We start from the raw sequence: 56378 nt of genomic DNA, 5'->3' as shown, positions 1-56378 counted from the left end.
CTGCGACTCCCGGCGGAATGCTGTCGAGCCGCTTCACCACGAGATCCATCCGGCCCAGACGCGAGAGCGCTGCCGCGGCCCAGGAGCGGTCCGGCTCGTCCAGGCGTGTGTTTGTCATGGTTCGTTCCAGTGCGGCGGACACCTCGGCCGATGCGATGCCGATATCGGCCAGGAGCTTCGCCCAGAACCACTTGTCGGTCGAACCATCCAGACGCGCCAGCGCGGCGGGGACAGCGAGCACACCGAGCGCCCGGAGCAACTGCACTGCCTGTTCGGAGGGCAACGGCGATGAGCCCGACTCGACGATCGCGACGAGCTCGATCACCTGCTGCTCCGGAGGCAGCGCGGCCAGTCTGTCCGCCTCGCGCTGTTCGGCGTCCAGCTCGGGGAAGTGCCTACGTACCTGCGCCCGGGTGAGGCTCAACGGGATGAGCTCCCACGCCTCGTCCATGGCGACGACGATGAAGTCCTCGCCGACGATCCCGTCGGCCACCAACTGTTTCCTCGCCGCCTTGCAGGCATTGGCAGCAGTACGGAGGTAGCGCTGGTGGACCGCATCCCAGTGCCGCCCGTTCCCGGCCGTCGCGGCCGCCTCCAGCCGGGAGGCCCACTCCTCCTCGGCCGGTCCCGGGTCGAGTTGCCACGGCCAGTCCGCCGGGCTCCACCGCAAGGCCTGAGCATCGAGCGGGTCGGACGCGAGCGCTGCGACTCTCTCCTCACTCGCCACGCCGACGAGCGTGCAGGCGATGGTGCCGCCGGACTCGGCGTAGAACTCATGGACAGCCGCGCCGTAGACGTGCTCGTCGGGATGCTCGGCACACATACGGCGGACGAAGCCGACGACCTGGTCCTGTATCGAAGCTTGAAGCCCGGCCCAGTCGAATCGCATTCGCGGACCCTACCAAGGGCGTCGAAGACGCCGGCTGACGCGCGCGCCGCCCCCGGACCTGGCGCCACGCTTTGGCCGGCCGTATCGGGGGAGCGACCACCGTTCGGCGAGTGCGAACGACGTCACGGAGACGAAGCGGGTACGCGACAAGGCCGGCAACCGGCCACCTGGAGGGCCTGCGGGCCGTGGGCACGGAACCCTCGGCGTAGCACGGGCGCGCCCACGGCCCGCCGGCCTTCCCGATGATCACCTCCCGTGCCGCCGTGGCCCTGTTGGCTCAGCACCACGCGGCAGGCGGCTCAGCGCAAGCCCGAGCAGCACCACCACGTACCCACACAGCACCGCGATCCCGGCCCACCACGGAAGCGGGACGTACCCGGTGGAGGGCGCGTAGTGGGCAACGACCTGCGGGTATTCGATGAGGGTCTGCTGGGCGGCGAAGGCGGCGGCCGGGGTGAGCCGCAGCAGCCACTGCGACAGGCCGTCGGCCGGCAGGGGCAGGGAGGTCACGGTGTACGGGACCACGAACGCCAGTACGGCCACGGGGATCACGAGCCAGGCCCGCCGAAGCAGGGCGCCGAGCGCCACCGCGAGCACGGAGGAGAGGGCGGGCACAGCAGCCGTCCCGACGACGACACGCACGCCGGTGGGCGCGGACACCCCGACGACGGCGGTCCCGTTCCCCTTCAGGACCGCCACGCCGACCGTGATCACGACACCCACGGCGAGGAGAACGGTCACGAATGTGACGGCTCCGACGACGACCGCCTTCGCCGCGGGCACTCGGCGGGTGACCGGCGTGCCGCGTTGGGGTTCGGATCCGCGGCGGTACTCGGACGCGACGAACCGTACGGCGACCACGAGCACGACGAGCAGCCCGAGCACCAGGCCGCCGAGAGTACGCCCCACCGGGCGGCCGGCGCCCTCGGTACCTCCCGGCCCGATGTCCCCTGTGCCGGTGACGGTGATCGTGCCGTTCCGCTCCATCGCCCCGAATTCCCTGTGGCACTTCTCCCAGTCGGTCTGGCTCATTGCCCCGACGACATCGGAGCGCCAACCCCCGGCGGACGGAGCGTTCTTGATGGCGACATGGTCGAAGGCGCCGCCGGCCTGCGTGAAACGCACCTCCTCCGTGGCGCCCCCGAGGCCGACCGATCGCAGTGTCAGGTCGCCGGGAGACGTGGCGGACAAGCCGGCCTGCACGGGCTCGGGCAGGCCGGACAACTGCGCCGCGCCGACCTTCGTCCATCGCTCGCCGTCGGCGGACTCGTGACCGGTGACGGTGTCGCCCGACCGCGTCAGCCTCAGCCGGCGCGGCGACCCGGCCGATACCCGCCCCCGCTGCCTGCGATGTCATGACGGTGCCGACAGCCTTCTGGAGCGGCTCGAAGCGTTGTTCGTCGCGCAACGCCGGTTCGTCGGCAACGGTCACCGAGCGGGACCATCGCGCGATGGTGCTGATGCTGACCGTGGCCGGGGGCACCCGGCGACCGGGTCAGCGGCCTCACCCTCGGTGCCGACGACTACCTCCGGCGTACGAGGCCTGCGGTCCCTGCCAGGGGCGGTCACGCCTTCTTGCACCTGCTGATACCGCGCGTACTCCACCGTTCCGCGGTCGATACCGGATGGGGGAGGGGTAAGGATGGAAAAGCAATCCGATTTCACGCATTTCGATGCGAAATATGCGGCGGCTCGGAGGGAGCGGCAGCCCGATCGAATCCTGTAGTAGCCCGGATTCCTCTCGGTAGCAACGCAATATTCCGTGGCTGGTGAGTCTCAGGTGGTTATCCACTGCGACCCCGTCGGCATCGGAGCAGAGATGGAGACTTCAATGAAGTTCATCGACGAGAAACTGCGTGCCCCACCCGAGTCGGAGGTCCGCGTTCCGGAGAGGACTGTGGTCTCCGCCGGTGACTGCGGCCTGCTCCTTGTCAGGATCACCTTCGGCCTCTTCATGGCCGGGCACGGATCCCAAAAACTCTTCGGAATATTTGGTGGTGAAGGTCTCGACGCAACAGGCAAGGGTTTCGCCGCTCTCGGTTACCGCCCAGGAACGCTCTATGCCGCAATCGGCGGTGGTTCCGAGTTCCTCGGTGGCCTGGGGCTGGCCTTGGGGCTGTTCACCCCACTGGCATCGGCTGCCCTGATCGGCGTGATGATCAATGCCATGGCGACCGTAACCGCGGCACATGGCCTGTGGGAAACGCAGGGCGGCGTCGAGTTCAACGTGTGTATTGCAGTGGTGGCCCTGGCCATCGCTGCCATCGGGCCCGGCCGGTACGCCCTCGACAGACCATTCCGCTGGGGGCGGGGTGGCTGGTCAGAAGCGGCCTTCGCACTATTTGTAGGTGGCATCGGCGCTGCCATCGTGCTGAGCCTTTGAGCTCAGGTGGCCGCAGACCCCGCCCAGGTCTGACCCGGGTCCACCGACACGAGAGGATGACCGCATGGACGACTTGGTGCTGTTACTTCGTGACAGGCTCGACCAGCACGAGACCGTGACGCGTGCTGTCGGGGTCGGCGAGCCCGATGGTCTCCGCTGGTTGGCCCACGGCTCGGGGAGTGGCCTGGTGAGCGACGGCGTCGGCATGGTGGTCACGCATGAGTCGGGCGCGGGTGGCCGGCACGCCACCCACATCGCCCGCCATGATCCGGCCCGTGCCCTGCGCGAGGCCGAGGCCGAGCGCGGCCTGCTCAAGCGCTACGAGGCACCGGAGACGAGTGCGGTGCCGCCGGACCCCATCAGCGAGTTCACGGGCGGCGTGGAACGCATGGTCCTCGTCGAGGTCTTCCGCCGCTCGGCTCTGCCTCATGCCGAGCACCCGGACTACCAGGAGGGCCGGCGGCCATGGGCATCCGGTCCAGCGCCTCTCCACGACGACGGCGAGATGGAGGCGCTCCTGTCGCCCGAAGCCGCACGCGCACTGCGCGACAGACTCGACGAGGCCTTGCGCAGCCGCTGACCGGGCCCTCGCGGGAACGGCCCGTACCCGTAGAGAATCCGTGTTCGATCTTCAGGGCCGAGAGCAGGGCCGAGGACGGTCCGTGCGTGAAGCAGGACAGGCAGGACTGGCAGGACTGTCCGGTCAGCGCACGTCGTGGCCGGGGTGCTTCTGGTCGTAGGCGTGTCGGGCTTCGGCGATGCCTGCCCGGTGTGCCAAGGACCATTCGGCGAGCGCCTTCACGAGGTGGGTCAGGCTTGCGCCGGTCGCGGTGAGGCGGTAGTCGACCTGGGACGGAACGGTGGGGTACACCGTGCGGAGCACGAGTCCGTCGCGCTCCAGCCTGCGTACGGTGAGCGTCAGCATGCGCTGAGAGATGCCCTCGATCGCACGCTGCAGTTCCCGGAAGCGGCGCGGCCCACCGGCGAGTTCCACGATCACGAGGACCGACCACTTGTCACCGACCCGGTCCAGCACATCCCGGATGCCGCAGTCGGGATGGTCCTTCTGCCCGCAGGGATCCAGTTCCGCAGGCTCGGGGGTTACTCCGGTGTGCGTGAGTGACATCAAACTGCCTTCTTGTGGCCGGTGGGCGGACGGATCAGGATCCCATCGTAGTTACTGAAGAGAACCACGAAGGAGACTACGGCCCCATGATCTTGGTGACCGGCGCGACCGGAAATCTCGGCGCATTGACTCTCGCCGCCCTGCATGCCCGCAAGGCGGACGCGATCGGCGGCAGCCGAACGCCCGGCGATGCGATGAGGCTCCTGGACTTCGACGACCCGTCCAGTGTCGACCTGACCGGTGTCACCACCGTCGTGCTGGTCTCGGCGGGCTATGCGGAGGACGACCAGGTGATCCGCCGGCACGCGGCGGTTGTCGACGCTGCTGTCCGCGACGGCGTCCAGCACATCATCTACACGAGCCTGACCGGCGCCGGTGACCACCTCGGCTTCGCGCTCGCCCACCGGGCAACCGAACAGCTCGTCACCGACAGCGGCCTGAGCTGGACGATCTTGCGCAACGGCCTGTACGCCGAGCTGTTCGGCGCCTTGATGATGTGGGACGGCGATACGTTGGAATCCGCGTTCGGCGCGGGCGCGCCGGCAGTCGTTGCCCGGGAGGACCTGGCCGACGTGGCGGCGATCGTCGCAGGAAATCCCGGGCGTCACGCCGGACACGTCTACGACCTGGTCGGCACACCGATCACAGCGGATTCCGTTGCCGCTCATCTGGGAACGGACCACCGCACCATCGGGCTCGCCGAGTACCGTCGCAGGCTCCTGGGCACCCCCGGGCTCCTGCCGTTCCAGCCGCCCATGCTTGCCTCGATCGCCACGAGTGTCCGCCATGGTTTCCTCGGCACCACCAACACTCACCTTCGGGACCTTCTCGACCACCCTGCACGCGACGCGTCGGCCATCGCCGCCGCGGCAGCCGCCGCGGCACGGCCGGAGCAGAGCCGCCACCCGTGACGAGGCATGGCAGCAGAGGTTCGCCGAGGGCAACGGTTCGCAGGACGGTTAATCAGTCGCGGTCGGTCTTCCGGGTGTTGGTAGAACCACTTACCCGGTCAGCCAACGCCCTTTATGATGCGCTCACTTGGGACTGGCGGGGGAGGATGAATGGGCGCCGAACAGCCACTCGTGCAAGTTGTGGTGATGGCCTTGCTCTGCTGGTTGATCTACGAGATCTTCGTAGGGATCCGCGGATTCGTACACCGATGGAGGCTGCCGGAGCCGTCACTTGCGCAGCACCAGTTGGAGATGTTTCAGGGGCAGGCATTCCGCGAGATCTGCCGGCGGTCCGCGAGCCCGGGTCCGCAGGTAATGATGACGGACTACTTTGCCGAGCGAGGGTGGAACCGGGCAGACGCCATGCGCATCCTGTCCGAGCCGCTCAAGCACAAACTGATCAAGATCAAGGGCTGGAGGTTCGGCGGATACAGCGTCACGCGCAAGGGCTGGTCCGAGTACGAGCGCAAGTTCATCTGGACAGGAGGCGAAGGGGTGCACATCTCTTCCACAACGGGCGGCTTCGTCGTGGCGAACGTCAACAGCCCGCAGGCCGTGGCCCACGGCGGTTACGGCAACCGGGCGAATGCCTCTGACATCCCCCACCAGCAACTGATCGACGCCCTGCGTGCGGACGCAGGTACCGCAGCCTCCGCCGATGAGGGGGTACGGGCCCGGGAGTACGCCGACGACCTGGCCGCGGCCGTCGACGCGCAGGACGCCGACCGAACAACCCGGATCCTCGGGAGGATCAACGCCCTCCTGTCCACCGCCACGGCAGCCTTCACTCTCACCCGAGAACTCCTGCCGCCCAACTCGTAGCGGAGCGGTGTGGATCCGGAGCGCGGCCCTTCGGAACGAGCGGCATTCCTCAGCGGACTCGGACACACCGCCCGTACACATCACTTGTCGCGGCACGGTCGGGTGACCGGACGGTCCAGTACGGCCGTCGGGCAACTGGCTTTCGACAGGCGCGAAGAACGGATGGGCGTCGTGCAAGCCCTGGAGGACGTCATGGTCGGGTCGTCGCGGGAACACGTCACTGCCGTGTCCATTCGACGGAATTGACGTTGCGGCCTGCCGCCACCGGCTGATCTCCAGCCTTCACGTCCCGGCCGTGGAGTGCTGCCCGGGCCAGCCGGTGGCCGCCACGACTTCGCGCGCGATGTCCACGACAGCTCTCCCATCCGTCACCACCCGCACGGTCCCCGCGGAGACGCGCTGGTCCAAGAGACGCGCCTTACGGACACTGGCTGCCAGCTCATGCTCCAGCTCCGAGCCGAGCTCCCGTCGCACCAGCCGCTCGTGGGCGGTGGCGTCGGAGGCGGTGAGAAGGACCCGCACCATCCGCACCTCGGCCCCCAAGGCCCGCTGAAACATGCCCATCGCCTCGGGCAGCACACTCAGTGTGTTCGTGTAGATCAATCGACGGTAGCCGCGTCGGGCAAAGTTGGCCCACACAGCAGTGAGATTGCTCTCGGTGATTTCCGAACGGCGAGGATCCCCTTCCGGCGCGGGATGTACCTGCCCCATGAAGTCGCCATCGATGACCGCGTGAGGGACCGCCGCAGCCCGCAGCAGCGCCGAGACCTCCCACCCCACTGTCGTCTTGCCAACTCCGGCCCGTCCACCGATGAGCAGCACCTCTGCGTGATCCATGGGAGCAGCGTGCCAGCCGGCATCCGTCCCACGCGACCGGATATGGACCGGCCCCCGCCGCTACAGGCACACCGGCAAGATCACGATCTGCGGATGGAGCAAACGACGGGGTACGACCGATCGCAGAAGCAGTGGACCTGTTGTCGAGGCACTACTGCTCGTAGCGTCTACGGGCGAGATGGACGGTGATGTCGGCGGTGATCTCGACGGTCCGAGGCAGAACCTGGACGATCTGGCTGAATACCTGCTCCCGCTCGAAGGCCGGCAGGACGAGATAGGCCGAGACGGTCGAGAGGTGACCGACGAACTCGCGAGCGCTCATCGTCAATCGTCGTTCGATCAGGGACTGTTGAACATCGGTGAACCACTCGGACCGCTGGAGCTCCGTCCCCGGCCACTGCATTTCACGCTCCTGAGGTGTCCCGTCCGGGGACGGGATCTCGTCACTCTCCAAGAACGGCGCTCGTGCTGTGCGCGCCGCCTCCTCCACTGCCGGGTCGGCCAGCCGGATCGGCCCTCCGAACGAGGCGAACACACCACCCGGCTCCAGCAATGAGGCCATGCGCGTCCATCGGCCCTCCGGGTTCGTCCAGTGCAGCGCTGCTGCCGCATAGACCAGCCCGTACCTCTCACCCGGCCGCAAGTCCTCGAAAGCGGCTTGCACGGTCCTGACGTTCGATGGAACGTGCTTGCGCAGCTCGTCGAGCATCGCCCCGTCAGGCTCGGTCGCTGTGACCACGACCCCCTGTTGTGCGAACAGGCGGGTTGCTTTGCCTGTCCCTGCGCCGATCTCAAGGGCGGACCGAACCGGATGACCCGCGTACGTCATCACCACATCGAACAGCTCCACGGAATACCCCGGCCGGAACCGCTCGTAGGCGTCCGCCACCACTCCGAAGCTCTGCGCTCGACCAGACATGCCGCACATCCTGACACGGGCCGCGAGGTCGGTGGCCAACCCCTCGCCCGCAACTTCGGCGGCTCGTGACCCTGCCGCGTCGAACAAGGTTGCGGTACGGGTCGGTCAGAACAGTAGACTCCGGACATGACTGAAGTGCCGCATCCTCCTCCACTGTCGAGCCGGTGGCAGGCGAGGCAGTCGGGCTTCGCCTATGCACCACAGGATTCCGCGGATCTGCGGCAGAGCCGCCGCCGGGCCGCCTTGCTGATCGTGCTTCCGGTGTTGCCGGCGGTTGTCGGCATCATCGCCTGCCTCGGCGCGGTGGCCCAGTGGGGTCAGGAGTACATCGAACTCCCCGGTCGCTTCGGTGCGACATCGGCCTACCGACCGGTCGTCGTGCTCGCCGGTGGCCTGGTCCTGCTGATTGCTGCCGGATTCGGAGTGGTCGGCGCGCGGGCCGTGGCCCGGCCGAGGAAGCCGGCAGTCGAGCTGACGCCGGACGTGGTGCGTTCGAACTGGCTCGGAACAGTGGAGGTGCCCTGGTCCGATGTGCTCGGGGTTCAGGTGGCCAACGGGCCTCACCTGCGGCTCGCGCATCCGGCGAGTACCTATCGCGTGGCGGGCAGGCCGCGCCGGGAGGACAACGAGACACTGCTCCGTCTCTACGCGCCGGCGAACGATGTCCTTCCGCTCGTGGAATGGCTGCGGGCTCATCCCGAAGTACGTGCGACTGCCCTCGTCCCGGGCACATGGCTCCTGCCCTCCGAGCGCGGCGGCGCCGGTTCGTGACCGAGCAGGACCGACGGGTATCGGGTCGGACAACAGCCCGGCAGTCCGTGACCTCGTCCACGGAGCCTCCTGACGGACGCGACGCCGACCGATTCGGCGCCGGTTCAATCGGAGCCGATCGCTGCCCTCCGGGCCCGCGCACGCTCCCATGACCACGACCCCGCACCCACCAACAACGCGGTTCCCGACGCGTACACCGGCAGCCAGCGTGTCGTCGTCGACGCGAGGCAGTCGGCGACGGCCTGGCGGCTCTGCACCAGCTGCGCGTGGGCCAGCGCGCCACCGCCGCGACCGGCCAGGTCCCCAAGAGCGGCCTGTGTTCTGAGACTCTCGTACCGGCCCGACTCCACGCACTCGTGCCGGGTGCCCGGCATCGGAAACAGCCAGTCCCAGCGCTGTAGTGCCGGTGCCACCGTCAGCGCCACGCACAGACCTACCACCAGCGAGAACGCCACCAGACTCCACCCGTAGGCAGCCCGTCGGTCCGGCGTCCACACCGGCACATGGCCGAAGGACAGGACTACCGCGAGAAGCGTCACACCGAGATAGGTGGAAAACCACTCCCACGAGCCCTGCGCAAGCGAAAACGCCAGCACCACGGCAAGCGCGGTCCCCAGAACACCGGCATCGCCGGACATCCGCTTCTCGCCCACATCCACAGGACCCCGGACACCTCGACGGCTGCGCCCACTCACACGCTCTCTCCTGCCTGTTCCCGGAGCGTCAGCCTCCCGTACTCGTCCGTTGCCCCCCTTCGACACCACACTCATGCACCCCTGACCCACCCGAACAGCACAGCCACGAAGCGTCCGTGCCCCTCCCCGCGGCCTTCCGTCGGCAGGTCACGGCCCCGGTGGTGAGTATCGGGACCGGCCCGCCCGACCATGAGGCCGGGCAGGCGGGGCGGCGGGATACGGAGCCCCCGCAACCCGACCGACGGGGGTGCTCACGCCGCTCCCACGCTGAACAGGGCGTCGCGAGCGGCGGCAGCGTCGGGGGCGGGCCAGCCTCTGACGGTGATCCGGGTCTCCTCGCCGGGGAGCAGTGTGATCAAGCCCCGGTCCGCCACGGCGTCGGGCGCCAAACGGTCGGGCTGGAGGAGGAGGTCGCGGACCAGAGTGCGGGCCGTGACGACGACGATGGCGTCGGTTCCGGATTCGGCATCGAGGCGCACGTCGTACTGCGGATCCGGGTAGGCGAACTCCTTGTCGAGTACGGGGAAATGCACCGCCCGGAGTCCGTCGGCATCGGCCACGAGGAATTGCCCGGAGGAGTCCTCTTCGGGTAGGAGGGGGCTCGGCACGGTCAGTCTGGTGACCGTCCTTGGGCCTGCTTCCAGGTCCAAGGACGCCTCGTGCAGCACGGTTCCCTCCGTGTCGATCCGGCGCAGGACGACTGTTGTGCGCCAGGCGGAGCCGGACTGGTTGTCGAGGGCCAGTACGGGGCCGTCCTCGGTGGGGACGAGGGACAGCAGGCGGTCCGCGTAGAGCCGCCGCAGTTCGTGGTAGAGCGGCTTGAGCCGGCCGTCGCCGTCGACGGCCGCCCACGAGCTGACCGGCCAGCAGTCGTTGAGCTGCCAGACCACGGTGCCGGCGCACACCGGCCAGCCCGCCCGCCAGTGCTCGATTCCTGCGGCGACGGCGCGCGCCTGGACGACCTGGGCCAGATAGTGCCACCGGTCGAAGTCGCCCTCGGGCAGGCCGAAGTGATGCTCGATGCCCCGATCAAGTTTGCCGTTGCCGCCCTCGGCCTTCTGGTGGTGCATCATGCCGGGGGAGTCGGGGGTCAGCCGTTCGCCGGGCAGAGCGCGGTGAAGCGTCGAGAGGGCGGGGGGAGCCTGCCAGCCGAACTCCGCGCAGAATCGGGGTACGTCCGCCCGGTACTCGGCGTAGTCCTGACGGTTCCACACCTCCCACGAGTGGTGGGTGCCGTGCCGGGGATCGTTGGGGTGGTGTTCCCACGAGCCGGACCACGGACTGCCCGCAGTGTACGGGCGGGTCGGGTCCAGCTCGGCGACGATCCTGGGCAGCATGCCGAGGTAGTAGCCCTCGCCCCAGGAATTGCCGGCCAACGGCTGCTCCCAGTCCCAGTCCCGGAACCCCCAGAGGTTCTCGTTGTTGCCGTTCCAGAGCACCAGACTCGCGTGCGGCATCAGGCGGATAACGTTGTCGCGCGCCTCTGCGTCGACCTCTCCGCGTAGCGGCTGCTCCTCCGGATAGGCGGCGCAGGCGAAGAGGAAGTCCTGCCAGACCATGAGACCCAGCTCGTCGCACACGTCGTAGAACGCGTGGTCCTCATAGATGCCTCCGCCCCAGACCCGGACCAGGTCGACGTTGGCCTCGGCGGCCTGGGTCAGCCGTTTCCGGTAGCGCTCGGGCGTGACCCGGGAGGGCAGGACGTCGTCGGGGATCCAGTTGACCCCACGCGCGAAGATCCGTACGCCGTTGACGACGAAGGTGAAGCCGGTGCCGTGGGCATCCGGGGAGCGGTCGATCTCGACCGTGCGGAAGCCGATGCGGCGCGTCCAGGCGTCGAGCAGGTCACCTCGCTCGTCGAGCAGCGTCACATCGAGGTCGTACAGAGGCTGCTCGCCGTATCCCCGAGGCCACCACAACGCAGGGTCCGCCACATCCAGGCACAGCACCGCGTCGTCGCCTTCGAAGGCGATCTCCGCCTCGGCGCCGGCGACGGAGGCGTGGAGAGTCAGCTGCCGGCCGGTGCCGCTCGCGGTGCGTTCCGCGCGCACCCGAAGTTCCACGCGACCGGTGGACTCGTCGACCGAGACGAGGGGGCGGACCTCGGCGAGGCGGGCGGTGGACCAGTGCTCAAGGCGTACCGGCCGCCACATACCGGCGGTCACAACGGTGGGGCCCCAGTCCCATCCGAAACTGCAGGCCATCTTGCGGATGTACTGGAAGGGCTCCGGGTAGGCGTTCGGGCGCTCCGCCGTCAGGGCGCGGACGCGGTCCGCCTCGTCGTAGGCCGAGTCGAACCGCACTTCGAGCTGTCCGGCACACCCCGTGACGTCGAAGCGGTGGACCCGGTGCATGTTGCGTGTGGTGCCGAGGCTCTCGTCGGCGAGGATGACCTCGGCGGCGGTATCGAGGCCGTCGAAGACCAGATCGGTCCGCTCGTGCTCGCTGCTGTGGCGCAGCTCGGTCACGTACGACCATGCCTGCCGTCCCACCCAGGCGATCTCGGTTTCGTTGTGGCCGAGGAAGGGGTCGGGTATGACGCGGGCGGCGAGCAGATCGGTGTGGACGCAGCCGGGGACGCGGGCGGGCAGCAGCGCGTCCTCGTGGCGCAGGCTCCAGCCCTCGTCCAGCTGGGTGACGTCCTTCATGGTGTACGGCTCCAATCGCCTGGCAGCTGACGGATGCGTTTACGGGGTTTACGGCGTGCCCGGCCGCTGCGGCCCATGCGGCCCATATGTCGTTCAGGGGCGGCGCATTGGTCCTGTGGCCGCCGCACTGTTCATGATCCGTTGAAGCTTCGGTCATCTCACGCACAGTCGTCAATAGCGGCCTCATGAGCCTGACTTGTGCAGATACGGGTGGGTGGACGTCGACGCTGCGGAGTGGCCGCTGAACCTGAACTTTACCGGTTCAGGTCTGGCCGGCACAGGGCCTCGCCCGGGTGCGATGGATCTGTGCTCAATGGCAGTGCTGGACGCCGCCGGGCGGCGGCGGGCCGGTACTGCCTCTGGGGGCGAAGCCGGCGCTTTGCATGCGGATGTCTTCCGCCGCGCCGCCCGCGATGAGGGACAGGAGCGTGCTTGCCGCGCGTGCGCCGTAGGCCGGAATGTCGCGGGTGACCACCGAGAGCACGGGGCGGACGACCTGGGTGAGCGGGGACTCGTCCCACGCCACGAGCGAGACGTCGTCGGGGACGGAGAGGTTCAGCTCCTGGGCCACGGAGATCGCCGCGACGGCCATGATGTCGTTGTCGAAGACGATTGCGGTGGGGCGGCGGGGTGAGATCATCAGGCTCCGCGCCGCACGGGCGCCCTCGTCGCCCGTGTAGTCGGTGTGGACCACGGTCGCCCCGGGGATCCCGGCCTCCTGGCAGGCAGCGCTCAGGGCCGTGTCCCGCACGGCGGTGTGCGCCAGCCCGGCGGGCCCGGCCACGCGGGCGATCCGACGATGGCCGAGTGCCGCCAGGTAGCGGACGATCTCGTGGACGCTCTCACCGTCGTCCGACCAGACCGCGGGAAGCTTGCCCGTCACATGAGGCGGCCCGATGGCGACCGCGGGCAGGCCCAACGCCTCGACGGCGGGAGGGCGGGGGTCGTCGATCTGAAGATCCATCAGAAGAACGCCGTCGACACGTCTTTCGCCCCACCAGCGGCGACACAGCTCGATCTCGCTCTCCTGCGAGTCGGCCATCTGCAGCATCAGCGCGTACGACTGCTCGACGAGTACGCTCTCCACCCCGCTGATGAACTCCATGAAGAACGGTTCGACGCCCAGGGTCCGGGCGGGGCGCCGCACAGCGAGGCCCACCGCCTGTGCCCGTCCGCCGGTGAGGGCGCGGGCGGCGCTGTTGGGGCGCCAACCCAACTCCTCGGCGATGTCCTTGATCGATGTGCGAGTGGCCTCGGAGACGCCCGGCAGGTCATTGAGCGCGTACGAGACCGCCACCTTGGAGACGCCGGCGCGGCGTGCGATGTCTGCCATGGTCGGCCGCTTCACACGCCGCTCCTGTTCTGCACCGGGCTGTTCTCGATGGGGAAGCCAGGGGAGACCTTATCGCCCGGCCCGGCGGCGTTCCGGCGGTTCTTGCTGGTGGCCGCCCGGCCGAGACTGCTATGCGACGTTGTCGGAGTCGGCCGTGGCCCTCGGCCGGAGCGGTCCGGTGGTACCGCGGCCCTGGTCGGCGCCCATGTTCGGAGGATTGCCGACCGGGTTTCCGTACAGGTCTCGGCGCGGGGAGCCCGGGAGGGGAGTGCCCGCGTGCAGGGCGGGGGAACCGGAGCGCAGGCGCAGACCCAGGGGCAGGGGGCCGGTGGGGTCGGAGAGCAGGGGGTCGGCGGTGGTGCCGCCGGGGTTCGCGGGCGCGGCGACCGTGTTCACGAGGGTGTTGTGGGAGAGGGTGACGGCGCTGCTCTTGAGGTTGAAGGAGGCGGTGCCGGAGCCTTCCTTGACGACGATGTTGTTCTTGAAGGCGATTTCGTGTGTGTTGGTGGTGTTCTCGTTGATGACGGTCTGGCTGATGCCTTCGCCGATGTAGATGGTGTTGTTGTGGGCGCGTACTCCGTCGAAGGAGCCGGAGCAGGTTTCGATGCCGCGGTAGTGGTCGTTGCGGCTGATGTTGTAGCGGATGGTCGCGTTGCCGAGTCGGCCGGTGGCGGTGCAGACGAGGAAGAAGCCGCCGGCGTTGTCGTGGCTGATGTTGTACTGGAAGACGGTGCCGAAGGTGCCTTCGTCGACGTCGTAGGCCATGCCGTCGCGGGTGGTCTCGCCGCCGGAGACCTCGTTGTACTGGAAGACGGAGTTGTCGGCGTTCCACGGCCACATGCCGGCGTTGTAGCCGGCCGAGCGGCGCTGGAAGCCGTCGAGGCGGTTGTGCTCGACCAGGGTTCCGTCGGTGGCGGTGATCACGATGCCGTCACCGCCCAGGTCCTTCAGGGTGTTCCCGCGCACCACGACGCGCGTGGAGGGCAGGTACGCGGGCCCGTTCGGGTCGTGATCCCCGTGCACCGGGCGGTTGTTCCAGGTGGAGGCGAAGTAGATGCCCTCACGGTCGACGGTGGTGACGGTGTTCCCGGAGACGACCACATCGTCGAACCTGGTCGGCACGGTGGAGCCGGTCACCGAGAACAGGATGCCGGCGGATCCCTCGGTGCCCTTGGTGTCGTCACCGCGGATGTCATGGACGTCCAGGCCGGTGAGGCGGTAGTGGGTGCCGGTGCCGTAGTCCTGGAGCTGGACCCGTACGCCACGCTTGTTGCGGCCGGGGTTACCGGAGTTGGTGATCTCCAGGTCCTTCGCCTCGACCCACTGGGTGTTCTTCAGCAGCAGCGTCTCGGCGTTGCCGCCGCCGTCGATGACCGGCTTCGCGCCCTGTCCGTACGCGCCGATCACCATGGGTTTGCCCGGCCGCCCGGTGCCTTGTGGGGCGAGGGTGCCGGTGCAGCTGCTGCCGCGCTTGAGCAGGATCGAACTGCCGGTCTTCAGGCTCAGGCGGTTGACCTGGTCAAGGGTCCTCCAGGGTTGGTTGCGGGAGCCGTTCTCCTTTCCGGATGTGGCCCCGCAGTCGACGTACTGCACCTGCCTGGGGTTGTCCCGGGGGGTGGTTGCCGCAGACGCGGCCGGTGCCGTGGATGCTGCCAGTGCGACGGCGACGATCGCTGCACCTGCTGCCCGTACGGACTCGGAGCGGCGTGGCAAGGGTATGGTCATCTGTATCCGCTTTCCTTGGGGTGCTTGCCCGACGCGCTCGGAAGCGGCCGGCCGGACGTGGGGTTCGGTTCGCAGGGGTATGACGCCGCGTGGTGCCGGCGCCGAACTTCGGCATCGGTCTTCGAACTCGGCACCCGAAGAACTCGGCGTTCGAAGTCAGCCTTCGAGGGCAGTCCTCGGGCTGCGACGACAGGCGGCCTCCCGGCAGCTCTGGTGCGCCGCGGTGGCACGTCGGCCCGAGTCACCGGATGCTGAGTTCGACCCGCAGCGGACGGTGGTCGGAGACCGTCACGTCCAGCACCTGGGCCCGCCGCGCCTCCACGCCCGGCGATGCGAACACGTAGTCGATCCGCTCCCGCGGGTTCACCGAGTCGTACGTGAATCCGTCCCCCTTCCCGGCGACCGGCCAGGTGTCGGCCAGCCGCTTCGTCACCGAGGCGATCTCCTCGCTGTCCGGCGTCGCGTTGAGGTCGCCCACCAGCACCGTGGGCAGACGGGAACCGTTCACGATCGCGTTGATCGCTGCCACTTGCGTCAGTCGCTCGGTCTGCGAGGTGTCCTCCAGATGAGTGTTCAGGAACCGCAGTTTTTTGCCCCGCACCATGAGGTCGGCCTCCAGCAGACCTCGCTGCTCGCCCGTCTCCGAACGGGGAAGGAGCGTATTGCGGGTGTTCATGATCGGGAAGCGTGAGAGGATCGCCGTTCCGTACCGACGCCGCGGATCACCCGGCGCCTCCGGATCCAGGTCGAGGTTCGCACCGTAGGCCAGGTGCAGGCCCAGCCGATTCGCAAGCCACTCCGCCTGATCGACGAAGTCGCTGCGCGAGGCGAAGTGCCGGTCCACCTCCTGCAGCCCGATCACATCCGCGCCCGACTTCCGTACCACCCGGGCGACATGATCCAGATTCAGCACATCACCCGGATCCGCGCCATGGTGGATGTTGAACGTCATCACCGTCACGTCACGTCCGGCCGCCGACGCCCAGGACGGCGGGGTCGAAGCCGACGCCGATGCCATCCCGGTCGCGGCCAGAGCCGCCGCAGCGGTCAACGCCGCCGCCGTGATCAACGCGCATCTTTTCCAGACACGAGACACACCACACCTCCGAATCACACAGAAAACGAACGCCAACTCACGGCGCCCCGAGGGTGGTTGAACATAACCACACTCAGTCAAACACTCAACTGCCGAATGGTGCACAGATGACCGTTTACTGAATGAATGGCGCGATGGTCGATTATGGGTGATACGGATTTTGGTCGCGCCGATCCCTTGACGCCGCGGCCTCTCGCCCCGAACATATCCAAAGTCCTTTAATTAAAGGGCCTTTACTTACCCGGAGGCGAAGTCCGTGGCCGAGTCGTTCCTGCCGTCGACCGGCCCACGCCGCCGCGCCGAGCGCGGGCTGGCGCGGGTGTCCGCGCGTCGGCAGCCGCCCGAGCGGACCAAGGCGAGCACGCTGGACAGCAGGATCCACAACCGCGCGCTGGTCCTGGCGACGCTGTACCACCAGGGCGCGATGAGCAGATCGGAGCTGGCGCGGACCCTGGGCCTCACCGCCCCCACGGTGTCCGCGCTCATCGCCGACCTCGAAGGCGACGGGCTCGTCGTCGACACCGGTCCCCGCAAGGACAGCCGGCTGGGCAAGCCGGCGAGCGTGATGCGGATCGACGACGACGCCGCTCACATCCTCGCCCTGGACCTGTCCGGCAGCGAATACTTCAGCGGCGCGGTCCTCAACCTCCGCGGGGAGGTGGTCGAGCGTGCCCGAATACGGTACGGGGACATCGTCGGTGAACGTGCCATCGGCCTGGTGTTCGAGCTTGTCGGCGAGCTGATGGACCTCTCGCCACGGCGCATACTCGGCATCGGTGTCGGCTCGCCCGGCATCGTCGGTGACGCCGGAGTCATCCATCACGCCGCCCATCTCGGCTGGAGCGAACTGCCGCTCGCCACGCAGCTCTCCGAACGCTTCGGTGTGCCGGCCTATGTCGGCAACGACGTGAACATCGCCGCACTCGCCGTACTGCGTTTCCGGAACGCCAAGACGCAGAACCTCATGGTCATCACGATCGAGCACGGTGTGGGTGCGGGCCTGATCGTGGGCGGCGAACTCGTCGAGGGCGAGCAGTTCGCCGCCGGAGAGATCGGGCACGTGACCGTCGACGAGGACGGCGATCCGTGTATCTGCGGACATCGCGGATGCCTGGAGCCACTGATCGACGCGGCCGAACTGCGCAGGCGGCTGGCCGGCCGCGACCCGTCCGAACACGACGACGTACTCGCCGACGCGGGCCGCGCGCTGGGCACCGTACTCGCCCCGATCAGCAGCGTGCTCAATCTCAACGAGATCGCCCTGCTCGGCCCGCCGGATCTTGTCGAGGGCCCCTTTCTCGACTCCGCGGCCGCAGTGATCCGGGCACGTACCTACGCGCCCATCAGCGCCTCACTGGCCATGCGGTCGCTCGCGGGCGCCCCGGACCTCATCCTGCTCGGCGGAGCCAGCATCGTCCTCTCGGGCGAGCTCGGCGTGTGGTGAGACACGAGCCCCGGACCGGCTGCCGGCCTCGCTCCCACTTGTCCCTCCCGGAACGCCTTCTTCCCGGAACGCCTTCCTCTCAGAGCCGTACTTTTCAGGGCTCTTTTCCAGAGCGATTTTCCCAGGAGTTTCCATGACACATAAAGGCATGCGGTACAGCGCACTTGTGGCCGTCACCCTGACCGCGGCCCTCGGCGCGAGCGCCTGTTCGGGGTCGGCGGGCCGAGGCCCGGGCGGCGACACGAAGCCGCGGGCGGTCCCCGTCGTCAAGGGCGACGGCAAGACCCTGACCGTATGGGTGATGGACGGCGACTACTCCGACGCCACTCTCAAGGCGATGAACGACCGGTTCACCCAGCAGACCGGCGCCAAGGTGAAGGTGGAGGTCCAGAACTGGGACGGCATCACCACCAAGATCACCACGGCGCTCGCGACCTCGACCCCGCCGGACGTCATCGACATAGGCAACACGCAGGTGGCGAGCTTCGCCGCCAGCGGAGGGTTGATGGACCTCACCCCGTACAGCAAGGATCTCAAGCAGGGGCAGTCCTGGCTGGCCGGTCTCGAAGAGCCCGCGACGGTGGACGGACGGCTGTACGCCGTGCCCTCGTTCGCGGGTGCCCGCGCCGTGATCTACAACAAGAAGATCTGGGCCGAAGCGGGAGTGAAGTCCGCCCCCATCACCTTCGACGAACTGACCGGTGCCCTGCGCAAGATACGCAAGGCCAACGCCGCCCCCGACTTCTCACCCTTCTACCTGCCGGGCCGCTATTGGCACACCGGCGTGCAGTTCGTGTGGGATGCCGGCGGCGACATCGCGGCGAAGCAGGGCTCCAGCTGGAAGGGAACGCTCGGCTCCGAAGCGGCGCAGCGCGGCCTGAACGAGTACAAGCAGTTCCAGAACGAGTTCTCCGCACCGTCCACCCGTACCATCGACACGCTCAACCCCGACCAGACCCGGGTCTTCGCGGACGGCAAGGCAGCGGCGATGAGCGCCACCAACGCCACGATCGCTCTCATCAAGAAGGCCAACCCCGCCTTCAAGGAATCCGACCTCGGGACCTTCCCGTTCCCGGGCAGGTCCGGCAAGTCCCAGCCCGTGATGCTCGGCGGCTCCGACTGGGGCATCGCCGCCAAGAGCGCCAACTCGGACCTCGCCCTGCAGTGGGTGAAGGCCGCGACCGAACCGTCCGTGCAGAAGCAGTGGGTCGCCGGCCACGACGGCTGGATCCCGAACAGCACGGGCGCGGTGAAGGCGGCCCGCGGCGAGGCCGATGCGCTGTTCCGGGGGTTCTTCGACGCGGCCCTGCGCTCCAGGGCCACCCCGGCCGCCGCCGACTGGGCGGCAGTGGAGGGCAACAAGGACATCGACAAGGTGTTCTCCTCCATCGCCTCAGGGACCAGTGGCCCGAAGCAGGCGGCCGACACCTTCGACAAGACAGCGGGCAAGGTACTCAATGCCCAGCACTGAGCAGACAGTCCGCGGCAACCCGAAGGCGGCCCTCCCGGACTCCACACCCGGGCCCGCGGCCGATGCGCTGTCGCGGCACCGCGCCGGTGCCGGATCCCGCGCCGCATCCGGACGGCAACGCGGACCGTGGGTGGCGTGGTGGCTGCTGACTCCCGCCGGGCTGGTGATGCTGGCCGTCACCGTCGCGCCGATCGCGTTCCTCGTCTACGCGTCCTTCACCGACTACGACCAACGCTCCCTGTTCACCGGCGCGTTCGATGTCGTCGGCACGCGTCAGTACACCGGCCTCCTGTCGCAGCCGGAGTTCTGGGACGCCCTGACCCGGACCGTTGTGTTCACCGCCGCGATGGTGGCGGGCAGCATCGCCGTGGGTGCGGGCGTCGCTCAACTCCTCACCCGGTTGGGGGCGGCCATGCGCATGACCGTCACCATCGTGCTCATCCTTGCCTGGGCGATGCCGACAGTCGCCTCGTCCCTCGTGTGGAAGTGGCTCTTCCAGCCCGGATACGGAGTGGTCAACTGGCTGCTCACACGGACCGGCCTGTTCGGCGACATGACCAACACCGACTGGTCCAACAGCGCCCCCCTGGCCTATCTGTCCATCTGGCTTCTCATCGTCTGGCAGGCCGTCCCCTTCATCGCGCTCACCCTCTACGCGGCCCTGAGCCAGATGCCGGGCGAGCTGCAGGAGGCCGCCCGGCTCGACGGGGCCGGTGAGTGGCGCCTGTGGTGGTCGGTCACCCTCCCGTTCCTCCGCCCGACACTCACACTGGTCACCCTGATGTCGGTGATCTGGGACTTCAACGTCTTCAACCAGATCTGGCTCGTCTCGGCCGGAGGACCCGACTCCGCGACAACCACACTGGGAGTCTTCGCCTACCGGACCGCCTTCGTGGCCTTCCGGGTCGGCCAGGGCGCGGCGCTGTCCGTCATCACGACCCTCATGTTGCTCGCCGTGACCGCCCTGTACATCCGACGACTGCTGCGCTCCGGGGAGGACCTGTGACCATGCTCCGCACACGCGGCGCCCGATCCACCGCGGCCCGGGGCCGGCTGCTCAGCAACAGCCTTGCGATCGTGTTCTGTCTCGTATGGCTGTTCCCGGTCTACTGGATGGTCAACACCGCGCTCAAGCCCCGCTCCGAGGCGATGACGGCGACGCCGCACTTCTGGCCCAGCTCACCCACCCTGCACAACTTCGATGTCGCGCTCAACCGGACGGGGTTCTGGACGAACCTGTGGAACAGCCTGCTCGTGGTCGGCGGAACAGTGCTCGTCGCCGTCGTGCTCGGACTGTTCGCGGCAGCCGCGGTCTCGCGGTTCAGGTTCCGGGGCCGCCGCACCGTCATGGTCGCGATCCTCGTGGCGCAGATGCTTCCGGGAACCGCCCTGCTCATCCCCACGTTCCTGGTCTTCAACGAGGCCGGGCTGCTGGGCACCTACATCGGGCTGATACTCGCCTACCTCGCACTGGCACTGCCGTTCTCGATCTGGGTGATGCGGGGATTCTTCGCGGCCATTCCGGTGGAGATCGAGGAAGCCGCCCGCCTCGACGGCGCCTCGACCTGGCAGGTCCTCTGGAAGATCCTTTTCCCGCTGGTGCTGCCGGGCGTGATCGCGTCGAGCATCTTCGCGTTCATCGCGGCCTGGAACGACTACCTGATCGCCTACACGTTCATGAAGGACCGGAGCCAGTACACCCTGCCGGTGTGGCTGGCATCCTTCACCAACCCCGCCAGCGGAACCGACTACAGCGCGCAGATGGCCGGCTCGGTCATCTTCTCCCTCCCGGTGGTCGTGTTCTTCCTCCTCATTCAGCGCAAGTTGGTCTCCGGCATGTCGGCCGGAGCAGTGAAAGGATGATCCGCCCGATGTTCCTCCCTCGCCCCACATCAGTCCACACCGACAACGGCGAGTTCGTCCTCGACGCTTCGACCGCGATCACCGCCGCGCCGGAGCTGTGTTCCACGGCCCGCTGGCTGCAGTCGGTGCTGCGGCCCTCCACCGGCCTGGACCTGCCGCTCCTGACCCAGCCGTCAGAGGCGCGACCCACGATCGACCTGCGGCTGGGCGAGGACCTCGGCCCGGAGGCGTACCGGCTCCGGGCGGGCTCCGACGGCATCGTCATCGAGGGCGGCGACCGCGCCGGCGCCTTCTACGGATGCCAGAGCCTGCTGCAGTCGCTGCCCGCCGAGGTCCATCGCCGCTCCGAGGCTGCCGGGGTGCGATGGGCGGTGCCCGCCGTACGTGTCGAGGACGCGCCGCGGTTCGCCTGGCGCGGCACGATGCTGGACGTGGCACGGCACTTCATGCCCAAGCACGACGTACTGCGCTTCCTCGACCTGATGGCCATGCACCGCCTCAACACACTGCATCTGCACCTCACCGACGACCAGGGCTGGCGGGTCGAGATCCTGCGCCACCCGAGACTCACCGAGGTCGGCGCGTGGCGGCGTGAGTCCCCGCTCGGCGCATCGCCCGAGGCGCCGGGGGACGGACGGCCGCACGGCGGCTTCTACACCCAGGACGACATCCGCGAAATCGTCGGATACGCGGCACAGCGGCACATCACCGTCGTCCCCGAGGTCGACATACCCGGGCACTCCCAGGCCGCGATCGCCGCGTATCCCGAACTGGGAGTCGGCGGTGAACCGGCGGAAGTGTGGACGCGTTGGGGCGTCAACCCCCGCGTCCTCAACACCGAGGAGTCGACCGTCGCCTTCTTCCGTGACGTGCTCGACGAGATCATGGACCTCTTCCCCGGCCCGGTCATCGGAGTGGGCGGTGACGAGTGCCCCACCACCGAGTGGAGCGAGGACGCACGCACACAGGAGTTGATGCGCGAACGCGGGCTGCGCCACGAGAACGAGCTGCGGTCCTGGTTCGTACGGCAACTCGGCTCGCACGTCACATCGCGCGGACGCCGTCTGCTCGGCTGGGACGACCTGCTGGAGGACGAGGTGCCGGTCGGAACCGTCGTCGCCTCGTGGCGCGGCATGACCGGCGCCGTCACCGCGGCGCGCAGGGGCCTGTACGTGATCGCGTGCCCGGACGACCAGGTGTATCTCGACTACCGGCAGTCCGACCGGTCCGACGAGCCGATCCCCGTGGCCATACCCGTGACGGTGGAAACGGCGTACGGATTCGACCCGGTCCCGCCCGAGCTGACGGACGCGGAACGCGAACACGTCCTGGGCGGCCAGGCCAACATCTGGACCGAGCACATGGACTCGCCGCGGACCGTCGACTACTTCGGGTTCCCCCGCCTCTGCGCCGTCGCCGAGGCGCTGTGGACCACCGGCGAGCGCCGGTACGAGGAGTTCCGCGGCCGCCTGGACCACCATCTGGCCCGCCTGGACGCCGTCGGCGTCGAGTACCGCCGCGAGACCGGCCCTCTGCCGTGGCAGACCCGTCCGGGCATCGTGGGACGGCCGTCGACACTCGCCGAGCGGGAGGCATTCATCGACCAACTCGTGGCCGAGATCAAGTCCTAGGGTCTTTCGTCAGGCGGGGCAGGCGAGGAGGGAGGAGGAAGCAGGGAGCAGGTCCTTGATGGGGAGCGTGGCGGTGGCGGTGGTGGGCGCACAGGAGCAGGAGATGCCGATGCCCACGTCTCTCGTACGACCGGAGCTGCCCTCACACGGCAGTGCGGCTCGCCGAGCGGCCGACGGTGGCGGCCAGCGCGGTCACCTCCGCCCGTGCCGAAGCCAACGAGTCCGCCGCCGACGATTGCTGGTGGGCCAGGTGAGGCACCACTCCGGCCATCGTCATCTCGACGCTGACGAAGTGGATGTTCTCCTCGGTCACGCCCTGCTTGCCGAAGTAGGTCCGTAGGTACGGCGTCTGGAAGTCCCAGGCTTCCCGCGGAGTACCCGGGCCGTAGGCCCCGCCCCGCGTTGCGATCACCACAACGTTCGTCGCGCGCAACAGACTGGCCCCGGTGTCCGGGTCCGTGAATACGCCGGGGAATCCCACCCGGTCGATCCATGCCTTGAGCAGGGCGGATACCGAGAAGTTGTACATCGGGGCGCCGATCACAACAGTGTCGGCGGCCAGAAGCCCGGCGATCAGCGAGCGGGTCAGCGCCCATTCCCGTTCCTCCGCCGGGCTCCGAATCCACGTGCCGACGTCGGCCAGAGGAGGAAGGCCATTCCGTTCCAGACGCCGCCCCAGCGTGCAGTAGGCCGTATCCAACGGCCGGACCGGATCGGCGGCCAGATCCCGGTATACGTAGCGGTAGCGACCGCATTCCCCGGTCGGGCCGTGCGCGGCCCGCCAGGTATCCGCGAACAGCGAGGTCAGCTCCCTGCTGACCGAATCATCGGAGCGATTGGCACTGGAATCCAGATGGAGCAAGGACGCCATGGGTTTCTCCTGTCACCTCAGTCGGCTTGTACTCGTCATAGAGGTGACGGGTCGGGACGAGGAAAGGTGACCGGTGAACGAATGCGATGGGCTGGCAGAACGCTTCGAAGCGCAGCGCGGCCGGCTCCAGGCAGTGGCGTACCGGTTGCTCGGCTCACCGAGCGAGGCCGAGGACGCCGTGCAGGAAGCGTGGCTGCGTCTGGGCCGGACCGATGTCGGCACCGTGGACAACCTGGCGGGCTGGCTGCGGACGGTGGTGACCCGCATCTGCCTCGACATGCTGCGCGCCCGCGCATCACGGAGGGAGGACCTCGCCGAACAGCAGGTGCTCGACCAGATCTCGGAGCCCGCTGAGGGCGGCCAACCGGAGGACAGCGCTCTGCTGGCCGACTCGGTGAGCCGCGCGTTGCTCGTCGTACTGGACACCCTTGAGCCCGCCGAACGCGTCGCCTTCGTGCTGCACGACATGTTCGCCGTACCGTTCGGACAGATCGCGCCCATCGTGGAGCGCACTCCCGTGGCCACCAAGAAGCTCGCCAGCCGCGCGCGCCACAAGGTACGGGGCACTCCTGCGGTCTCGGCGGATGAACTCGCCCGCCGGCGGAAGGTCGTCTCCGCATTCCTGAAGGCTGCCAGGGCCGGCGACCTCAACGCGATCCTTGCGGTGCTCGCACCCGACGTGGTGCGCCGCAGCGACCCCGTGGTGCTGCCACCCGGCGCGCCCGCCGAGCTGCGCGGCGCGCGGGCCGTGGCGGAGGGGACCGCACTGCTTGCGCACAGGTCGCAGCTCGCAGAACTGGCCCTGGTCGACGGTACGGCGGGGCTCGTGGTAGCTCCGTGCGGTCGGCTGCTGATCGCGCTCACGTTCACCATCGAGAAGGACAGGATCGCCGCGTACCAAGTGATCGCGGATCCCGCACGCCTCCGGCGACTCGACCTCGCCGTCCTTTCCGAGTGAGCAGAGTTGGGGGAGCGGCTCTTGTCGGGGGTTTGTCATCCACCCTCCGGAATGCGCCCCGGGCCATCGCTACTGTGACTTTGCGACGGCGACGGCGACGGCGACGGCGAGAGCGAGAGCGAGAGCGATGGCGAACGGCGGGCTACGCGATCCTCTCTGTGGCCGCGTAGCCCTTCGTAGCAGGTCACGCTCCCTGGGGCCCATCCGGCTGGTCACGCGGTCCCGCCCGACGATCGCCGGAACACGGAGAACTGCTGTCCTGATGCCGTAGAGCGGCACCCCGGCGTAGTACGCGGCGGTGACGGCGGCCGACGCGAGGTCCGTGGCGGCGGCCTCGGGCGTCGTTCGCACGTGGCGTTCACCGAAGCGGCGGAACGCCACGGCGCACTGTGGGTTGAACGTTCACACACGTACCCTCTTCGGTGCGACGCCTCACGCCTCACGCCTCTGCCCTCGACGAGCACTGTCGAGGGCAGAGGCGGCTGCAGGGATTGCCGACCGTTGGCCGACACGGGTCCGGACCGGTCGCCGGTCCGGACGGTCACGGACCAATCAGTGTGCGTTCTCGGTGGGCCGGATGCCTCGGGGGATCCAGGCCCAGGCCGCCGCCGCGGCGACCAGTGCCAGGGCGGATCCGACGGCGAAGGCCGGGGTCATGCCGTGAGTGAAGGCGCGGGCGACCTGTTCCAGGAGCGAGGCGCCGTGCGCGCCGCCGAGTTCCTGGGCGGCGTGGGCTCCCTCACCCACCGAGTCGTGTGCAGCGGCCGGCACGGAAGCGGGCAGGCTGCTTCGGTACAGGGCTCCGGCCAGCGATCCGAGGGAGGCCACACCGAGAGCGGCGCCGAGTTCGTAGCAGGTCTCCTCGATCGCGGCCGCGCCGCTGACGTGCTCGTTGGGTGTGGCGGCCATCAGGGTGACCGAAGCCACCGTCGTGGCGAGCCCGGCGCCGAAGCCGATCAGGGCGAGGGCGGCCGCCATGACGGGGTAGCCGAGGTGGTCGTCACCGTCCTGGGCCAGCCAGGGCAGAACCAGTCCCGCGGCCATCAGGACCAGGCCGGATGCCATGACATGGCGGATCGGGAAGGTACGCATGAGGGCCGGAGCGAGCAGGGAGGTGACCACCAGGGCCAGGGGCGCGGGCAGCACCCGCAGTCCCGCCTGGAGAGGCGAGTAGCCCTGCGCGTACTGGAACCACTGCGTGAGCAGGAACAGCACCGCACCGAGCGCGACCATTCCCAGGAAGAGAACCGTGGCCGAGACGCTGAAGGCGCGGCTGGTGAACAGACGCACGTGCAGCAGGGGGTGGGCCAGGCGCAACTGGCGGCGCACGAACAGGGTCAGGACGACGGCGGCGAGTGCCAGCAGCAGCCAAGGCAGGGGCGCGGTGAGCCCGCTCTTGCCGAGCTGCTTGATACCGGCGGCCAGGGCGATCATGCCGACGATGGACTGGGCGACGCCGGTCCAGTCCCAGCGCCCGGCGCGCGGCGCGAACGATTCGGGCAGCAGCCAAGCACCGAGGGCGATGACGGCCAGTGCGATGGGGATGTTGAGCAGGAAGGCCGACTGCCAGCCGTAGTCCTCGACCAGGAGTCCTCCCACGACCGGGCCCAGCGCCATGCCACCTCCCATGACCGCTGCCCATACCGCGTACGCGAACGCCCGCTCGCGGGCATCTGTGAACACGTGCCGCAGGATCGACAGTGTGGTGGGCATGATCGCGGCGCCTCCGACACCGAGCAGTGCGCGGGCGGCGATCACGTGCCACGCCTCGGTGGCGGCCACCGCGCCCAGCGAAGCCACGGCGAACAGAGCGAAACCGACGAGCAGGAGTCGCTTGCGACCCCACCGGTCACCCAGTGCGCCGGCGGTCACCAGCAGTCCGGACAGGGCGAGCGCATAGACGTCGATGATCCACAACTGCTCCACGGCGCCCGGCTGAAGATCGGCGACCAGTGATGGGAAAGCGACGTTGAGGATCGTGGTGTCCATGGCGATCAGCAGCAGGCTGCCGGAGAGGATCGCCAGGACGACCCAGCGGCGCGCGTGCACACGGTCTGCGACCGGGATCACGGCGGGGCGGGACATTGAGACTCCAGAGGGTTGAGTAAGACGTATGAGTCTTAATTGAGACATCAATGTATCATTCTTTGCTCGGCTCGGGCAATCAAGGGCGATGACGGAGGCGGCCCCGGCGGGCCGGAAGCACAGGGGCATGGCTGTGTGCGAGGCCGAGGCCGAGGCCGAGGTCGTGAGGATGGGCGGGGGCGAAAGGCATACCTGTCCTGCCTGAAGGCTGCCGCACTGACCACCGGGCTCGTCGCTCGAACGAGCCGTCGCCGAACCAGGCCGGGCGCTGAAGGCCCCGTCCCTGAGACTGACCCGGCCGGTGCCGCACCGGGGCCCCGCGGTCACCGGGCTGCGCCTCTGCATGGGCCCGGACTCTCACTCGCCGGCCGGCCGGCGCCACGCAGGCCGCGTACCTACTGGAGCGACATCGCACGGGGCGCAGGAACAGGGGGACGGCGGACAGGCGAGAGCCGGCAATGAGTGCCTGCCCAGCTACGCCCCGAAGGGTACGAGGCCCGGACCGGCGCCGAACGCGTTGGGCGAACTCGGCGCCGACGGCGATCGAGGCAGTCCAGCTGCGGTCGACGACGCGACGGGGCCGACTACCCGCTCAGCGCTCAGGTTCTACTGCGTACCCACTTCGGGGACTGCTCGTGCTTTGCCGAGAGCCGGTGTTCTCACCCGCGGCTACGGCGCGAACTCCGGATAGCCGGCAACTTCATCTGGTCTGCCCGCTGACCATCCGAGTCAGTGGGCAACTCCGGTGTTCAGCCCAGGCCACTCTGGCCCGAGTGCCCTGGTGAAATAGCGCATGTGCTCAGGTGCGCAGGCGACCACGAAGCCGACGCTCCCGTCGTGGCACTCGGCGATGTTCCAGAAGGGACGGATGATCCGAGAGTCGGATCGAGTCCGCTTGCGGATCCGGCATATCTCAATGTGTTCGGTCGGCAGAGCGCGACGCGCGAGCGTCTTCACCTCGGTGGGCGATACGTGCAGCGCATTCCTGGAGGCCGCGAGGAAGACTACGACCGGACTGCAATACGGGCGGTCGCCGAGGATGCATGCCTCGAAGAGGACCTCACTACCTTCGGCGAAGGAGCGGGCCTGAGCCCTCGCCCGCCGTCTCCCACCGAAACCAGAGATCAAGAGGCTCCCCACCACGTCAATCAGGAACGCGATCACCCGGGCACCCACTCCTGGTTCGCGGTGTACGTCTCCGCACGCCGCTTGCCAAAGGCAAGGACACATAGTCCTGCGCGGTGCAGTCGCCTCCGCCCAAATTTGATCGCAAGGCTCGCGTCTGAGTATGCGTTCGGTCAAGTGCCTGAATCTGTCCCCAGCAGCCCTTGATGATTCGAACGAAACAGCCACCAGGCCGTACCGAAAGTGGATTTTGAGCGCTGAATGATCCGAACCCGGTGATCGCGGGCCGGGACGTCCGCGCGGTGGCTTCACCACCAAGCGGCACCTGGCCGTCGAGCAGGGCCAGAGGCCCATGGCGATCGTGGTGACGGCAGGGCAGTCGTGGAGACTCGCCGCAGGATCCGCTGCACCACCCCGGACAAGGCCGACCAGGAACCAGGCCCGCAATCGCAAGAGCCGTGGCTCTCTCCGCGGCCGTCCGCCGAAGTTCGCCCCGGAAGACTACAGGGCCAGGCGTGCGGTCGAGTGCGGCACCAACCGTCTGAAAAGGCACCGGGCCGTGGCCACGAGGTACGACGAACCAGCCGTCCGCTACGAGGCAACTGTTCTGGTTGCAGCCGTCAACGAGTGGTTGTGAGGGGGTGGTGACGGGCGCATGACTCTGTGGGTGACCATGGGGCCCAGGAAAGAGCCTCACGCCAACCGGGCCGCCCGCATGCCCAGCCCTGAAGCACCTCGGCCACAGGTTTCACCGCGAAGACCTCGTGCTTACGGGGTACCCATGCCTGGAAGTGCTTGTCCGGCCCTCCCTCGCGGTATTCCACCTGATAGCTCAGGTCATCATTGAGATACACCTGCATGTAGTGCTGGTCGGCGGGTTCCGAATCGAACCGCCTCACAACGACAAATCGCCGTGCAAGGCTCATGCCGGCCAGCAGATCGTGCAGCTGTTCCTCGGACGGGTCGTCCCAGGTCGTGCCGTCCGCCTCAACTGCTTGAAGCACTGGTGTTGCCATGCAGCCGAGTCTAGTCACCCAGCGTGCTTTCGACTCCTGCGGGTTCCACTTCTGGAACACGCTTCAGATCGGCGCCGATTCCACTCGGCCGGTGGTCCTGCCGCCGATGCGTCCCGCCAGCCATTCAACGCGGCGATCACTGCCGTCCGCGCCATCGGTGTGTACGTGAATGGTGTGGTCCTGCGACGGCTCATACTGATACAGGTCCCGGGAGTTGACCGTGAGTGTGAGGTAGGCGTACTTCTGGGAGACGACTTCCAAGTTCGCCTCGGGCACCTCGGGCCAAGCGTTCAGATCCCAGCGGATTGCCGCTGCGGTGTCGGCCACAGCGGAGATGAACGGTTCGGCTCGGTCCAATGGCCGACACCAGTCGAACACTCTGATCGGCAGACATTCCGCCGGCTCGTCGCCAGCTTCCGACGAGCCGTGCTCCTTGCCCTCCACCGCCCACCACTCAAGGCCGGGCAGCACCGCCTGTACGCGGCTCAGGACATCCGGCGTATGGATTGTCGCCTCGAAGTCCACCTCGGCGCCGGTGACGTCGGCGACCGCCAGTAGAACCCGCACGGCACGTATCGCCTTGTCCAGCTCGGCTGTCACGAAGATGGCGGCCGCTGCAGAGTTACTCACACACGAAGCCTTGCACGCCCCGGACGAACATCACTCAGTGGGGCGGCGACGGACCTTGGGGTGCGGGGCAACCACAAGGCCCGCTGGTCGCCGTCGCCTTCGGTCTCGCCCGGGGTCGGCACTCATGCGCGCGGTGCGGTGCCGTGCGCTACGGTCGCCTCGCGAACCCCCCCGGACGCCTCCCGTAATCGCGCTCTGCCCGCCCGATTTCGGGGGCCGGACGGGCAGAACGTATCGACGTCGGAAACCATGCCGCCTGCCGGAGCGAACGGGCGACGACAACCGAAAGAAAGGAAACGCTTCCTGACTCTCACTCCGCAACCATTGGCTCGGATCCATCCATACGCGGATCAGCTGTCGCGTCTTCGGATTTCGGCACCCGTCCAAGCCGAATCGCTCCGATTCGCATACCGTCTCAGGCGGTCTCGCTCACCTCGGCAGGATCCTCCTGCCCATCGGCCGGTAGGCTCGTCGGCCATGTCCATACAGACACTCGCATGGTTCACCGCGCGCAGGGTGAGAGTCGCCGCCGTCCTGGCTGCCGTATTCGTATCCGGCTGGTACCTGGGGCAACCCATCCTGCTCCCACAGTGTGACGCGCCGATGAAGACCGTGCGCTACAGCGACTACCTGGCAGCCGACCGCCCAGGAGGCTGCGACGAGAAGCCGCGCCTCCTGGCCTGGCTCACAGGAAACCTCGGTTGAGGGCAGAACATTTGACGGTGATGGTGACAGCCTCCGGGCGTACCCGGTGGCAGACGCCGACCCGCCCCGGATCGAACAATCCCAGGCGGGTCGCGTGTTGCCTGCCGGTCAGTTCGACGTACCGGCGAACATGCCGGGCTCGTACGAACCCCCGGGATTGTGGACGATCACGTTCATCCGGGTGGCCGCATTGATCAGGGATACCAGGCAGACCAGCGCACCGACCTGGTCGTCGTCGTAGTGCTTGCGCACCTCGGCCCAGGTCTCGTCGGACACACCGTGGTCGCCGAGCCGGGTGCCCTCCTCGGCGAGCGCCAGCGCCGCGCGCTCGGCCTCGGTGAACACGGTGCTGTGCCGCCAGGTGGCGACCAGGTTGAGCCGGAGCGCGGTCTCACCGGCGGCCGCGGCCTCCTTTGCGTGGGCGTCGACGCAGAAACCGCAGCCGTTGATCTGACCGACCCTCAGCTCCACCAATTCCTGCAGGGCCTTCGGCAGCGTCGACTCCTCCAGGACCAACGAGGTGCTGTAGAACCGCTTGGCGATCTTCGCGGCGGTCGGGCTGTCGAACAGGTTGAAGCGAGGTTCCATGATGTCGTCCTCCGTTGTGGTGTTGCGTGCTGCTGCACTGGATGAACACAAGATGCCGACGGCCCGATCCCTGTGACAGCACGATGATGTGGGGTGTGTCACCGGTCGCGGGTGTCACAAAGCGGTGGGGGCCGGCGTCTGGTGCACGGCACAGTTGAGAGCGAACGAGCGGGCAGGAGCCGATGATGGACGACCGAACAACGAGCGACCGGACAAGGGGCCTGTCCGAGCCGGACGCACATGACGGCCTCATGGACATCGTCACGGAGGCGTTCGTCGCCCATCGCAATCTGCTGTTCACCGTCGCCTACGAGATGCTCGGCTCGGCCGCCGACGCGGAGGACGTGCTCCAGGAGACCTGGCTGCGGTGGGTCGGCGTCGATCTCGACACGGTGCGGGACCAGCGTGCGTACCTGGTTCGGATCACCACCCGGCAGGCGCTGAGCCACCTGCGTACGCTCGGCCGCCGCAAGGAGTCCTACGTCGGCCCCTGGCTGCCCGAACCACTGCTCACCGCACCCGATGTGGCCGAGGACGTCGAGCTGGCGGACAGCGTCTCGATGGCGATGCTGCTGGTACTGGAGACCCTCGCGCCGACCGAACGGGCGGTGTTCGTGCTGCGCGAGGTGTTCGACGTCGAGTACGACGAGATCGCCGAGGCAGTCGACAAGAGCCCGGCAGCGGTCCGCCAGATCGCCCACCGCGCACGGGCACACGTTGCCGCGCGCCGGCCGCGCGGGGTCGCGTCCGCCGACGAGATCCGCCGCACCGTCGAGGCGTTCGGGCGGGCGGTCGAAACGGGAGACCTGCAACGCCTGCTCGACATCCTGGCACCGGACGTCGTCCTGCTGACCGATGGCGGCGGTGTCGTGCGGGCCGCGCTGACGCCCGTCGTTGGGGCCGACGAGGTGGCCCGCGTGCTGGGCAGGATCGCCGCCGCGATGTCGTTGCAGCCGACACAGGTGAACGGTGACCCGGCGCTGATCGTCCGGCTGGCCGGCGAGATCGACACCGTCATGGCGATGCGCATCGACGACGGCCTCGTCACCGGGCTCTACGCCGTGCGCAATCCCGAGAAGCTGTCGCATCTGGAGCAGGAGACCACTTTGCGCCGCTGAGCCTTCCCAGCAGAACGAGCCCGGACAACTGGATGGTGGTGCGTGGAAGGATTAGACCGACAGATTGGGCGAACCGACGTCCGGTAGAAGCTGCTCCGGCCGGTGCCGTACATGCTCGCCCTGACGGGACCTGCCGAAGGAGCTGGGTCGACGGGACGGTACGCCGGGCCCGTCAACACGCAGCCGGCACGCCAGGACGTGAGAACGGTCGCCCTGAACTCGCCGATCACGCCATTGACCGGTTCCGCGGCGGGCTGAGCACCAAGATCCACTTGGCCGGCGATGCTCACGCCCGTCCGCCGAGGATCGTCGCCACAGCAGGCCATGCAGGAGACTCGCCCGCCTTGGCGAGCATCATGGGTGCGCTTCGCGTGCCGTGCGCCGGACTCGGGCGCCCGCGTCCGCGGCCCACATGGTGATCGCGGACCGCGCGCACTCGTCACACACGATCAGGGAGCATCTGCGCCGACGGCACGTCCGCACGATCATCCCGCAGCCCGTTGCCAGATCCACAATCGACAACCGCTCGAAGCAGTGGCGTGGCCCGGCCCGGTCCGGCTATGCGCACCGACAGACTCGCCGCCGTCGACCACGCCCCGCTTCATTTCACGGCCGTCCTCCTGCGGTGTCGCAGTTGACCCGGGACACGGCTCTCAGGCTGTGGGCGTCACTGCGGCAAGCCTGGAGATCTCGGCGGCGACAGCGCCCGGGTCGGGGGCGACGGTGACACGGGCTACGTCGTCCAGACCGGGGTGATTGCCGACGCGGACCGAGTGCCGCGCGTTGCGCAGCAGGTCGAGGTCATTGATGTCGTTGCCGAAGGCGTTGTACTGGTCGATGCCCAAGGAGGAAAGTGCCTCCCACTTGTTCGTGGTCCCCGGGGCGAAGTCGATGATCGCCTCGTCGAGGTGGTGATTGACAGTCATTCCGAGCGTACGGCCGGCCTCGGCGAGGGCTGCCATGTCGCTCGCATCGACCACGAGGAACTTCACGACGGCGGGGAGGTCGGCGAGGTCGACCTGGCGGGCGAGGCGGCCTTGGTCGACGCGGTCGAGGATCGGGTGGCCGTCCGGCCCGGTGTAGGCGTAGTCCCACGGGCCGTCGGCGAGGTAGCCCGCCCGGAACCGGTCGGCCTCGACCAGCAGCTTGCCGAGGTCACCGGCCTCGAACGCGGCCCGCGCCCGGACCCGGCCGTCGACAGAGACGAGGCTGCCGTTTCCGCCGATCAGCGTGGCGCCGGGGAAGGCCCCGTCGAGGACAGGCAGGAGGTCGCGGACCGGCCGGGCAGAGGCGAAGACCAGCTGGAAACCCGCGCTCTCGCAAGCCTCGATGGCAGTCAGGATCCGGCGGTCGATCGTTCGTCCGTCGAAGCAGAGCGTGCCGTCGATGTCGAAGACCGTGGTACGAGCAGTGGAAGTGATCACGGTGGGATCGTATCGAGCCGGTGCCGTACCCGATCTACCGGTCGCGGTCGCCAAGCCGTGACTCCTCCCGGCCACTTACAGGCATGCAAGGCGCAAAAGGGGCACAACTCGGGTCGCGGACCGCGGACTGCGGGCCCAGAGCGAAAGGACTCGTCGAGCCGGCCCGGAGCGCCAGGTCAGGGGCCACGCACGGGGCGGTTTCCTCCCGGTCCAGGTTCGCGGCGGCCGACGGCTCTCGTCCTTCTCCCGGCTCGGCGTGTTCACCCTGTCCACCGTGTTCGCGCCGCCCAACATGTGGGCATCACCACCGAGCCGGACGACCATTGGCTTCGGACATTCGCGGGGCGGGCTGACGACCTCGCTCCATATCACGACTGAGCACCGGTCGAGTGTTACGAGGTGACCGGGCCGGTCCGCAACCATCAACGAGTGGCTGAGACCACTCCCTCCGCACGTGGCTACCGGGCCTCGCTGCTCTCCGTGTCGAACGCCTGGGCAACGGCGAGACTGTCCTCGTAGACGTGGTGCCGGGTGACCAGTCCGTGCTCGATCGTGAGATGCAATGCGAACCGCGCGCGGTATGCGCGCCCGGTGGACCGGGCGGTTTGGCGGATCTCGCCGAGCACGACCGCGTCATTGCCGTCGATGAGGATGCGCTCGACCTGGGTGGCGGCCTGCCCGGGCACATGGTGCTCCGCAAGCTCGCGGTAGTGAGCTGCGGCGTCGTTGCGTGTGCACCGGTGCCGGATCCATGGGGTGGCAGTCCGGCCGTGTTCGGACTCCGGCCAGTCCAGTTTCCAGTCGCCGCGTTCGGCGTACAGCTCGGCGATGTGGTCCGGGTCGCCCTCGCCGATCCGGCGCAGTAACTCCTGCACCACGGAGCGGGTGGTCGTGGGCGTGTTCAAGGACATGGCCAATCCTTCCGTTCGGGAACCGCGCGTCGACGCGGCGAGATCACATTCTCTCCGACCCTGACTGCCCACAACGATTACCTCTCGGGTAATGGTCGTCGGGGTCCGCTTCTGCAACAGCCCCGATGCCATGGCTGACGGCCTTCGCTGCCCTGTCGGCCGTGCGGCGCGTCGGTCGATGTCCTCCGGGGTCTGCCGACGACATCGAGGGCATGGGTGCCCGGTCCGCCATCGTTCCGCCCGCCACCACGATGCGCTCCCCACTGGGCTGTTGACCGCCGACACCGGGCCGCCCGGAGAACGGTTCGACGGCTTCGCGGAGTCCTGACACCGTGGCGCACCTCGAGCCGGTGACCGCTGCGGACGTGCAGCATATGCAAGGGCTGGCGCAGCGTCTCACCGCCACCCGTCCGGACCTGGTGAACAGTAATGCGGCGTTGGGAGAGCCGGCCGAGGCCTGCCAGGGCATTCGGCGGACCGCGCCGTACCGTGGCGACCTGCACATCGTGGTGGAGGTGGCGGACGGAACGATGGCGGCCTCGATGATCATGTGGCTCGACGAAGTGAACAGGACCGCTGAGTTCGAGCCGGTCGGGACACATCCGGACCACCGGTGTCTGGGGCCGGCAAGAGGGATGCTTCTGCACGGGATGCATCTGGCGCGGGCGGCCGGGCCAGGCAGATGGCGGTCGCCTGTCTCGGTGCGCCGGGGCATCCTCGGGCGCGCGGGCTGTATCACGGCGTCGGGTTCCGGGAGCTGACCCGGGATGCGTCGCTGGTCAAAAGCGAGACTTCGGGCTGAGAGCTGTCCGCCCGGTTACCCCTTGACGAGAAGTGCTGGGCCGCGGTGTGCGCGCGAATGCGTATCGGCCGGAGAGTCAACTCAATGCTGGATGACTCACCCTCATAGTGGGTGAACGAGGGGGCCCGCGCTGGCGTTTTCAGTCGTTTGTGCAGATGACAGTGGGCAGTGGTGGGACCGATGTGCTTCGAGTGACACGGGCGCATCGGTGTATTCGAGTGCTTCGCGATCGGCGGCAGTCGCGGACTCCGGGAAACCCCTAGCTCCGATTTGGCGGAGAACCATCGAAGGCTCATTCTCCGCACCCCTTCAGTTGCGCTGTCATTTCGGCGGTCCTGATTCCGTCACGACGCACGTCCCACGGTGTTGTCGCCGGAGTCCAGCAGCGCCGAAAGTGAAGGTGGAACCGTGACCACACCTCCTCCCGCCCCGATCCGGATCGCACTGGCCAATGGGAGCTTCGAAGAGCCCGTCGTCACCGGCGTCGAGATCCTGCCGGATGCCTCGCAGTCCCAGGCGACCAAGCGGGTACCGGGCTGGCTCACCACGTCGACCGACCACATGATCGAACTGTGGCGTTCCGGTTTCAATGGCGTGCCGGCCGCGGATGGCTCCCAGTTCGCCGAACTGAACGCACGCCAGGTCGCCACGCTCTATCAGGACCTGCCGACCACACCTGGCTCCAAGCTGTACTGGCGGCTCTACCACCGGGGGAGGGCCGGCCAGGACACCATGGCTCTGGACATCGGCGTACCGGGCTCCGCGGTCGAGCAGCGACGCTTCACCGACGGCAACACCGCCTGGGGCTACTACACCGGCACCTACACCGTCCCAGCGGGCCAGACGCTGACCCGCTTCGCGTTCCGCTCCGTATCCGCCGCCGGGGGAAACCAGTCCATCGGGAACTTCCTGGACGGAGTCTTCTTCGGTACCGCCCCCCATGTGGTGTTGACCAAGATCGCCGTTCCTGTAGGACCACTGGAGGTGGGTGATGTCATCACCTACCGCATCACCGCCCGGAACGAGGGCGGCGGAGCGGCCGAGGCGCTGACCCTGACCGACGTCATTCCGGCCGGTACGACGTACCTGCCCGGATCCTTGCGCATCGTCGACGGTCCCAACACGGGACCGAAGACCGACCGGACCGGTGACGACGAGGCGTACTTCGATGCCCAGGGGAACAGAGTGGTCTTCCACCTGGGCAACGGAGCTTCCAGTACCGAGCCGGGCAGCCTGCCCAGCACCGAGACGCTGCCGGGCGGCACCACCTTGGAATACCGGGTCACCATCGACCTGGTCAGCGCCGGCCGTCAGATCACGAACACCGCCGGGGCCACTTACGAGAACCGCCTCGGACCGACCCCCGAGCCACTGACCGCCACCTCCGACGAGACGGCCACCGAGGTCAACCCGGCCGCCGACCTGACCGTCACCAAAGCAGCCGACGAGACCACCGTCACCGTCGGGCAGACCGTGACCTACCGGATCACCGTTCGTAACGCCGGGCCGAGCCAGGCAACCGGCGTCACCATCACCGACCGACTCCCCGACAACTTGACCTTCCTGTCCGCCGCACCCAGCCTCGGCACCTACGACCCGGCGACCGGGCATTGGACCGTCGGGAACCTGCCCGAAGCCGGCAGCGCAACCCTCGTGCTGCGAGCCAAAGCCACCGCACCCGGTCTGACCACCAACGCCGCCATCGCCACTGCCAACGAGAAGGACCCCGACCCCACGAACAACACCGACTCCGTCACCATCTGCATCGAACGTGCTCCCGCTTGCTGTGACCCCTGCTCCACAGAGAAATAGCTGAGCCGCACGGCCCGCTCGCCACCGCGAACCGCGTTCCCACCATGTCCTCGGCCCCGGCCTGCCGGACGCCGGGGCCGGGGCAGGTCGTCGAGTGCTCTGGTGGTCGCGGTCAAGAGCAGAGGTCAGCTGGTATTGCCGATGACGTTGCGTGCCGCGAGGCGGAAGTCCTTGACCGCTTGGTAGAGGATTCGCTCCCGTTCGGCGGCGAGGGCGGTGTCCTCGGTTTTGTCGGTGGTGTCTCCGGCGCGGGCGTTCTCGACCATCCGGCGCATGATGTGCGAGAGATCGGCGGAGGCGTGGGCGACCCGTTCAGTGGCTTTTGCGAGGGAGGCGGGCCCTTCGAGGAGGACGACTTCGGTGGCGCGGTGGACCTCGCGAGCCAAGGCGATGAAGCGGCCTGTCTTCTCGTCGACGTCGGGCAGGTCGGGACCGTCCGGACGCAGCGCGTCGAGTACGGCGTCCATGGCGATGTCGCGGTCATGGAGAGCACTGAGGTAGCCGGCGTATGCGTCACGGCGGTGCTGGCGGCTCCAATGAGCATGCTGGGACCGTGCCTGTGCACGGCCGTTGACGACCGCGGCCCCGAGAGTGGTGGCGGAGCCGACGGCGGCACCCAACAGTGCGGCAAGTCCTGAGTCCATGGTGCCCATTGTGCCGCTCTCGCCGTTCGTCCTCTTCGCCGGGGCTTCGTCCTCCTGTTGTGATGGGCGGGACCGCTGAACGCCTCACCGGTGGAGAGGGCGTGTCCTGCATTGTGAGGGGTAGTCGGGTTCTGGTTCTTCGGATCCACCGGCTTTTCGGACAACTCGGTGGAAGTGGTTCACAACGCGGGGCTCAGCCTCATGGGACGGCCGACGAGTGGCACATGAGTGGTGTCGTGCGACGGGCGACTCGTCTGCGGACCATGGACGACGAGCCGAATGCCCGCTTGCAGGGCGCAGCTTCGAGCTTGGCCCGCTCAGGGAACCGAAGGAGACAGTCCCTGTGGGTTGAGCGGGCCGAGCCCCCCCCGCAAGCCACCCTCGTGACTGATCGGCGCTCTGATCAGGGGCGATCGGACGATGGCGCCATGGTGTCGGTGGGATATCGGCGCTTTTCGGTCCGACGTCGGTGGGGTCCGGCACCTTTGGAGAGGTCCTGCCGGGTACCCACCCGGCTGTGAGCCGGGATTCAAGGAGCGCACATGACGATCACTGTCCGACCGGGAAGCACCGTGATGTTCACCGGCGATTCGATCACCGACTGCCAACGTCTGAAGAGTGAAGACGGTCTCGGGTTCGGCTACCCGTTGCGCATCGCGGGAGACTGGGGACTCCGCAGCCCGGACCGGCCCGTGACCTGGCTGAACACCGGGATTGGTGGCAACAAGGTGATGGACCTCGAAGCCCGCTGGCAGACAGACGTACTCGACGCGCGCCCGGACATCGTGTCGATCCTCGTCGGTGTCAACGACATGGGCTGGCACACGCTGGACCCGAAGGGGTACGTGATCCCCGTGGAGGAATTCGAAGCGGGTTACGACCGCCTGCTCGCGCCCCTCGCCGAGGTGGGCGCGGAGCTGATCCTCATCGAGCCGTTCCTCCTGCCGATCCACGAAGTCGTCGAGGCCGGAGCCGGTGCCGCTCTCATCGGGGAGGAGGAGCGGAAGGAATGGCGTGCCGACCTGGATCCGAAGATCCAGGCCGTGCGTAGGCTCGCCCGCAGGTACGGTGCACAACTGCTCGCCGCCGACGCCATGTTCGCCGAGCTCGCCGCGACGACCGGACCGGAGCGCTGGTCCGAGGACGGCGTACACCCGACGCCGGCCGGTCACGCGGCACTCGCGGCGGCCTGGCTGCGTCTGGTCGCGTGATCGGGCCTCGCGACCGGGCGCGACATCAGGTGCTGCGATGGCGATCGGCTCTACCAAGCAGTTGCTCGGGTGAATGACTGCCGGAAGCCGGTGCAGTGCATAGGCCCGGGTCCGGAGCAACCATTCTCGGCCGTTCTCCGCGGCCGTGGGCTGGAGCAGGAGCTGCCCGAGGCGAGTGGGGCTACTCAGAGTGACACGCAGGATCGCCGGCAAGTGTGCCGGGATGGGCGTTGATGGTGGTGGGCCGTCGCGGCCCGTGGGAGAACTGGCCGGGGAGTGGGCGCAGCGGCTGCTGAATCCGCTGGTGGGGTGGCGTGGGGTGGTGTGGCTGATGGCTTGGTTCTGCCTGCCTGACGGCTCCAGGCGAGAGACCTGCCCTGAGGCCGAACGGGCGCCCCCGTCCCGCCTGCGACCCGCGCCATGTCCGCATCTGTGGCATGCCCGGCCGTACAGCCATGGCGCCAGGGGCGTGCGCGGCGGATGCTGAATGGGTCGGCGGTCACGCCGGCGACACGTGGCAATTCACGTACGGAAGGTCCGGGTGAGCAGGATGAACAGTGATGGTGTTGCAGTGGCGGGTGTGTCCGTACCCGACACGAAGCTGGCGCGCGAGGCGGACGAACTGGTGCGGGACACGACGAGCGAGCTGATCTATCACCACTCGCGGCGGGTGTTCTTCTTCGGGGCGCTCCAGGGCCGTAACCGCGACCTCTCGTACGATCCCGAACTGCTCTATGTCGGCGCTCTGTTCCACGATCTGGGGCTGTCCGAGCGCTTCCATGGCAGCGGTCGCCGCTTCGAGGTCGACAGTGCCGACGAGGCTCGGCGGTTCCTGGCGGCGCGGGACGTTCCGCAGGACAGTGTGCGGCGCGTGTGGACTGCGGTCGCCCTGCACACGACGCCGGGGGTGCCCGAGTTCATGGAGCCGGAGGTCGCGCTGGTGACGGCGGGTGTCGAGTACGACGTGCTGGGCATCGGCTACGACGACCTGTCCGAGGCCGACCGTGCGGACATTGTCGCCCTGCACCCGAGGCCCGACTTCAAACGGCGCATCCTTGCAGCCTTCACGGACGGGGTCGCCCCGAAACCGGAGACAACCTTCGGCAATGTGAAGGCAGACGTCCTCGCCCACTACCTGCCCGGCTTCGAGCGCGGTGACTTCGTACGGACGATCCTCGACTCGAAGTGGGATCAGTGAGCCCGAGCGGGCCGGCGGCGGCGACCGTCGTGATCGTTGCTTTCGACGGCGTACAGCTCCTCGACGTGACCGGGCCGGCCGAGGTGTTCGCCACGGCCGGCACCGCCGCCGGACCCGCCTACGATGTGCGCATCGTGTCACCGGACGGCGCCGACGTCAGGACGTCGTCGAGCGTGCGGATCGGTGTCGACGGCGGTCTGGACCCGCTGCCGCGCCGCATCGGTACGGTCCTGGTCCCCGGGCGCAGCGACTGGCGCGTCGCCGTGCACGACGTGGACCTTGTCCGCTTCACGACTCAACTCGCCCGCCGGGCAAGGCGGGTGGCATCCGTATGCGCTGGCGCCTTCCTGCTCGCCGAGGCCGGACTCCTGGACGGCCGTCGCGCTGCCACCCACTGGCGGCTCGCCGCAGAACTGGCCGCCGCCTACCCGGCGGTCACCGTCGCGCACGACCCGGTCTTCGTGAGGGACGGTCCCGTCATCACCTCGGCCGGAGTGACCGCGGGCATCGATCTGGCGCTCGCCCTGGTCGAGGAGGACCACGGAGCCGACACGGCCCGCGACGTGGCGCGCGAACTGGTGGTGTTCATGGCCCGCCCCGGCGGGCAGTCGCAGTTCAGTGCCCGTCTCGGTCCGCTCACCGGGCACCATCCGGCGGTACGGGCCGCGATGGACGCGGCCGGAGCCGACCCGCATTCCGCGGCCGACGTCACAGCTCTGGCCCACGCCGCCGGTGTGAGCTCCCGCCACCTGACCCGGCTCTTCCGGGCCGACACCGGAATGACCCCCGGTCAGTACGTCGAGTCCGTGCGCCTGGAAGCGGCCCGTGCCCTGCTCGAAGGCGGCGGCGACTCGGTCGAACACATCGCGCAGGCAGCCGGGTTCGGCTCGTCGGAGAGCATGCGCCGGGCGTTCCAGCAGGTGTTGGGGGTGGCACCCTCGGAGTACCGGGCACGATTCCGCTCCACCGACTCCGCTGATTCCACCGACGTGAGCGGCGCTCGGCGGCGCCTCGTACAGGTTGGGCAGGGCGGGGATCCGGATGGCTCGGACGAAGAACCGGACGATGCTTCGCGGCTACGAGCTCAAGGGTGACAGCGTGTTCCGAACTGCCGGCCGTGTCGCCCGGATGCACACCCTTGCCCCAGTCGGCGAGCAGACCCATGGCTCTGTACCCATGTCTCGGGTTACGAGATCACTGCCTGGCGTTGCTCGACGGCCGGGCATGGACTGCGAACGAGCTCGCAAGCCATGTCGGCGTCGCGCCTTCGACCGCGACCTCGCACCTGAACCTGCTCGTCAGCGGCGGAATCCCCGCCGAGGAGCGGCACGGACGTCACCGCTACGTGCGAGTGGCCGACCGCCGGGTGATCGAGCTGATCGAGGGCCTGGCCGCACTTGCCCCGCAGCACACCGCCCGACCGCGTTCACTGCCGGCCTCCGCCTGTCAGCAGGCACTGACCCGTGCTCGGCTGTGCTACGACCACCTCGCCGGAACCGTCGCGCCGGCGATCACCGACGCGATGGTAGGGCGCCGCCTGCTGGAGTGGGGCCCGAGCCCGGGCTGACCAGCGGGGGAGCGGCCTGGCTGGCCGAGGTCGGCATCACGGTGCCGAGTGGTTCACGTCGCCCGCTGGTGCGTGTACGCCTGGACCGGACCGAGCGCCGCCCCTATCTGGCGGGTGGGGTACGAGCCGCCCTGTGCAGCCACGCACTCACCGTCGGCTGGGTTACGCGGATCGGCACGACCCGCGGCCTCGCCGTGACCACCACCGGCCGCCGGGCATGGAACGACCACCTGGGCCTGACGCCGGATGATCTCTGATCCTGGGCAGCCGTCGGAATGGCACTCGCCGGATGGTCCGATCGGGTCACGGTGCCCCGGTTTCAAGCCGCCACAGCACGCCGTTGAGTACCTGTCGGTGATCAATCCAGGGACGGCCACGCCGGTCCACCTCCGGCAGCAGGGGCTCCATCTGCCTTTACGCCGCGTCCGACACACGCGACCGCTCACCCTTCGCCGCCCGGCACAGTTCCGCGCAGCGCGCTGCTGATCCGGCTCAGTCAGTCGGCGTGCCGATCCGTAGGCGGTTGCCGTCAAGGTCCTGAAGCTCAATCTCACGCGCCCATGGGGCGTCCTCCACCTGCGCGCCGAATTCAGCCGCGACAGCCTCGACATCATGGACACGCATGTACACCAGCGTGTCGGGACGGGCGTCGCCCGTGTGTTCCGACAAGAACAGCCGGACCTGTCCCCGGGCGACCTCGACGAACGCGGGTAGTTCCGGTTCGAAGCGGTGTTCCCACTGCTTGGTGAAGCCCAGACGGCCGTACCACTCGACCGCCGCCGCAGCGTCCTCGACACGAAGAATGGGGATGACTTGCTCGTCCATGTGCCCATCATCTCAGGCCAATCCGGCAGGGTCGACGCCGCTTGATACAGCACTGGAGTGGGGCGTCGGCGCCCGTCCGGTCTTCGAGGCGAACGATCGTCGGGACGGCTTCCGAGACCTGTTCGGGTGGGGCCACCTGCTCCCGGCGCGGCAGCTGGCCGAGATGAAGCGGACCGTCGCCGTGAGCGTCGAGGTCCAACAGCTGTGGCCCGGTGGCCGATACCGGCTCGGCCTGGCCGAACGCCCCCTGAGCTGCGGAGGAACCTACTGGGGACACGAGGGTGGGGATGGCGGCTACATCACTCTCAACGGTGTCACCGACGACGGTGGGCGAAGTGCTGTGGTCTCCATGTCCGAGGCGCGCGGCGACACCCCACAGCACATACTGGCCCAGGAGAACGCGGCCGGCGCCCTGATCGACCACGCACTGTGCGCCGGGAACCCGGCACGGGGCAGCCCGCAGCACCACCACGTGATTCGAACCGGACAGGTTCGTGCCGGCGTATGCGTGCTCTGCACGACGAAAAGGGGATGAGGGGCGAACCCGGCCCGTGCTTGGATGACCACCATGGTGTCTGCTGAGCGCTTGCTCGCCTTCGCGGCTATGTCGTTCCTGCTGATCGTGGTCCCCGGGCCCAGCGTGCTGTTCGTGATCGGTCGGGCGCTGGCGCAGGGGCGCCGGGCCGCGCTTACCACGGTGGTGGGGAATACGTTGGGCGCCTATGTGCTCATCGTGGCCGTTGCCCTCGGGGTCGGGTCGATCGTGGAACGCTCTGTCCTTGTCTTCACGGTGTTGAAGCTGGCCGGTGCCGCCTACCTGGTGTACCTGGGCGCCAAGGCGTGGCTGCACCGTGGTTCGTTGCAGGCCGCGATCACCGGTGACAAGGTCGCGCAAGGTGGCTCGCGTACGTTGTGGGAAGGGTTCGCGGTCGGTGTGGCCAACCCCAAGACCATTGTGTTCTTCGCCGCCGTGCTGCCCCAGTTCGTCGACCGCACCCAGGGGCACGTTGTGGTTCAGATGCTGCTGCTCGGCCTGGTCTTCACCATCATTGCGGTGGCCTCCGACAGTCTGTGGGCACTGGTCGCGGCAACTGGACGGAACTGGTTCGCCCGTTCGCCCCAGCGGCTCTCTCTGGTCGGCGGCGTCGGCGGGCTCACGATGATCGGCCTGGGCGTCACCGTCGCCGCGACAGGACGCAAGGACTGATCCTGCATCAGGCACGACAGGCCGGCCGGGGTGTGTCCTGGGCGGCGATCGGTCGTGGCGAGTCGTGGTCGGGCCTGTGTGCCGTTGCCGGCGCTGTTGAGGCTGGGTCCGCCATGGGTTCCGTCAGCCCCGTCCACGAGCCCGGGTCGATTGTGATCCGAACTGCCCTCGGCACTGGTACCGACGAGGACTCTCAGTTGCCGTGACGCAGTGTCATGGCAAGGTCATGCCCGAAGCAGTAGCGATGCGCCTATCCGCTCCACCGCACACCGGTGGCTTCCTGGTGGCGGCTATCGGGGTGTGGTGGCGTTGAGCCAGTCGTCGACGGTGACGACGTCGGCCCACTGCGGGAACAGCTTCTCGGTGAGGAATCGGTGAACCTCGGCGTTGGTGTCCAGGCAGGCGTCGGCGAGGACGGTGAGGCCGAAGTCCAGGTCGTTGGCCTGGCACAAGGTGTGCAGCACCACGGCGCTGGTGGCGATGCCGGTGAGGACGAGGCTGTCGATGCCCTGTGCCCTGAGCACCACGTCGAGGTCGCTGCCCGAGAAGGCGCTCGCCCGTCTCTTCGTGACCACCACCTCACCCGGCCGGGGTGCGACATCGGGGTGGATTTCGGTGCCGGGGTCGCCCTCGACGTGGAGCCCGGCTCGTGCGACGGCGGTCAGTGCCCTGTTGCGCGGGCCGACTTCCGGGAAACCCGGGCGCAATGCGATGACCACGTAGACGACAGGAATGTTTGCCGCCCGGGCGCCGTCGATCGCCCTGCGCAGGCGCGGCAGGTACCCGGAGCCGTCGTCGACAATGTCCACGACGGCTCGCTGGACGTCCATCACGAGAAGTGCGCTGCTCATACGGTCTCCAGGAAGGCATTGGTTCGGCGCTGAAGCGGGACGGGTTCTCCATGCTCGGACAGTGCACGGCCGAGGGCACCGTGGCAGTGTGCCTGCCGGGAACGATTTCCGCCAAGTGGGCTGCCAGGGCGGTGCGGTGCGGTCCGTTCTGGGCAGCGGGATGGACCACCACGGGGCTCTGCGACGGCGGTGAGTTCACGACCGCGGCGACTCCGTGCGCCACAAGCGCCTCGATCCGGACATCGACACGGCATCCGGGCATTGGGCCAGGTCGCGATGGCGAGTGCATTGCGACCTGGCCATTGCAGCGGCAGCCTCGCTGACGACGCGGCACCGGTTGCCCCCGATGCTCGGTGCCGTGCCCCGCCCAATCGGGGCAAGGCCATGGGGTCGATCTGTCAACCCCCGTGCAACGCCCTTCACTTGAAAAAAAGTTCTGCCGACATCGATCCGTTTCCGCAGCTCACCGTAGTGCGATTAGGTCTAGACCACTAACGAACCGGAAAACTGTTTACCGAGCACGCCTTCCCGTGGCTCACTGTGTCGTGTTCGCGTCAACCGGACGCGCGTAGATCCCTCCGCGGGAAGCGCGTGGCCGACTCCTCCTGACCGGATGCACGCTGACCGTTCTGTTTGCCGCGCCCCCTCACAGGCGCGCTGAGATCCGCCGCACCGAAGGACCGCTCGGCACCACTGAATCCCGCCCCCCACCAAGCAGGAGGAAACCTTGTTTCCCAGGAACCTTTCCCCCAAGTCCGTACAGCAAAGACTCACTCTGGCCGGTGTCCTCGGCACGAGCGTCGCACTGACCCTCAGCCTGATGTCGGGTACCGCTTCCTCGGCGCCACTGCCCTCCGGTGGCGCCGTGCCGCAAGGCAAGGGTTACATGGGCGTGGGCTACGTCCAGGACAGCAAGGACTTCAAGCCGGACACCCGACAGCTGCACCTCGACGCGAAGCCGGACGCGAACCTCCTGGCGAATCCCGTGGGTGTGGACGTCTCCAGCTGGCAGGGCGGCATCAACTGGGGCTCGGTCCGCGGTGCGGGTATCGAGTTCGCCTGGATGAAGGCGACCGAGGGCACCACGTACAAGGACCCCACGTTCAGTGCCAACTACCTGGGCGCCTACAACGCCGGTGTGATCCGGGGCGCGTACCACTTCGCCCGGCCCGACGTGTCCGGGGGCGCGGCGCAGGCGAACTTCTTCGCGAGCAACGGCGGCGCCTGGTCCCGCGACAACCTGACGCTCCCCGGCGTGCTGGACATCGAGGGCACCTGCTACGGGAAGACGCCCGCGGCGATGCAGTCCTGGATCCTCGACTTCTACAACACGTACAAGGCACGCACCGGCCGCGATGTCGTGATCTACACCAGCCCGAGCTGGTGGAACTCCTGCACCGGCGGCTGGACCGGCATGTCCGCCAGGAGCCCGCTCTGGGTGGCCCACTGGACCTCCGCGGGAAGCCCGAGCATTCCGCAGGGCTTCCCGTTCTGGACCGTCTGGCAGTACACGTCCACCGGCTCGGTGAGCGGCATCTCCGGGAACGTCGACCGCGACCGCTTCAGCGGCGACCGCTCACGCCTGCTGGCTCTGGCCAACAACACCCCGTGACGGCGGGCCCGAGCGCGCGGTGATGACCTCCGGGGGGCCGGTGACCCCGGCGTGATCGGCACCACGGGTCGGAGCGGACCGACCGACTGATCTGCTCCGGCCCGGAGCTCCGGCCGACGGCCCGGCCGGGCACAACGACAGTTCGTGAAGGAGAAAGTCATGAGCTCCACACCGAAGCCCCTCAGCAGGCGCGGCGCTCTGCTCGCCGGAACGGTGGCCCTGGCCGGCGGGATGGGGCTGGCCGGCCGTACGGACGCGGCCGTGCGAGTTCCGGAAAGGGCGCGCACCCCCTTGCCCACCCTGACCCCGCAACAGCGCGCCGGGCAGTGCGTCATCCACTCCTACCCGGGACTCACGCCCCCGGCCCGGCTGATGGACGCGATCAGGGAGGGCCGTACGGCCGGGGTGATCTTCTTCGGGGAGAACATCAAGAGCCTGAGCCAGATCGAGGGCGTCATCCAGGAGATGAACGAGGCGAACGCCTCCGCCCCGGTGAAGGCCCCACTGCTTCTGATGACTGATCAGGAGGGAGGCATGGTACGCCGCTTGCCCGGCGAGCCCGTGCTGTCCGCGAAGGACGTCGGTGCCTCGACGGACCCGGAGGGACAGGCGGAGTTCACCGGCAGCGGTGCGGGCATGAACCTCGCGGGCGTCGGCATGAACGTCAACCTGGCGCCGGTGCTCGATGTGTACCGCACGGCCGGCGACTTCACCGACCAGTATGAGCGGTCGTACAGCAAGAACCAGGATGCGGTCGGCGCATGCGGCGCGGCCTTCATCACCGCACAGCAGGACGCCGGGGTGGCGGCCACCGCCAAGCACTTCCCCGGCCTCGGCCCCGCCTCCGCGAACCAGAACACCGATCTGGGGCCCGTCACCCTCACCACGTCCGCGTCGACGCTGCGCAGCGTGGATGAGGTGCCTTACCGGGCGGCGATCTCGGCCGGGACCAAGCTGGTCATGCTGTCCTGGGCCGTCTACCGGGCATTGGACGCCGACCGGCCTGCGGGACTGTCCCCGACCGTGGTCGGCGAACTACGGAACCGGCTCGGCTTTCCGGGCGTGACGGTCACCGACGCCCTGGAGGCCGGGGCTCTTCGGGCCTACGGCAGCACGGCGGAGCGCGCCGTACTGGCAGCCGCGGCCGGGATGGACCTGATCCTGTGCTCGGCCCGTGACGCAGCTCAGGGGGAAGATGCGGTGGCCGCGCTGAGCGAGGCCCTGGCAGCCGGCACTCTCGACGGGACCGCCTTCGACGCGGGCGCCGAGCGCGTCAATGCCCTTCGCGGCAGTCTGTCCTGACCGACCCAACACGCATGCCGGTCAGGGACACACTGCAGAAAACGCAGGTCCGCCGACGGAGCCAGGTGCTCCGGCAGCTGCCGTGGAGGTGCCGGAGCAACGGACAACGAGACACCCTCGTGCCGCGCCGTGCCGTGCCGTGCCGTGCCGTGCCGTGCCGTGCCGTGCCGCGCCGTGCCGCGCCGCGCCGCGCGCGAGGGCGACCTCGACACCATTACGCACACGGGCCGGGGCGCCGAACCCGACACTGCCGAACACCCGAGTACGCACATACGGATGGTCGCTCCCCGGCCGAGGCGTCCGGTGCTTTCCAGCAACCACGACCCGCGCCGAGCCCCGCTACGCACAGGCTCTAACGTTGGTCCATGCTCAAGATGCCGACACGGGTCGAACTGCGCCCGCTCACCCTCTCCGACCAGGACGAGTTCTGCACACTCGTGCGGGCCAGCTCCGAGTTGCACCTGCCGTGGATGCGACTGCCCGCGACCGCGGAGGAGTTCCAGGGCTGGATGCGCCGCTTCGACGACGGCACCAACCTGGGCTTTCTGGTCCGTGTACGGGAGACCGGCGTGGCCGCCGGCATGGTCAACATCAACTCGATCATCCGGGGCCGCTACCAGGGCGCGTCCATCGGCTATGCGGCCTTCGCTCCGTCCACAGGGTGCGGATACATGACCGAAGGGATTGCCGCCACCCTGGAACATGCCTTCACCGACCTGCGGCTCCACCGGCTGGAGGCCAACATCCGGCCGGCGAACAAGGCATCCCTGGCCCTGGTCCAGCGGTTGGGCTTCCGCTACGAAGGGGTCTCGCCCGCCTACCTCTACATCAACGGGGAATGGCGGGACCACGAACGCTGGTCCATCACCGCACCGACCCCTTGGACAGCCGACCCGTCCCTTCCCGGGGTCTGAGTCACACGGCGCCGCTCCCTTCGGCCATCACGGCCGTCATCGGTCTGCTGCTCGGGCTCTTCGGGTTGCCGACCGTGGTGAACTCTCCGACGGCCGGGTCCGTGACGATCACGGAAACCTTGACGGCCACGGCCACCACCACTGTCGAGGCGTCGCCCCACGACGAGTTCGGTCTCCAGACCGTGACGCTGGGGGCAAGTCGTACTCCAACGCCATGGTTGTCGGATACCCCTGCCTGCCCGGTGCCGAGTACAGCATCAACCAGAAGTACAAGAAGCTCGTCCTTACCGTGGGCCTGGACGACAACGCCGTGGCCGTGAGCGGGAAGCCGGCGGTCATCGGGGACGGGAAGACCCGTAAGAACATCATGCCGGAGGTCAACAAACCGCGGTGTCCGGGGAGCCGCTGTCGGCGGGGGCCGTCGTCCCTCGCGTTCCGGTCGGGGATCGGCCCGCCGGCGACGAACGCGTGCACTTCGGTTCTCATGGGCGGATCTTCCACTTCCGTTGTCATCGGGGCGAGGCGCCTTCGCTCTTGGACCTTGACGGCTAACACTGTTAGCCATTACGTGACGCCGGATGGCTAGCGGCGTTAGCTGTCTGGTGTCACGACAAGGGGGCCACAGTGAACACCGCTACAGTCAGCAGCACTTCGTGCGGCAACGTCCCGTCCCAGGCACTCCGGGGCACATGTGGGGTATCCGTCCTCCCTCCCGGGGCACTGGCGGTCGTCGGAGAGGTCGGGGAACCGCCTGCCGTCGCCGCGCTCATGGTTCTCGCCGGGGCGGGCACATTCCGGCATAGCCGGGTGAGGCGCACTGCGGGAATTCGGGGTGCCCGGATTCCCGCATCCCCGGGTTCCGTCATCGTTCGGATCTCGGGTTCCGGAACCGGACGGTCCGCCGGCATGGCGATCGCGCGGGCGACCCGCCGTGGCTGACCGCGCGCAGCAGATCATGGCCGCTGCCCGCGAATTGCTCGACGCCGAAGGCCCCGATGCGTTGTCGATGCGACGCATCGCCGCACGTGTCGGGATCCGGGCGCCCTCTCTGTACAAGCATTTTCCCGACAAGGCCGCTGTCGAGGCCGGGCTCCAGGCGCAGGGTATGGCCCAGTTGGCGGAAGACCTGGAAGCGGCCGGAGTCGAGATCGGCGTTGAACAGCCCCTTCTTGTGCTCGCCCGCGCCTACCGGCGGCACGCCCTCGCCGGCCCCCACCTCTACCGCATCACCCACACCCAGCCGCTCGGCCGCACCGCCCTCCCCGATGGACTCGAAGACCGTGCGGCCATGCCGCTGGCCCGTGCGGTGCACGGTGACATCGACATCGCGCGCTCGTTCCGGGCATTCGCGCACGGCATGGTCGTGCTCGAACTCGACGGCCGCTTTCCGCCCGACGCAGACCTGGACGCCGCATGGCGCACCGGCTGCGACGCGTTCACCCAGGCAATTCGGAACAAGACCCCGGGAGACTCCGCGTGATCACGATCACCCAGGAGCGTGGTTCCGGCATCACTGCCCGGGCCGCCGGCTACACACATGCCGGGGCATGGATTCTCGGGTTTGCCGCCGTACGGGGAGCCGCGCCCGAAGTCGGCGACCCACACGCCGCGATCGCGAGCGCGTATGCCGACCGGCCGGTCCAGTCCGTGGCCCAGGCGCTGCTCGTTCACGGTGTGGCAGCCGTCGGCCTGCTGGTCATCGGATCCGCATTACTGGACCGGTCCCGCCGAACCGGCAGCGCTGCGGCCCGCTCGGCCGCATGGGCCGGGAGAGTTGCGGGGGCGCTCGCACTCGTACAACTCGTCCTGGAACTGATCGCGGTGTCCGGAGCCGACCCGGCGTCACCGGATGGAACCGGCGCACTGTTCGATGTGGTACAGAGTGCGGACGGCATCGAGATGCTCGCGCTCGCCGTGCTCGCAGCGGCTGCCTGCACGGCCTCGCGGCACGGCACACTGCTGCGGCGTCGGGAGGTCGTCATCGGCTGGGCCCTCGCCGCCACGATCACCGTCTCCGGCATCGGCTATCTGCTCCTGTCCACCGCCTTGACCCCGATGGCGTACGTTTCCCTGCCTCTGCTGCTGCTCTGGACCGCCGTACTCGGCGCGGCCCTCGGGCGTCGGCCCTGAGCTCGGAGTCCAGGGTCCTGGACCTGGACCTCGCCCCAGGACAGGAGGATCACTTCACGATGGCGTGCACCTGGTCCGCGACGGCTGGATCCGTCAGCAACTCGTTGTGCTTGAGGCAACCGGTCTCGACGTTGGCAGCCCCGTCCAGCATCGTGCTCGTGGTCGGACTGATCTGTTCGTCGCAGCCGGAACGGAACGTGGTGTACCGCGTGGATCCGGGCGTCGGGTCTGCTTCGTTGAGGTGCTGTACGACGTACGATCCGGGCGTCATGTCCCTGCACCCCTGGTCCCAGAGAGCACAGAGATATCCCAGGCTCGTGCCGTGGTTGGGGCCGGCCAGGGACACCCAGTTCCGGACGGTGGTCCCCCCACCGCCGAACTTGATGTACCAGCGGGACGGGAGGCTGCCCAGGCTGTGGGCGACGATGTCGACCTGCTCCGCACCGGTATCGTCGAGTACGCGGCTGACATAGTCCGCCAGTTGACCGCTCAGGACCTCGTTGGTCGACCGCGACGTGTCGTACTCCCAGGCGAAGAATCGGCTCTTCGGGTCACCCTCGGACTCGAAGCGGCTGATCATCGTGTTCCATACCCCGGCATCGCTATTGCGACCGTGCACGAAAATGACCGGCGTCCCGGTGGATGCCGTCGGGGCTGCGACGGCCGGCGCGGACACTGTGAGGGCGGCGACGAGGGCCGACGCTGCGGCGATTCCTGGATGACGCATGAAGAAGTCTCCTACTCTGCTCCGGCCTCGTGGCCGGTCGGACTGCGGGGTCACGATGAGTCGACATGATCGGGGACGCGGACTCTCGTTGGAACCGTCATGCGCGACCCGATGCATCAGGACACTCCCGGCGAGGGGCCTGGCCGGAGATGGCGCCGAAGGTGGCGATGGCGACCGCGACGGCCAACTCGAAGTTGTTGCCCGCGGCGGTGAACACCGGCGTGGTCGCCTTCGGGTAGCCGAAGGCGACCACGCGACCGAGGGCTATCGAGCCGGCCCACATCAGCGTGAAGTGCACGGGCAGCGGCAGCGCTATCCGCACTGCGTCCAGCGGTTGCGAGCTGAGGGCGTCGCTCTGGGGAGCGAGGAGGACGACGATGGTGAAGAGCAGATCGAGCCGCACTTCACTCTGTCCGACGAACCCGGGGCCGGACCGGGCCGAGTGCTGCGACACCGTATCCGATCAGCCGTCCCTCACCCCGGCCGCCCGGCCTTCCGCGGCGGCCCTACTCGCCGTGCTCCTCCAGCAACTGTTCGGGCACGAACCCGGCCTCCGCCAGCCGTTGCCACAGCTCGGCCGGGATCGGGAAGCGGGAAGCCGCCGCGTTCGCCGTCACCTCGGCCGCCGAACGGCAGCCGAGGACCACCGAGTTGACGGCGGCGTGCAGCAGAGGGAACTGGATCGCCGCTGCGGGCAGCGGCACCCCGTACACCTCGCACAGCGCCCGGCATTGCCGCGCCCGCTCCAGTGTCTCCGCGGGAACCGGCCGGTAGTTGAACATGGCGCCGGGGGACGGGTCGGCCAGCAGGCCCGTGTTGAAGACGCCGCCGACGACCACCGCCGTGCCCATGTCGGCGCACAGCGGCAGGAGAGTGGTCAGCGCCCCGTGGTCGAGGAGCGAGAAGCGGCCCGCGATGAGTACGACGTCGACCTCGAACTCCGCCACGTACGAGGCGAGCGGGCCGCTGTGGTTCATGCCGAATCCGATCGCCCGGATCAGCCCCTCGTCACGCAGCTTGCGTACCGCCGGATAGGCGGTGCGGCGTATCTCGTCCGGAAAGTCGTCCGGGTCGTGCAGATACAGGATGTCGATGCTGGAGCGGCCCAGGCGGGTCAGGCTCGACTCCAGGGACTCGCGGATGCCGCGCTCCGTCCAGTCGGTGATCACCTCACCGGGTGAACCGTCCGGTCGGGGGCGCAGCAGCCAGCCCGTCTTGGTGGAGATCACCGGGCCGGTGCCGCCGGACGGGGGCAGCAGGCGGCCCAGACGTTGTTCGGCCAGGCCGTGTCCGTAGCGGGGTGCGGTGTCGAAATACGTGATTCCTGCCTCGGTGGCGGCCTTGAGGGTCGCCGCGGCGTCCTCTTCGGTGACCTCCTCGAAGAGCCCGCCCAGAGGAGCGGTGCCGATGCCGAGGCGGGGCAGGGTGAAGGGCAGCCGGCTCGTTGCGGCGTTGTCGGTCATGCCGTCTCCCACGGGGAGGCACAGGCCGCGCGGCTCGCGCGCAGCGTCATGGTCAGGGTCAGCCGGATCCTTGAGTTCCCGGGAAGGCCGACGCGGAAGTACGGCCCGTCGACCGGCCGCTCCGGGCCGTCGTCCACACGGACGGTGGCGACATGGTGCTCGGCGAACGACCCCGCCTGCACCAGCAGGGAGCGCGCCGTCCCGCCGAGATTGACGAGCTCCACCACCGTGTGGTCCGGGCGGATGTCGGACACCAGCGCGGCGACGTCCTGCGGCAGGCCGGGGCGGCGGGCATCCGCGTCGTGATAGCGCACATGCAGTTGGGCGAGGCCGCCGTTGTAGAGGACCTGCGGCGAACCGGTGGTCAGCTGCAGCAGAGCCTCCGTCACCACAGGGTTGAGGTGCTGCCAGTGGTGGATGTCCAGGGCGTCGGGGCCGACGGCCGGATCGACGGTGTCGTTCTCGATGGCCTCGACCCGCTCGGCGCAGCTGGCGAGGGCGCTGCGCAGCATCCGCTGGGGGAAATGCGGGTTCCGCCCGTGCAGGAATTCGTACCAGGGCTCCTCGTGCCCGGCTTCGTCCTTGATCCGCTGGGTGTGCACGGTCGTCCAGTCCCATCGGGACTCGGCGCGCAGGTGCTCGATCCGGTCCCGGTCGGCCTGATCGCGGCTGAAGTGCCAAAGCGCGAGAGGAAGTTGACCCGGCATGACGGTGAAGTCGAACCAGCCGGAGTCGTTGTGCCGCTGGGGCACCATGAGGGTGCGCTCGGCCGCCATCGCGCGCAGGTGCGGCTCCCAGCGCTCGCCCAGGGTGCCCATCTGATCCGCGCCGCGCAGCTCGGCGTGGCGCAGCACCGCGTCGAGCGGATTGCGGGCGAGGTCCAGGAAGCCCCGGTCCCCGGTGAGGAGCGTCGCGTTGGCGGCGCCGATGACGGTGGCGCTGCCGACCGGGGACAGCCCGTGCGGCCACGACCAGCCGTAGTGGCCGCCGTACCAGCGGCCCTCCATGTACTCGCCCACCACACCGTTCAGGCCGACGTTGTCGGGCACGACGTCGCGGCCCGCGAGCCGCTCCTGCCACACGCCGACGTACTCGGCCACCCAGTCCGCGTAGCGCTGTTCTCCGCTGAGCAGGAAGGCGTTGGTGGCGAGGCCGGTGGCGGCGAGGTTCACGATCGTGTCACCCCGGCCCATCCGGTCCCACATCGTGCGGCCGTACGCGCGGGCACGCTCGGGCGAGGAGGCCAGGTCGTCGAAGGACGTGACGTCGTCGACCCCGTCCAGCGGCAGACCGTACGGGCTCAGGGCCAGGCTCCACGGGAAGTACGCCTCCTCGTCGCTGAAGCCGAAGCGTGGTCCCGCCGAGCCGTTGTGAGGGGCGCGCAGCAGACGGTGCTCGGGGTCGTAGTTGGGACCGCCGGGAAGGTAGAAGTCGGCGAAGCGGACGGCGAGTTCGCGCAGCTCGGCGTCCTGCGGATCCGCCAGGCACAGACCGTAGAAGAGGAGCAGTCCCTCGCCCTGGTGGAACCAGTCGTAGCCGCGCTCCAGACCCTCGGCGAGCATGCCCATCTCGGTGAGCTGCGCGGTGACTCCGCGCCAATGGCGCCGAGCGGCGGACAGCAGCTCCGCGCTGCCGCCGAGCAGATAGAGCGTCGGCCAGTTGAAGAACGGCTCGTAGAAGTCGTCCACGCCGTCCCGGCCGTCCATGCCCTGGCCGAGCGTGTCGCGGAAGACGAGGCGGCCGTCGCCCTCGGTGTAGCGGTCGGCGAAGAGTCGCCATGCCTTGTCCTGGACGGCGAACAACTCCCTTTCCAGATAAGCCCACTCGGGGACCTCGCTGACGCGCCGGGTCGCGGTCAGCAGAGGTCCGTGCGCCTCATCCGTGCTGTGTGCGTCGCCGGTTCGTTCGGGCCTGAGCATCGAGAACACCTGCACCCTCGTCATGTACGGATTGAACAATCGCCCATCGATAGCCGATAGTTAGACTCGTGGGAGGGGAGTCGAAGTGTCAATACTTCGGAGCGGCCCCGACAGACCCGAGGAGGAGGCGCACCATGATCGACTGTCATGTCCACCTGTGGGATCCGGCCCAGGGGTTTCCGTGGATCCGGCCGGGCGGCGAGCACCATCGCGCTTTCGGCGAGGAAGACCTGGAGCAGTCGGGTGCGGGCCTCGACCTGACCGGAGCGATTCTCGTCGAGGCGTCGCGCGGCGATGCGGGAGAGACGCTCGCCCTGCGTGAACTGCGCCGTCGCCGCCCGGACCTGGTCACCGGATACGTGGCCAATCTGCACGTCCACGGCGCGGACGGGCCCGATGCCTTCCGTGCCGCTCTTCAGGAGCTGGGGGACTCCCGCCCCAACGGGATGCGGATCGGCGGTTCCTCGTGGACGGATACCCCCGAGCCGGCCCGCGCGCTCGTCCCCGTGCTGGCCGAATCGGGCGTCGCGCTGGAACTCAACCTGCACCGGGGAGCGTTGACGGCCGCCATCGACATCGGTGCCCGGCATCGCGGGCTCACCCTCGTGGTCGACCACCTGGGCAACGCCCCGGATCCGCGCACACCGGAGGCGGGGGAGTGGTTCCGCGATGTCGAGCGAGCCGCCGCGAGCCCGAACGTGGTGGTGAAGATCTCCGGGCTGCTCACCCAGCAGCACGGGCTTCCGCCGCAGCGCATCGCGCACATGGTGCGACACGTCGTGGACACGCTCGGACCCGACCGCTGCCTCGTCGGTTCCGACTGGCCGATCTGCCTGCCGCGCGGCTCACGGGCCGACTCGCTCGCCATGTCGCGGCTCGGGCTGTCTCATCTGGCGGCCGATCAGCTCGATCGCGTACTGCGTACGAACGCGGTCCGGGTGTACGGGCTCGGTGGCTGAGCCCGGAAGACTGATGCGGGCGTGGCCGATGCGCATGTGGCCGATGTGCATGTGGTTGACGTCCGCGTGGTTGACAGTGCTCGAACGCCCCTGATTCGATTCCCTCGATGATCGATAGGCGATGAAGAGTGACCGACTTCACCTCGCCGAGAGTCGGTCCCCACCTCCGGGAAGAGGCCCGATGGCACATTTCGACCCGCTCATGAGGTTGTCGAACGGGAATGACCGAAAGACAGGCAGCTGGAAACCTCGATGTGACTCCATCGAGAGAAGACGGGCGCGTATTATGTCGCAACTGACGTGCCCCAGTGCAGGATTGGGTATTCATGGCATCTAATGCGTCGGGTGGATTCGTCTCCACGCTGGCCACCAACAAGGACCGGTTCCGCAAGACCCTGATCTCGGACCAGGTGTACGAACTGCTCCGCCAGGCCGTCGTCGAGGGCGATCTCGCGCCGAACGACCGTGTGGTCGAATCGGAGATCGCCCGGCGGCTCGGCGTGAGCCAGGCCCCGGTGCGGGAGGCGGTCAAGCGGCTCGCCCGTGAGGGCCTGTTCACGCACGTCCCGCGCCGCGGCCACTTCGTCGTCGAGATCTCCTCGCAGGACGCGGAGTACGCCCGTCAGGTCCGCGAGCCGCTGGAGAGCCTGGCCGCCCGGCTCGCCACCGAGCACATCACCGAGGAACAGCTCACCGAGCTCGACGCCCTGGTCGAACGCATGCACGAGACGGTCGCCGCGAACGACGTCAGCGGTTTCCGCGACGCCGACATAGAGTTCCACACCCTGGTCAGCCAGTACGCGGGCAATCCGTTCCTGGCCCGGATGTGGGAGGTCATCGAGCCGAGCCTGCGTACCCTGCGGGCCATCTCCGACCCGCTCTTCGAGGGCGACTGGTGCGCGATGGCCGACGAGCACGGCCGTCTCGTCGGCCTGCTGCGGTCCGGGGAGCCCGACAAGGCGGCCGCGGCCTTCGCCGACCACGCCGCCGGGCGCGGGCCCGTCCCGGACGCGCGGGAGGCCAAGAAGCCGCGGAAGAAGGCCGCCGCGACGAAGCCGACCGGGGCCGGCCGCACGACGGCCGGGAGGACAGCGGCCAAGAAGAGCGCGGCCGTGAAATCGGCCGCGAAGCCGAAGCCGAATTGACCGACCGGCTGTGGGGCGCCCGCGCGCGAAAAGGAGCGGGCCCACACCCGCGAGGC

At 68.5% G+C, this 56378-nt stretch carries 54 protein-coding genes and 2 pseudogenes (1 of these 56 running past the window's edge); 29 read left to right on the top strand and 27 right to left on the bottom strand.

Features of this window, described 5'->3' with window-relative positions; genetic code table 11:
- Positions 1-889, bottom strand: partial view of a DUF4303 domain-containing protein gene (locus tag ACFVH0_RS27550; RefSeq protein WP_385824418.1) — the 5' portion only. Its footprint begins 353 nt before the window's first position; the window shows 889 of its 1242 coding nt (coding positions 1-889); its start codon is at positions 887-889; the stop codon falls past the left edge of the window.
- A gap of 246 nt (positions 890-1135) precedes the next feature.
- Positions 1136-2014 carry a hypothetical protein gene (locus ACFVH0_RS27545; protein ID WP_385824416.1) on the bottom strand — a complete coding sequence of 293 codons (879 nt, stop codon included), beginning with the start codon at positions 2012-2014 and terminating at the stop codon, positions 1136-1138.
- A 706-nt stretch (positions 2015-2720) separates the two neighbouring features.
- On the opposite strand from ACFVH0_RS27545, the gene ACFVH0_RS27540 reads away from it, so the two are divergent.
- Positions 2721-3272, top strand: a complete 552-nt coding sequence (locus tag ACFVH0_RS27540) for a DoxX family protein (protein WP_385824414.1) — start codon at positions 2721-2723, stop codon at positions 3270-3272.
- 64 nt (positions 3273-3336) lie between these two features.
- On the top strand, positions 3337-3852 hold the full coding sequence (locus ACFVH0_RS27535; RefSeq protein ID WP_385824412.1) for a DUF6221 family protein: 516 nt from the start codon (positions 3337-3339) through the stop codon (positions 3850-3852).
- Positions 3853-3975: 123 nt separating this feature from the next.
- Here ACFVH0_RS27535 and ACFVH0_RS27530 read toward each other — a convergent pair whose 3' ends face one another.
- Complete coding sequence (locus tag ACFVH0_RS27530; protein ID WP_385824410.1) at positions 3976-4398, bottom strand: winged helix-turn-helix transcriptional regulator; 423 nt, start codon at positions 4396-4398, stop codon at positions 3976-3978.
- Positions 4399-4484: 86 nt separating this feature from the next.
- Here ACFVH0_RS27530 and ACFVH0_RS27525 point away from each other — a divergent pair, with 86 nt between their 5' ends.
- Complete coding sequence (locus tag ACFVH0_RS27525) at positions 4485-5309, top strand: NAD(P)H-binding protein (protein WP_385824480.1); 825 nt, start codon at positions 4485-4487, stop codon at positions 5307-5309.
- 150 nt (positions 5310-5459) lie between these two features.
- Entirely contained in the window at positions 5460-6170 is a 711-nt protein-coding gene (locus tag ACFVH0_RS27520) for a hypothetical protein (RefSeq protein ID WP_385824408.1), read from the top strand.
- 282 nt (positions 6171-6452) lie between these two features.
- Here ACFVH0_RS27520 and ACFVH0_RS27515 read toward each other — a convergent pair whose 3' ends face one another.
- Both ACFVH0_RS27515 and ACFVH0_RS27510 read right to left on the bottom strand, forming a co-directional pair.
- The gene (locus ACFVH0_RS27515) at positions 6453-7007 is read right to left on the bottom strand and encodes an AAA family ATPase (protein ID WP_385824406.1); all 555 of its coding nucleotides are present in this window, start codon (positions 7005-7007) and stop codon (positions 6453-6455) included.
- A gap of 151 nt (positions 7008-7158) precedes the next feature.
- Positions 7159-7965: a class I SAM-dependent methyltransferase gene (locus ACFVH0_RS27510; RefSeq protein WP_385824404.1), complete on the bottom strand. Its 807-nt coding sequence runs from the start codon at positions 7963-7965 to the stop codon at positions 7159-7161.
- Positions 7966-8052: 87 nt separating this feature from the next.
- Here ACFVH0_RS27510 and ACFVH0_RS27505 point away from each other — a divergent pair, with 87 nt between their 5' ends.
- Positions 8053-8697, top strand: coding sequence for a hypothetical protein (locus ACFVH0_RS27505; RefSeq protein ID WP_385824402.1), 645 nt, complete (start codon positions 8053-8055; stop codon positions 8695-8697).
- Positions 8698-8801: 104 nt separating this feature from the next.
- On the opposite strand, the gene ACFVH0_RS27500 is transcribed toward ACFVH0_RS27505, so the two are convergent.
- From ACFVH0_RS27500 to ACFVH0_RS27480, 5 genes are all read right to left on the bottom strand, one after another.
- A complete protein-coding gene (locus ACFVH0_RS27500) occupies positions 8802-9356 on the bottom strand; it encodes a hypothetical protein (RefSeq protein WP_385824400.1) in 555 nt (184 codons plus the stop codon).
- Positions 9357-9643: 287 nt separating this feature from the next.
- Positions 9644-12040 carry a glycoside hydrolase family 2 protein gene (locus ACFVH0_RS27495; RefSeq protein WP_385824398.1) on the bottom strand — a complete coding sequence of 799 codons (2397 nt, stop codon included), beginning with the start codon at positions 12038-12040 and terminating at the stop codon, positions 9644-9646.
- Between the two features lie 310 nt (positions 12041-12350).
- Positions 12351-13373 carry a LacI family DNA-binding transcriptional regulator gene (locus tag ACFVH0_RS27490; protein WP_385824396.1) on the bottom strand — a complete coding sequence of 341 codons (1023 nt, stop codon included), beginning with the start codon at positions 13371-13373 and terminating at the stop codon, positions 12351-12353.
- A 129-nt stretch (positions 13374-13502) separates the two neighbouring features.
- Positions 13503-15098 (bottom strand): right-handed parallel beta-helix repeat-containing protein, encoded by a 1596-nt coding sequence (locus ACFVH0_RS27485; RefSeq protein WP_385824394.1) that lies wholly within the window; start codon positions 15096-15098, stop codon positions 13503-13505.
- Between the two features lie 241 nt (positions 15099-15339).
- Positions 15340-16050 (bottom strand): endonuclease/exonuclease/phosphatase family protein, encoded by a 711-nt coding sequence (locus ACFVH0_RS27480; protein ID WP_385824392.1) that lies wholly within the window; start codon positions 16048-16050, stop codon positions 15340-15342.
- Between ACFVH0_RS27480 and ACFVH0_RS27475 the strand changes: the two genes are divergently transcribed.
- The 6 genes from ACFVH0_RS27475 (at position 16037) to ACFVH0_RS27450 (ending at position 22603) form a co-directional block, all read left to right on the top strand.
- Positions 16037-16255, top strand: coding sequence for a hypothetical protein (locus tag ACFVH0_RS27475; protein ID WP_385824391.1), 219 nt, complete (start codon positions 16037-16039; stop codon positions 16253-16255). The two genes, ACFVH0_RS27480 and ACFVH0_RS27475, sit on opposite strands and share 14 nt — an antisense overlap.
- A 195-nt stretch (positions 16256-16450) precedes the next feature.
- Positions 16451-17638, top strand: a complete 1188-nt coding sequence (locus ACFVH0_RS27470) for an ROK family transcriptional regulator (protein ID WP_385824388.1) — start codon at positions 16451-16453, stop codon at positions 17636-17638.
- 133 nt (positions 17639-17771) lie between these two features.
- Positions 17772-19109 (top strand): extracellular solute-binding protein, encoded by a 1338-nt coding sequence (locus ACFVH0_RS27465; RefSeq protein WP_385824386.1) that lies wholly within the window; start codon positions 17772-17774, stop codon positions 19107-19109.
- Entirely contained in the window at positions 19096-20115 is a 1020-nt protein-coding gene (locus ACFVH0_RS27460) for a carbohydrate ABC transporter permease (protein ID WP_385824384.1), read from the top strand. Before ACFVH0_RS27465 ends, ACFVH0_RS27460 begins: the two co-directional genes overlap by 14 nt.
- A 2-nt stretch (positions 20116-20117) precedes the next feature.
- Positions 20118-20972, top strand: coding sequence for a carbohydrate ABC transporter permease (locus ACFVH0_RS27455; RefSeq protein ID WP_385824382.1), 855 nt, complete (start codon positions 20118-20120; stop codon positions 20970-20972).
- Between the two features lie 8 nt (positions 20973-20980).
- On the top strand, positions 20981-22603 hold the full coding sequence (locus tag ACFVH0_RS27450; RefSeq protein WP_385824380.1) for a beta-N-acetylhexosaminidase: 1623 nt from the start codon (positions 20981-20983) through the stop codon (positions 22601-22603).
- A gap of 142 nt (positions 22604-22745) precedes the next feature.
- On the opposite strand, the gene ACFVH0_RS27445 is transcribed toward ACFVH0_RS27450, so the two are convergent.
- Entirely contained in the window at positions 22746-23474 is a 729-nt protein-coding gene (locus ACFVH0_RS27445; RefSeq protein WP_385824378.1) for an FMN-dependent NADH-azoreductase, read from the bottom strand.
- A 73-nt stretch (positions 23475-23547) separates the two neighbouring features.
- Between ACFVH0_RS27445 and ACFVH0_RS27440 the strand changes: the two genes are divergently transcribed.
- Positions 23548-24432: a sigma-70 family RNA polymerase sigma factor gene (locus ACFVH0_RS27440; RefSeq protein WP_385824376.1), complete on the top strand. Its 885-nt coding sequence runs from the start codon at positions 23548-23550 to the stop codon at positions 24430-24432.
- A gap of 552 nt (positions 24433-24984) precedes the next feature.
- On the opposite strand, the gene ACFVH0_RS27435 is transcribed toward ACFVH0_RS27440, so the two are convergent.
- From ACFVH0_RS27435 to ACFVH0_RS27420, 4 genes are all read right to left on the bottom strand, one after another.
- Positions 24985-26517 (bottom strand): MFS transporter, encoded by a 1533-nt coding sequence (locus tag ACFVH0_RS27435; protein ID WP_385824374.1) that lies wholly within the window; start codon positions 26515-26517, stop codon positions 24985-24987.
- 729 nt (positions 26518-27246) lie between these two features.
- The gene (locus tag ACFVH0_RS27430; protein WP_385824372.1) at positions 27247-27681 is read right to left on the bottom strand and encodes a hypothetical protein; all 435 of its coding nucleotides are present in this window, start codon (positions 27679-27681) and stop codon (positions 27247-27249) included.
- A 581-nt stretch (positions 27682-28262) separates the two neighbouring features.
- A complete protein-coding gene (locus ACFVH0_RS27425) occupies positions 28263-28658 on the bottom strand; it encodes a hypothetical protein (RefSeq protein ID WP_385824370.1) in 396 nt (131 codons plus the stop codon).
- 63 nt (positions 28659-28721) lie between these two features.
- Entirely contained in the window at positions 28722-29288 is a 567-nt protein-coding gene (locus ACFVH0_RS27420; protein ID WP_385824368.1) for a hypothetical protein, read from the bottom strand.
- Between the two features lie 477 nt (positions 29289-29765).
- Between ACFVH0_RS27420 and ACFVH0_RS27415 the strand changes: the two genes are divergently transcribed.
- Positions 29766-29993 carry a hypothetical protein gene (locus ACFVH0_RS27415; protein WP_385824366.1) on the top strand — a complete coding sequence of 76 codons (228 nt, stop codon included), beginning with the start codon at positions 29766-29768 and terminating at the stop codon, positions 29991-29993.
- Between the two features lie 108 nt (positions 29994-30101).
- Here the strand turns inward: ACFVH0_RS27415 and ACFVH0_RS27410 are convergent, their stop codons facing one another.
- Complete coding sequence (locus ACFVH0_RS27410) at positions 30102-30581, bottom strand: carboxymuconolactone decarboxylase family protein (protein WP_385824363.1); 480 nt, start codon at positions 30579-30581, stop codon at positions 30102-30104.
- Between the two features lie 185 nt (positions 30582-30766).
- On the opposite strand from ACFVH0_RS27410, the gene ACFVH0_RS27405 reads away from it, so the two are divergent.
- Positions 30767-31699 carry an RNA polymerase sigma-70 factor gene (locus tag ACFVH0_RS27405; RefSeq protein WP_385824361.1) on the top strand — a complete coding sequence of 311 codons (933 nt, stop codon included), beginning with the start codon at positions 30767-30769 and terminating at the stop codon, positions 31697-31699.
- A gap of 653 nt (positions 31700-32352) precedes the next feature.
- Here ACFVH0_RS27405 and ACFVH0_RS27400 read toward each other — a convergent pair.
- Together ACFVH0_RS27400 and ACFVH0_RS27395 are read right to left on the bottom strand one after the other, a co-directional pair.
- A complete protein-coding gene (locus ACFVH0_RS27400; RefSeq protein ID WP_385824360.1) occupies positions 32353-33123 on the bottom strand; it encodes an HAD hydrolase family protein in 771 nt (256 codons plus the stop codon).
- Positions 33124-33581: 458 nt separating this feature from the next.
- Positions 33582-34034 carry a nuclear transport factor 2 family protein gene (locus ACFVH0_RS27395; protein WP_385824358.1) on the bottom strand — a complete coding sequence of 151 codons (453 nt, stop codon included), beginning with the start codon at positions 34032-34034 and terminating at the stop codon, positions 33582-33584.
- 332 nt (positions 34035-34366) lie between these two features.
- On the opposite strand from ACFVH0_RS27395, the gene ACFVH0_RS27390 reads away from it, so the two are divergent.
- Both ACFVH0_RS27390 and ACFVH0_RS27385 read left to right on the top strand, forming a co-directional pair.
- Positions 34367-34795: a hypothetical protein gene (locus ACFVH0_RS27390; protein ID WP_385824356.1), complete on the top strand. Its 429-nt coding sequence runs from the start codon at positions 34367-34369 to the stop codon at positions 34793-34795.
- A 449-nt stretch (positions 34796-35244) separates the two neighbouring features.
- On the top strand, positions 35245-36648 hold the full coding sequence (locus tag ACFVH0_RS27385) for a hypothetical protein (RefSeq protein ID WP_385824354.1): 1404 nt from the start codon (positions 35245-35247) through the stop codon (positions 36646-36648).
- Between the two features lie 125 nt (positions 36649-36773).
- On the opposite strand, the gene ACFVH0_RS27380 is transcribed toward ACFVH0_RS27385, so the two are convergent.
- Positions 36774-37292 (bottom strand): proline dehydrogenase, encoded by a 519-nt coding sequence (locus ACFVH0_RS27380; RefSeq protein WP_385824352.1) that lies wholly within the window; start codon positions 37290-37292, stop codon positions 36774-36776.
- A gap of 542 nt (positions 37293-37834) precedes the next feature.
- On the opposite strand from ACFVH0_RS27380, the gene ACFVH0_RS27375 reads away from it, so the two are divergent.
- The 4 genes and pseudogenes from ACFVH0_RS27375 to ACFVH0_RS27360 all read left to right on the top strand — a co-directional run bounded on the left by ACFVH0_RS27375 (position 37835) and on the right by ACFVH0_RS27360 (position 41525).
- Positions 37835-38503, top strand: a complete 669-nt coding sequence (locus ACFVH0_RS27375) for an SGNH/GDSL hydrolase family protein (protein ID WP_385824350.1) — start codon at positions 37835-37837, stop codon at positions 38501-38503.
- 550 nt (positions 38504-39053) lie between these two features.
- Positions 39054-39701 (top strand): HD domain-containing protein, encoded by a 648-nt coding sequence (locus tag ACFVH0_RS27370; protein WP_385824348.1) that lies wholly within the window; start codon positions 39054-39056, stop codon positions 39699-39701.
- Positions 39698-40795 carry a GlxA family transcriptional regulator gene (locus tag ACFVH0_RS27365; protein WP_385824346.1) on the top strand — a complete coding sequence of 366 codons (1098 nt, stop codon included), beginning with the start codon at positions 39698-39700 and terminating at the stop codon, positions 40793-40795. Before ACFVH0_RS27370 ends, ACFVH0_RS27365 begins: the two co-directional genes overlap by 4 nt.
- A gap of 68 nt (positions 40796-40863) precedes the next feature.
- Positions 40864-41525, top strand: a pseudogene (locus ACFVH0_RS27360) (ArsR/SmtB family transcription factor).
- Between the two features lie 46 nt (positions 41526-41571).
- On the opposite strand, the gene ACFVH0_RS27355 reads toward ACFVH0_RS27360, so the two are convergent.
- Together ACFVH0_RS27355 and ACFVH0_RS27350 are read right to left on the bottom strand one after the other, a co-directional pair.
- Positions 41572-41676: a transposase gene (locus ACFVH0_RS27355; protein WP_385824343.1), complete on the bottom strand. Its 105-nt coding sequence runs from the start codon at positions 41674-41676 to the stop codon at positions 41572-41574.
- A gap of 84 nt (positions 41677-41760) precedes the next feature.
- A complete protein-coding gene (locus tag ACFVH0_RS27350) occupies positions 41761-42093 on the bottom strand; it encodes a glyoxalase superfamily protein (RefSeq protein ID WP_385824341.1) in 333 nt (110 codons plus the stop codon).
- Between ACFVH0_RS27350 and ACFVH0_RS27345 the strand changes: the two genes are divergently transcribed.
- Together ACFVH0_RS27345 and ACFVH0_RS27340 are read left to right on the top strand one after the other, a co-directional pair.
- A complete protein-coding gene (locus tag ACFVH0_RS27345; protein ID WP_385824339.1) occupies positions 42092-42628 on the top strand; it encodes a hypothetical protein in 537 nt (178 codons plus the stop codon). The two genes, ACFVH0_RS27350 and ACFVH0_RS27345, sit on opposite strands and share 2 nt — an antisense overlap.
- A 33-nt stretch (positions 42629-42661) precedes the next feature.
- Positions 42662-43300 (top strand): LysE family translocator, encoded by a 639-nt coding sequence (locus tag ACFVH0_RS27340; protein ID WP_385824478.1) that lies wholly within the window; start codon positions 42662-42664, stop codon positions 43298-43300.
- A gap of 290 nt (positions 43301-43590) precedes the next feature.
- On the opposite strand, the gene ACFVH0_RS27335 is transcribed toward ACFVH0_RS27340, so the two are convergent.
- On the bottom strand, positions 43591-44151 hold the full coding sequence (locus tag ACFVH0_RS27335) for a cysteine hydrolase family protein (protein WP_385824337.1): 561 nt from the start codon (positions 44149-44151) through the stop codon (positions 43591-43593).
- 727 nt (positions 44152-44878) lie between these two features.
- Here ACFVH0_RS27335 and ACFVH0_RS27330 point away from each other — a divergent pair.
- From ACFVH0_RS27330 to ACFVH0_RS27320, 3 genes are all read left to right on the top strand, one after another.
- Positions 44879-45763 carry a GH25 family lysozyme gene (locus ACFVH0_RS27330; RefSeq protein ID WP_385824335.1) on the top strand — a complete coding sequence of 295 codons (885 nt, stop codon included), beginning with the start codon at positions 44879-44881 and terminating at the stop codon, positions 45761-45763.
- Positions 45764-45922: 159 nt separating this feature from the next.
- The gene (locus ACFVH0_RS27325) at positions 45923-47065 is read left to right on the top strand and encodes a glycoside hydrolase family 3 N-terminal domain-containing protein (RefSeq protein WP_385824333.1); all 1143 of its coding nucleotides are present in this window, start codon (positions 45923-45925) and stop codon (positions 47063-47065) included.
- Positions 47066-47430: 365 nt separating this feature from the next.
- Positions 47431-47979, top strand: coding sequence for a GNAT family N-acetyltransferase (locus ACFVH0_RS27320; RefSeq protein WP_385824331.1), 549 nt, complete (start codon positions 47431-47433; stop codon positions 47977-47979).
- Between the two features lies 1 nt (position 47980).
- On the opposite strand, the gene ACFVH0_RS27315 is transcribed toward ACFVH0_RS27320, so the two are convergent.
- Positions 47981-48109 carry a hypothetical protein gene (locus ACFVH0_RS27315; RefSeq protein ID WP_385824329.1) on the bottom strand — a complete coding sequence of 43 codons (129 nt, stop codon included), beginning with the start codon at positions 48107-48109 and terminating at the stop codon, positions 47981-47983.
- A gap of 825 nt (positions 48110-48934) precedes the next feature.
- Here ACFVH0_RS27315 and ACFVH0_RS27310 point away from each other — a divergent pair.
- Together ACFVH0_RS27310 and ACFVH0_RS27305 are read left to right on the top strand one after the other, a co-directional pair.
- Complete coding sequence (locus ACFVH0_RS27310; protein ID WP_385824476.1) at positions 48935-49459, top strand: TetR/AcrR family transcriptional regulator; 525 nt, start codon at positions 48935-48937, stop codon at positions 49457-49459.
- Entirely contained in the window at positions 49456-50109 is a 654-nt protein-coding gene (locus tag ACFVH0_RS27305; RefSeq protein WP_385824327.1) for a hypothetical protein, read from the top strand. The genes ACFVH0_RS27310 and ACFVH0_RS27305 overlap by 4 nt, the downstream gene beginning before the upstream one ends.
- Before the next feature lie 49 nt (positions 50110-50158).
- Here ACFVH0_RS27305 and ACFVH0_RS27300 read toward each other — a convergent pair whose 3' ends face one another.
- From ACFVH0_RS27300 to ACFVH0_RS27285, 4 genes and pseudogenes are all read right to left on the bottom strand, one after another.
- Positions 50159-50836 (bottom strand): esterase/lipase family protein, encoded by a 678-nt coding sequence (locus tag ACFVH0_RS27300; RefSeq protein WP_385824325.1) that lies wholly within the window; start codon positions 50834-50836, stop codon positions 50159-50161.
- 136 nt (positions 50837-50972) lie between these two features.
- Positions 50973-51227, bottom strand: a pseudogene (locus tag ACFVH0_RS27295) (arsenic resistance protein); the annotation flags it as partial.
- Positions 51228-51342: 115 nt separating this feature from the next.
- Complete coding sequence (locus ACFVH0_RS27290) at positions 51343-52299, bottom strand: aldo/keto reductase (RefSeq protein ID WP_385824323.1); 957 nt, start codon at positions 52297-52299, stop codon at positions 51343-51345.
- Positions 52296-54242 (bottom strand): hypothetical protein, encoded by a 1947-nt coding sequence (locus ACFVH0_RS27285; RefSeq protein ID WP_385824321.1) that lies wholly within the window; start codon positions 54240-54242, stop codon positions 52296-52298. The genes ACFVH0_RS27290 and ACFVH0_RS27285 overlap by 4 nt, the downstream gene beginning before the upstream one ends.
- Before the next feature lie 110 nt (positions 54243-54352).
- Here ACFVH0_RS27285 and ACFVH0_RS27280 point away from each other — a divergent pair, with 110 nt between their 5' ends.
- Complete coding sequence (locus tag ACFVH0_RS27280; RefSeq protein ID WP_385824319.1) at positions 54353-55177, top strand: amidohydrolase family protein; 825 nt, start codon at positions 54353-54355, stop codon at positions 55175-55177.
- Between the two features lie 326 nt (positions 55178-55503).
- Positions 55504-56322 carry a GntR family transcriptional regulator gene (locus ACFVH0_RS27275; RefSeq protein WP_385824317.1) on the top strand — a complete coding sequence of 273 codons (819 nt, stop codon included), beginning with the start codon at positions 55504-55506 and terminating at the stop codon, positions 56320-56322.
- Positions 56323-56378 lie beyond the last annotated feature (56 nt).

Source organism: Streptomyces sp. NPDC127117, from assembly GCF_042677325.1.
Taxonomy (GTDB): Bacteria; Actinomycetota; Actinomycetes; order Streptomycetales; family Streptomycetaceae; genus Streptomyces.
Note: the sequence above shows the minus strand (reverse complement) of the source record. Positions and strands in the feature narration are given on the sequence as shown.

Bases quoted from the DNA above. Each gene is read 5' to 3' on its own strand.
- ACFVH0_RS27505 (WP_385824402.1), top strand. From the start codon at position 8,053: ATGACTGAAGTGCCGCATCCTCCTCCACTGTCGAGCCGGTGGCAGGCG.
- ACFVH0_RS27310 (WP_385824476.1), top strand. From the start codon at position 48,935: ATGGCCGCTGCCCGCGAATTGCTCGACGCCGAAGGCCCCGATGCGTTG.
- ACFVH0_RS27530 (WP_385824410.1), bottom strand. From the start codon at position 4,398: ATGTCACTCACGCACACCGGAGTAACCCCCGAGCCTGCGGAACTGGAT.
- ACFVH0_RS27445 (WP_385824378.1), bottom strand. From the start codon at position 23,474: ATGGCGTCCTTGCTCCATCTGGATTCCAGTGCCAATCGCTCCGATGAT.
- ACFVH0_RS27335 (WP_385824337.1), bottom strand. From the start codon at position 44,151: ATGAGCAGCGCACTTCTCGTGATGGACGTCCAGCGAGCCGTCGTGGAC.
- ACFVH0_RS27485 (WP_385824394.1), bottom strand. From the start codon at position 15,098: ATGACCATACCCTTGCCACGCCGCTCCGAGTCCGTACGGGCAGCAGGT.
- ACFVH0_RS27450 (WP_385824380.1), top strand. From the start codon at position 20,981: ATGTTCCTCCCTCGCCCCACATCAGTCCACACCGACAACGGCGAGTTC.
- ACFVH0_RS27540 (WP_385824414.1), top strand. From the start codon at position 2,721: ATGAAGTTCATCGACGAGAAACTGCGTGCCCCACCCGAGTCGGAGGTC.
- ACFVH0_RS27475 (WP_385824391.1), top strand. From the start codon at position 16,037: ATGTTGAACGTCATCACCGTCACGTCACGTCCGGCCGCCGACGCCCAG.
- ACFVH0_RS27280 (WP_385824319.1), top strand. From the start codon at position 54,353: ATGATCGACTGTCATGTCCACCTGTGGGATCCGGCCCAGGGGTTTCCG.
- ACFVH0_RS27415 (WP_385824366.1), top strand. From the start codon at position 29,766: ATGTCCATACAGACACTCGCATGGTTCACCGCGCGCAGGGTGAGAGTC.
- ACFVH0_RS27355 (WP_385824343.1), bottom strand. From the start codon at position 41,676: ATGGAGCCCCTGCTGCCGGAGGTGGACCGGCGTGGCCGTCCCTGGATT.
- ACFVH0_RS27525 (WP_385824480.1), top strand. From the start codon at position 4,485: ATGATCTTGGTGACCGGCGCGACCGGAAATCTCGGCGCATTGACTCTC.
- ACFVH0_RS27515 (WP_385824406.1), bottom strand. From the start codon at position 7,007: ATGGATCACGCAGAGGTGCTGCTCATCGGTGGACGGGCCGGAGTTGGC.
- ACFVH0_RS27405 (WP_385824361.1), top strand. From the start codon at position 30,767: ATGGACGACCGAACAACGAGCGACCGGACAAGGGGCCTGTCCGAGCCG.
- ACFVH0_RS27395 (WP_385824358.1), bottom strand. From the start codon at position 34,034: ATGTCCTTGAACACGCCCACGACCACCCGCTCCGTGGTGCAGGAGTTA.
- ACFVH0_RS27345 (WP_385824339.1), top strand. From the start codon at position 42,092: ATGTGCCCATCATCTCAGGCCAATCCGGCAGGGTCGACGCCGCTTGAT.
- ACFVH0_RS27285 (WP_385824321.1), bottom strand. From the start codon at position 54,242: ATGACGAGGGTGCAGGTGTTCTCGATGCTCAGGCCCGAACGAACCGGC.
- ACFVH0_RS27495 (WP_385824398.1), bottom strand. From the start codon at position 12,040: ATGAAGGACGTCACCCAGCTGGACGAGGGCTGGAGCCTGCGCCACGAG.
- ACFVH0_RS27320 (WP_385824331.1), top strand. From the start codon at position 47,431: ATGCTCAAGATGCCGACACGGGTCGAACTGCGCCCGCTCACCCTCTCC.
- ACFVH0_RS27325 (WP_385824333.1), top strand. From the start codon at position 45,923: ATGAGCTCCACACCGAAGCCCCTCAGCAGGCGCGGCGCTCTGCTCGCC.
- ACFVH0_RS27520 (WP_385824408.1), top strand. From the start codon at position 5,460: ATGGGCGCCGAACAGCCACTCGTGCAAGTTGTGGTGATGGCCTTGCTC.
- ACFVH0_RS27455 (WP_385824382.1), top strand. From the start codon at position 20,118: ATGCTCCGCACACGCGGCGCCCGATCCACCGCGGCCCGGGGCCGGCTG.
- ACFVH0_RS27410 (WP_385824363.1), bottom strand. From the start codon at position 30,581: ATGGAACCTCGCTTCAACCTGTTCGACAGCCCGACCGCCGCGAAGATC.
- ACFVH0_RS27380 (WP_385824352.1), bottom strand. From the start codon at position 37,292: ATGGACTCAGGACTTGCCGCACTGTTGGGTGCCGCCGTCGGCTCCGCC.
- ACFVH0_RS27465 (WP_385824386.1), top strand. From the start codon at position 17,772: ATGACACATAAAGGCATGCGGTACAGCGCACTTGTGGCCGTCACCCTG.
- ACFVH0_RS27490 (WP_385824396.1), bottom strand. From the start codon at position 13,373: ATGGCAGACATCGCACGCCGCGCCGGCGTCTCCAAGGTGGCGGTCTCG.
- ACFVH0_RS27480 (WP_385824392.1), bottom strand. From the start codon at position 16,050: ATGACGTTCAACATCCACCATGGCGCGGATCCGGGTGATGTGCTGAAT.
- ACFVH0_RS27375 (WP_385824350.1), top strand. From the start codon at position 37,835: ATGACGATCACTGTCCGACCGGGAAGCACCGTGATGTTCACCGGCGAT.
- ACFVH0_RS27535 (WP_385824412.1), top strand. From the start codon at position 3,337: ATGGACGACTTGGTGCTGTTACTTCGTGACAGGCTCGACCAGCACGAG.
- ACFVH0_RS27435 (WP_385824374.1), bottom strand. From the start codon at position 26,517: ATGTCCCGCCCCGCCGTGATCCCGGTCGCAGACCGTGTGCACGCGCGC.
- ACFVH0_RS27350 (WP_385824341.1), bottom strand. From the start codon at position 42,093: ATGGACGAGCAAGTCATCCCCATTCTTCGTGTCGAGGACGCTGCGGCG.
- ACFVH0_RS27370 (WP_385824348.1), top strand. From the start codon at position 39,054: ATGAACAGTGATGGTGTTGCAGTGGCGGGTGTGTCCGTACCCGACACG.
- ACFVH0_RS27460 (WP_385824384.1), top strand. From the start codon at position 19,096: ATGCCCAGCACTGAGCAGACAGTCCGCGGCAACCCGAAGGCGGCCCTC.
- ACFVH0_RS27425 (WP_385824370.1), bottom strand. From the start codon at position 28,658: ATGGCAACACCAGTGCTTCAAGCAGTTGAGGCGGACGGCACGACCTGG.
- ACFVH0_RS27340 (WP_385824478.1), top strand. From the start codon at position 42,662: ATGGTGTCTGCTGAGCGCTTGCTCGCCTTCGCGGCTATGTCGTTCCTG.
- ACFVH0_RS27300 (WP_385824325.1), bottom strand. From the start codon at position 50,836: ATGCGTCATCCAGGAATCGCCGCAGCGTCGGCCCTCGTCGCCGCCCTC.
- ACFVH0_RS27275 (WP_385824317.1), top strand. From the start codon at position 55,504: ATGGCATCTAATGCGTCGGGTGGATTCGTCTCCACGCTGGCCACCAAC.
- ACFVH0_RS27290 (WP_385824323.1), bottom strand. From the start codon at position 52,299: ATGACCGACAACGCCGCAACGAGCCGGCTGCCCTTCACCCTGCCCCGC.